Source organism: Gilliamella sp. B3367, assembly GCF_026536825.1.
Classification (GTDB): Bacteria; Pseudomonadota; Gammaproteobacteria; order Enterobacterales; family Orbaceae; genus Gilliamella; species Gilliamella apicola_E.
The window spans coordinates 290,106-347,776 of record NZ_JAFNNJ010000001.1 but is presented as its reverse complement, the minus strand read 5'-3'; the positions used below and the strand labels follow the sequence as shown (position 1 = coordinate 347,776).

The 57,671-nt window shown below is 35.3% G+C and carries 61 protein-coding genes, 1 tRNA gene, 1 other RNA gene and 1 riboswitch (2 of these 64 cut by a window edge); of the genes, 28 read left to right on the top strand and 35 right to left on the bottom strand.

What is annotated here, in order from left to right:
* From J3U23_RS01530 to J3U23_RS01495, 8 genes are all read right to left on the bottom strand, one after another.
* A protein-coding gene (locus tag J3U23_RS01530) for a TSUP family transporter (protein WP_220225047.1) crosses the window boundary here: on the bottom strand, positions 1-42 show its beginning. The gene continues 711 nt to the left of window position 1, outside the view; only the first 42 of its 753 coding nucleotides appear in the window; the start codon lies at positions 40-42; the stop codon falls past the left edge of the window.
* 2 nt (positions 43-44) lie between these two features.
* Entirely contained in the window at positions 45-1,112 is a 1,068-nt protein-coding gene (gene aroC / locus J3U23_RS01525) for a chorismate synthase (protein WP_267338251.1), read from the bottom strand.
* A 35-nt stretch (positions 1,113-1,147) separates the two neighbouring features.
* The gene (prmB, locus tag J3U23_RS01520; protein ID WP_267338250.1) at positions 1,148-2,041 is read right to left on the bottom strand and encodes a 50S ribosomal protein L3 N(5)-glutamine methyltransferase; all 894 of its coding nucleotides are present in this window, start codon (positions 2,039-2,041) and stop codon (positions 1,148-1,150) included.
* A 125-nt stretch (positions 2,042-2,166) separates the two neighbouring features.
* Positions 2,167-2,254, bottom strand: a tRNA-Ser gene (locus tag J3U23_RS01515).
* Between the two features lie 68 nt (positions 2,255-2,322).
* Entirely contained in the window at positions 2,323-2,412 is a 90-nt protein-coding gene (locus tag J3U23_RS01510) for a YnhF family membrane protein (protein WP_141673908.1), read from the bottom strand.
* Between the two features lie 29 nt (positions 2,413-2,441).
* Entirely contained in the window at positions 2,442-4,514 is a 2,073-nt protein-coding gene (prc, locus tag J3U23_RS01505; RefSeq protein ID WP_065734289.1) for a carboxy terminal-processing peptidase, read from the bottom strand.
* Between the two features lie 9 nt (positions 4,515-4,523).
* The gene (gene proQ / locus J3U23_RS01500; protein WP_065562206.1) at positions 4,524-5,060 is read right to left on the bottom strand and encodes an RNA chaperone ProQ; all 537 of its coding nucleotides are present in this window, start codon (positions 5,058-5,060) and stop codon (positions 4,524-4,526) included.
* A 64-nt stretch (positions 5,061-5,124) separates the two neighbouring features.
* Positions 5,125-5,481: a DNA-binding protein gene (locus tag J3U23_RS01495; protein ID WP_065734288.1), complete on the bottom strand. Its 357-nt coding sequence runs from the start codon at positions 5,479-5,481 to the stop codon at positions 5,125-5,127.
* A 177-nt stretch (positions 5,482-5,658) separates the two neighbouring features.
* Here J3U23_RS01495 and J3U23_RS01490 point away from each other — a divergent pair, with 177 nt between their 5' ends.
* The 3 genes from J3U23_RS01490 (at position 5,659) to rnpB (ending at position 7,079) form a co-directional block, all read left to right on the top strand.
* Entirely contained in the window at positions 5,659-5,940 is a 282-nt protein-coding gene (locus J3U23_RS01490; protein WP_065562208.1) for a helix-turn-helix domain-containing protein, read from the top strand.
* 209 nt (positions 5,941-6,149) lie between these two features.
* The gene (bamE, locus tag J3U23_RS01485; RefSeq protein WP_065562209.1) at positions 6,150-6,512 is read left to right on the top strand and encodes an outer membrane protein assembly factor BamE domain-containing protein; all 363 of its coding nucleotides are present in this window, start codon (positions 6,150-6,152) and stop codon (positions 6,510-6,512) included.
* A 178-nt stretch (positions 6,513-6,690) separates the two neighbouring features.
* An RNA gene (gene rnpB, locus J3U23_RS01480) (RNase P RNA component class A) lies at positions 6,691-7,079 on the top strand.
* A 2-nt stretch (positions 7,080-7,081) separates the two neighbouring features.
* Here rnpB and J3U23_RS01475 read toward each other — a convergent pair.
* From J3U23_RS01475 to J3U23_RS01450, 6 genes are all read right to left on the bottom strand, one after another.
* Complete coding sequence (locus tag J3U23_RS01475; RefSeq protein ID WP_065562210.1) at positions 7,082-7,768, bottom strand: DedA family protein; 687 nt, start codon at positions 7,766-7,768, stop codon at positions 7,082-7,084.
* A 30-nt stretch (positions 7,769-7,798) separates the two neighbouring features.
* Entirely contained in the window at positions 7,799-9,256 is a 1,458-nt protein-coding gene (tldD, locus tag J3U23_RS01470) for a metalloprotease TldD (RefSeq protein WP_267338249.1), read from the bottom strand.
* Between the two features lie 49 nt (positions 9,257-9,305).
* Complete coding sequence (gene rng / locus J3U23_RS01465; RefSeq protein ID WP_065562212.1) at positions 9,306-10,781, bottom strand: ribonuclease G; 1,476 nt, start codon at positions 10,779-10,781, stop codon at positions 9,306-9,308.
* Between the two features lie 12 nt (positions 10,782-10,793).
* The gene (gene mreD, locus J3U23_RS01460; protein ID WP_065734286.1) at positions 10,794-11,285 is read right to left on the bottom strand and encodes a rod shape-determining protein MreD; all 492 of its coding nucleotides are present in this window, start codon (positions 11,283-11,285) and stop codon (positions 10,794-10,796) included.
* The gene (gene mreC, locus J3U23_RS01455; RefSeq protein WP_065562214.1) at positions 11,275-12,114 is read right to left on the bottom strand and encodes a rod shape-determining protein MreC; all 840 of its coding nucleotides are present in this window, start codon (positions 12,112-12,114) and stop codon (positions 11,275-11,277) included. The genes mreD and mreC overlap by 11 nt, the downstream gene beginning before the upstream one ends.
* Positions 12,115-12,223: 109 nt before the next feature.
* Positions 12,224-13,267: a rod shape-determining protein gene (locus tag J3U23_RS01450; RefSeq protein WP_065562215.1), complete on the bottom strand. Its 1,044-nt coding sequence runs from the start codon at positions 13,265-13,267 to the stop codon at positions 12,224-12,226.
* A gap of 368 nt (positions 13,268-13,635) precedes the next feature.
* Between J3U23_RS01450 and accB the strand changes: the two genes are divergently transcribed.
* The 3 genes from accB (at position 13,636) to J3U23_RS01435 (ending at position 16,182) form a co-directional block, all read left to right on the top strand.
* On the top strand, positions 13,636-14,091 hold the full coding sequence (accB, locus tag J3U23_RS01445) for an acetyl-CoA carboxylase biotin carboxyl carrier protein (RefSeq protein WP_065562216.1): 456 nt from the start codon (positions 13,636-13,638) through the stop codon (positions 14,089-14,091).
* Positions 14,092-14,131: 40 nt separating this feature from the next.
* Positions 14,132-15,478, top strand: a complete 1,347-nt coding sequence (accC, locus tag J3U23_RS01440) for an acetyl-CoA carboxylase biotin carboxylase subunit (protein WP_065562217.1) — start codon at positions 14,132-14,134, stop codon at positions 15,476-15,478.
* A gap of 65 nt (positions 15,479-15,543) precedes the next feature.
* Entirely contained in the window at positions 15,544-16,182 is a 639-nt protein-coding gene (locus tag J3U23_RS01435) for a bifunctional 4-hydroxy-2-oxoglutarate aldolase/2-dehydro-3-deoxy-phosphogluconate aldolase (RefSeq protein WP_065562218.1), read from the top strand.
* 46 nt (positions 16,183-16,228) lie between these two features.
* Here the strand turns inward: J3U23_RS01435 and J3U23_RS01430 are convergent, their stop codons facing one another.
* Complete coding sequence (locus J3U23_RS01430) at positions 16,229-16,999, bottom strand: ABC transporter permease (protein ID WP_065562219.1); 771 nt, start codon at positions 16,997-16,999, stop codon at positions 16,229-16,231.
* Positions 16,992-17,930, bottom strand: coding sequence for an ABC transporter ATP-binding protein (locus J3U23_RS01425; protein ID WP_065734285.1), 939 nt, complete (start codon positions 17,928-17,930; stop codon positions 16,992-16,994). The genes J3U23_RS01430 and J3U23_RS01425 overlap by 8 nt, the downstream gene beginning before the upstream one ends.
* A 111-nt stretch (positions 17,931-18,041) precedes the next feature.
* On the opposite strand from J3U23_RS01425, the gene mog reads away from it, so the two are divergent.
* From mog to J3U23_RS01405, 4 genes are all read left to right on the top strand, one after another.
* Positions 18,042-18,620, top strand: coding sequence for a molybdopterin adenylyltransferase (mog, locus tag J3U23_RS01420; RefSeq protein ID WP_218060001.1), 579 nt, complete (start codon positions 18,042-18,044; stop codon positions 18,618-18,620).
* Positions 18,621-18,804: 184 nt separating this feature from the next.
* Entirely contained in the window at positions 18,805-19,263 is a 459-nt protein-coding gene (argR, locus tag J3U23_RS01415; protein ID WP_065734283.1) for a transcriptional regulator ArgR, read from the top strand.
* Positions 19,264-19,360: 97 nt separating this feature from the next.
* A riboswitch (Lysine riboswitch) is annotated at positions 19,361-19,535 on the top strand.
* Between the two features lie 74 nt (positions 19,536-19,609).
* The gene (gene lysC, locus J3U23_RS01410; protein ID WP_065734282.1) at positions 19,610-20,971 is read left to right on the top strand and encodes a lysine-sensitive aspartokinase 3; all 1,362 of its coding nucleotides are present in this window, start codon (positions 19,610-19,612) and stop codon (positions 20,969-20,971) included.
* Between the two features lie 302 nt (positions 20,972-21,273).
* Positions 21,274-21,516: a GlsB/YeaQ/YmgE family stress response membrane protein gene (locus J3U23_RS01405; protein ID WP_065562224.1), complete on the top strand. Its 243-nt coding sequence runs from the start codon at positions 21,274-21,276 to the stop codon at positions 21,514-21,516.
* Positions 21,517-21,584: 68 nt separating this feature from the next.
* Here the strand turns inward: J3U23_RS01405 and J3U23_RS01400 are convergent, their stop codons facing one another.
* A complete protein-coding gene (locus tag J3U23_RS01400; RefSeq protein ID WP_267338248.1) occupies positions 21,585-21,935 on the bottom strand; it encodes a hypothetical protein in 351 nt (116 codons plus the stop codon).
* Between the two features lie 111 nt (positions 21,936-22,046).
* Between J3U23_RS01400 and cysS the strand changes: the two genes are divergently transcribed.
* Entirely contained in the window at positions 22,047-23,438 is a 1,392-nt protein-coding gene (gene cysS, locus J3U23_RS01395) for a cysteine--tRNA ligase (protein WP_065734280.1), read from the top strand.
* A 47-nt stretch (positions 23,439-23,485) separates the two neighbouring features.
* Here cysS and trmJ read toward each other — a convergent pair whose 3' ends face one another.
* A complete protein-coding gene (gene trmJ / locus J3U23_RS01390; protein ID WP_267338247.1) occupies positions 23,486-24,223 on the bottom strand; it encodes a tRNA (cytosine(32)/uridine(32)-2'-O)-methyltransferase TrmJ in 738 nt (245 codons plus the stop codon).
* Between the two features lie 246 nt (positions 24,224-24,469).
* On the opposite strand from trmJ, the gene raiA reads away from it, so the two are divergent.
* From raiA to J3U23_RS01365, 5 genes are all read left to right on the top strand, one after another.
* A complete protein-coding gene (gene raiA, locus J3U23_RS01385) occupies positions 24,470-24,799 on the top strand; it encodes a ribosome-associated translation inhibitor RaiA (protein ID WP_267330105.1) in 330 nt (109 codons plus the stop codon).
* Between the two features lie 94 nt (positions 24,800-24,893).
* On the top strand, positions 24,894-26,045 hold the full coding sequence (gene pheA / locus J3U23_RS01380) for a bifunctional chorismate mutase/prephenate dehydratase (RefSeq protein WP_065562227.1): 1,152 nt from the start codon (positions 24,894-24,896) through the stop codon (positions 26,043-26,045).
* On the top strand, positions 26,045-27,079 hold the full coding sequence (gene mutY, locus J3U23_RS01375; RefSeq protein WP_065734279.1) for an A/G-specific adenine glycosylase: 1,035 nt from the start codon (positions 26,045-26,047) through the stop codon (positions 27,077-27,079). Before pheA ends, mutY begins: the two co-directional genes overlap by 1 nt.
* Positions 27,080-27,153: 74 nt before the next feature.
* Entirely contained in the window at positions 27,154-28,338 is a 1,185-nt protein-coding gene (locus tag J3U23_RS01370; RefSeq protein ID WP_267336759.1) for an MFS transporter, read from the top strand.
* Positions 28,339-28,474: 136 nt separating this feature from the next.
* A complete protein-coding gene (locus J3U23_RS01365; protein WP_267338246.1) occupies positions 28,475-29,515 on the top strand; it encodes an NADH:flavin oxidoreductase/NADH oxidase in 1,041 nt (346 codons plus the stop codon).
* Positions 29,516-29,560: 45 nt separating this feature from the next.
* Here the strand turns inward: J3U23_RS01365 and J3U23_RS01360 are convergent, their stop codons facing one another.
* Together J3U23_RS01360 and tatA are read right to left on the bottom strand one after the other, a co-directional pair.
* Entirely contained in the window at positions 29,561-30,745 is a 1,185-nt protein-coding gene (locus J3U23_RS01360; RefSeq protein WP_267338245.1) for an FAD-dependent monooxygenase, read from the bottom strand.
* A gap of 14 nt (positions 30,746-30,759) precedes the next feature.
* Positions 30,760-30,930 (bottom strand): Sec-independent protein translocase subunit TatA, encoded by a 171-nt coding sequence (tatA, locus tag J3U23_RS01355; RefSeq protein WP_141673909.1) that lies wholly within the window; start codon positions 30,928-30,930, stop codon positions 30,760-30,762.
* A gap of 646 nt (positions 30,931-31,576) precedes the next feature.
* Between tatA and J3U23_RS01350 the strand changes: the two genes are divergently transcribed.
* The gene (locus tag J3U23_RS01350) at positions 31,577-32,266 is read left to right on the top strand and encodes a LexA family transcriptional regulator (protein WP_065562232.1); all 690 of its coding nucleotides are present in this window, start codon (positions 31,577-31,579) and stop codon (positions 32,264-32,266) included.
* Between the two features lie 245 nt (positions 32,267-32,511).
* A complete protein-coding gene (locus J3U23_RS01345; protein WP_065734275.1) occupies positions 32,512-34,347 on the top strand; it encodes an ABC transporter ATP-binding protein in 1,836 nt (611 codons plus the stop codon).
* Positions 34,348-34,412: 65 nt separating this feature from the next.
* On the opposite strand, the gene dacB is transcribed toward J3U23_RS01345, so the two are convergent.
* Positions 34,413-35,846 carry a serine-type D-Ala-D-Ala carboxypeptidase gene (gene dacB / locus J3U23_RS01340; protein WP_065734274.1) on the bottom strand — a complete coding sequence of 478 codons (1,434 nt, stop codon included), beginning with the start codon at positions 35,844-35,846 and terminating at the stop codon, positions 34,413-34,415.
* A 172-nt stretch (positions 35,847-36,018) separates the two neighbouring features.
* Here dacB and J3U23_RS01335 point away from each other — a divergent pair, with 172 nt between their 5' ends.
* On the top strand, positions 36,019-37,035 hold the full coding sequence (locus J3U23_RS01335) for a TerC/Alx family metal homeostasis membrane protein (RefSeq protein ID WP_267338244.1): 1,017 nt from the start codon (positions 36,019-36,021) through the stop codon (positions 37,033-37,035).
* Positions 37,036-37,089: 54 nt separating this feature from the next.
* Here the strand turns inward: J3U23_RS01335 and cycA are convergent, their stop codons facing one another.
* Positions 37,090-38,463: a D-serine/D-alanine/glycine transporter gene (gene cycA / locus J3U23_RS01330; protein WP_267331218.1), complete on the bottom strand. Its 1,374-nt coding sequence runs from the start codon at positions 38,461-38,463 to the stop codon at positions 37,090-37,092.
* Between the two features lie 198 nt (positions 38,464-38,661).
* Here cycA and mltA point away from each other — a divergent pair, with 198 nt between their 5' ends.
* The 3 genes from mltA (at position 38,662) to asmA (ending at position 42,293) form a co-directional block, all read left to right on the top strand.
* The gene (mltA, locus tag J3U23_RS01325; RefSeq protein WP_267338243.1) at positions 38,662-39,735 is read left to right on the top strand and encodes a murein transglycosylase A; all 1,074 of its coding nucleotides are present in this window, start codon (positions 38,662-38,664) and stop codon (positions 39,733-39,735) included.
* Positions 39,736-39,804: 69 nt separating this feature from the next.
* Positions 39,805-40,386 (top strand): dCTP deaminase, encoded by a 582-nt coding sequence (gene dcd / locus J3U23_RS01320; RefSeq protein WP_065562238.1) that lies wholly within the window; start codon positions 39,805-39,807, stop codon positions 40,384-40,386.
* A gap of 32 nt (positions 40,387-40,418) precedes the next feature.
* Positions 40,419-42,293, top strand: coding sequence for an outer membrane assembly protein AsmA (gene asmA, locus J3U23_RS01315; RefSeq protein WP_267338242.1), 1,875 nt, complete (start codon positions 40,419-40,421; stop codon positions 42,291-42,293).
* An 81-nt stretch (positions 42,294-42,374) separates the two neighbouring features.
* Here asmA and hslU read toward each other — a convergent pair whose 3' ends face one another.
* From hslU to sucC, 11 genes are all read right to left on the bottom strand, one after another.
* Positions 42,375-43,703: an HslU--HslV peptidase ATPase subunit gene (hslU, locus tag J3U23_RS01310; RefSeq protein ID WP_065734269.1), complete on the bottom strand. Its 1,329-nt coding sequence runs from the start codon at positions 43,701-43,703 to the stop codon at positions 42,375-42,377.
* Between the two features lie 28 nt (positions 43,704-43,731).
* The gene (gene hslV, locus J3U23_RS01305) at positions 43,732-44,259 is read right to left on the bottom strand and encodes an ATP-dependent protease subunit HslV (RefSeq protein WP_065562241.1); all 528 of its coding nucleotides are present in this window, start codon (positions 44,257-44,259) and stop codon (positions 43,732-43,734) included.
* Positions 44,260-44,424: 165 nt separating this feature from the next.
* Entirely contained in the window at positions 44,425-45,306 is an 882-nt protein-coding gene (gene tolA, locus J3U23_RS01300) for a cell envelope integrity protein TolA (RefSeq protein WP_267338241.1), read from the bottom strand.
* 26 nt (positions 45,307-45,332) lie between these two features.
* A complete protein-coding gene (gene tolR / locus J3U23_RS01295) occupies positions 45,333-45,752 on the bottom strand; it encodes a colicin uptake protein TolR (protein WP_086364301.1) in 420 nt (139 codons plus the stop codon).
* Positions 45,753-45,754: 2 nt separating this feature from the next.
* The gene (gene tolQ / locus J3U23_RS01290) at positions 45,755-46,435 is read right to left on the bottom strand and encodes a protein TolQ (RefSeq protein ID WP_065734266.1); all 681 of its coding nucleotides are present in this window, start codon (positions 46,433-46,435) and stop codon (positions 45,755-45,757) included.
* Entirely contained in the window at positions 46,436-46,831 is a 396-nt protein-coding gene (ybgC, locus tag J3U23_RS01285; RefSeq protein WP_065734265.1) for a tol-pal system-associated acyl-CoA thioesterase, read from the bottom strand.
* Positions 46,832-46,997: 166 nt separating this feature from the next.
* Positions 46,998-47,102, bottom strand: a complete 105-nt coding sequence (gene cydX, locus J3U23_RS01280) for a cytochrome bd-I oxidase subunit CydX (RefSeq protein ID WP_065562246.1) — start codon at positions 47,100-47,102, stop codon at positions 46,998-47,000.
* Positions 47,103-47,111: 9 nt separating this feature from the next.
* Positions 47,112-48,248 carry a cytochrome d ubiquinol oxidase subunit II gene (cydB, locus tag J3U23_RS01275; RefSeq protein WP_065562247.1) on the bottom strand — a complete coding sequence of 379 codons (1,137 nt, stop codon included), beginning with the start codon at positions 48,246-48,248 and terminating at the stop codon, positions 47,112-47,114.
* 19 nt (positions 48,249-48,267) lie between these two features.
* Positions 48,268-49,839, bottom strand: a complete 1,572-nt coding sequence (locus J3U23_RS01270; protein ID WP_065734264.1) for a cytochrome ubiquinol oxidase subunit I — start codon at positions 49,837-49,839, stop codon at positions 48,268-48,270.
* 101 nt (positions 49,840-49,940) lie between these two features.
* Positions 49,941-50,807 (bottom strand): succinate--CoA ligase subunit alpha, encoded by an 867-nt coding sequence (sucD, locus tag J3U23_RS01265; protein WP_065562249.1) that lies wholly within the window; start codon positions 50,805-50,807, stop codon positions 49,941-49,943.
* A 24-nt stretch (positions 50,808-50,831) separates the two neighbouring features.
* Positions 50,832-51,998 carry an ADP-forming succinate--CoA ligase subunit beta gene (sucC, locus tag J3U23_RS01260; RefSeq protein WP_065562250.1) on the bottom strand — a complete coding sequence of 389 codons (1,167 nt, stop codon included), beginning with the start codon at positions 51,996-51,998 and terminating at the stop codon, positions 50,832-50,834.
* Positions 51,999-52,171: 173 nt separating this feature from the next.
* Between sucC and fldA the strand changes: the two genes are divergently transcribed.
* From fldA to cls, 5 genes are all read left to right on the top strand, one after another.
* A complete protein-coding gene (gene fldA / locus J3U23_RS01255) occupies positions 52,172-52,684 on the top strand; it encodes a flavodoxin FldA (protein WP_065562251.1) in 513 nt (170 codons plus the stop codon).
* A gap of 77 nt (positions 52,685-52,761) precedes the next feature.
* Entirely contained in the window at positions 52,762-53,220 is a 459-nt protein-coding gene (gene fur, locus J3U23_RS01250) for a ferric iron uptake transcriptional regulator (RefSeq protein ID WP_065562252.1), read from the top strand.
* A 64-nt stretch (positions 53,221-53,284) separates the two neighbouring features.
* Positions 53,285-53,827 carry an inner membrane-spanning protein YciB gene (locus tag J3U23_RS01245; RefSeq protein WP_220225071.1) on the top strand — a complete coding sequence of 181 codons (543 nt, stop codon included), beginning with the start codon at positions 53,285-53,287 and terminating at the stop codon, positions 53,825-53,827.
* A gap of 27 nt (positions 53,828-53,854) precedes the next feature.
* Positions 53,855-54,307, top strand: a complete 453-nt coding sequence (yciA, locus tag J3U23_RS01240) for an acyl-CoA thioester hydrolase YciA (RefSeq protein ID WP_065562254.1) — start codon at positions 53,855-53,857, stop codon at positions 54,305-54,307.
* Between the two features lie 5 nt (positions 54,308-54,312).
* The gene (cls, locus tag J3U23_RS01235) at positions 54,313-55,776 is read left to right on the top strand and encodes a cardiolipin synthase (RefSeq protein ID WP_267330098.1); all 1,464 of its coding nucleotides are present in this window, start codon (positions 54,313-54,315) and stop codon (positions 55,774-55,776) included.
* Positions 55,777-55,825: 49 nt separating this feature from the next.
* On the opposite strand, the gene cpdA is transcribed toward cls, so the two are convergent.
* The gene (gene cpdA, locus J3U23_RS01230; RefSeq protein ID WP_267338240.1) at positions 55,826-56,656 is read right to left on the bottom strand and encodes a 3',5'-cyclic-AMP phosphodiesterase; all 831 of its coding nucleotides are present in this window, start codon (positions 56,654-56,656) and stop codon (positions 55,826-55,828) included.
* A gap of 162 nt (positions 56,657-56,818) precedes the next feature.
* The gene (gene nudF, locus J3U23_RS01225) at positions 56,819-57,442 is read right to left on the bottom strand and encodes an ADP-ribose diphosphatase (RefSeq protein WP_267338239.1); all 624 of its coding nucleotides are present in this window, start codon (positions 57,440-57,442) and stop codon (positions 56,819-56,821) included.
* 138 nt (positions 57,443-57,580) lie between these two features.
* Between nudF and tolC the strand changes: the two genes are divergently transcribed.
* Positions 57,581-57,671, top strand: partial view of an outer membrane channel protein TolC gene (gene tolC, locus J3U23_RS01220; RefSeq protein ID WP_267338238.1) — the beginning only. It continues 1,256 nt past the right edge of the window; 91 of the gene's 1,347 nt are visible here — the first part of the coding sequence; it begins with the start codon at positions 57,581-57,583; its stop codon lies off the right edge, out of view.

The window sequence follows — 57,671 nt, the reverse complement described above, 5'->3', positions numbered from 1 at the left end:
CATGGCTATAAAAAAAAGTAAAGCCAGTAATTCGTAACTCATGATTATTTTACATCACTACATTGTGCTCGATGTCGAAGATAATGATCCATTAAAACAATTGCAACCATTGCTTCAGCAATTGGTACTGCTCGGATACCCACACAAGGATCATGTCGGCCATGCGTCGATACTTCAACGCTATCACCATAAACATTAATCGACTGCCCGGCAATTTCAATACTTGGCGTAGGTTTTAAAGCAATACTTGCCAAAATGGTTTGCCCGGAGCTAATACCGCCTAAAATACCGCCAGCGTGATTAGATAAAAAGCCTTCAAGGGTAATTTCATCACGATTTTCACTTCCGCGTTTGTTGACAGTAGCAAATCCGTCGCCTATTTCAACGCCTTTGACGGCATTGATGCTCATTAGGGCATGGGCAAGATCGGCGTCGAGTTTGTCAAAGACTGGTTCTCCTAACCCTACTGGCACATGCTCAGCCACTATACAAACTTTAGCACCGATAGAATCACCCTCTTTTTTTAGTTTTCTTAGTAATTCATCAAGAGCTTCCAATTTGCTTTCATCAGGGCAAAAGAAAGGATTTTGGTCTACTTGTTGCCAATCTTTTAGTTGGCACTCGATATCACCCATTTGAGCTAGATAGCCGCGAATAGTGATACCCAGTTTTTCATGTAAATATTTTTTAGCAATAGCACCTGCAGCAACTCGCATGGCGGTTTCACGAGCTGATGATCGACCGCCACCACGATAATCACGAATTCCGTATTTTTTTTGGTAGGTGTAGTCAGCATGACTAGGTCTGAAGATATCTTTTATTTTGCTATAATCTTGCGAACGTTGGTCAGTATTTTCAATAAGTAATCCAATGCTGGTTCCTGTAGTTACCCCTTCAAATACACCTGAAAGAATTTTTACTTGATCCGCTTCGCGACGCTGAGTTGTATAGCGAGATGATCCTGGGCGACGACGATCCAGGTCATGTTGCATATCGGATTCGTTTAAACTCAGTCCTGGTGGTACACCATCGACAATGCATCCTAATGCAATGCCATGTGATTCACCAAAGGTAGTGACTTTAAATAATTTACCAATTGAATTTCCTGCCATAGTTCTCTATTCCGATTTTATTTTTTATATTTAATTTAATTAAAATAGTGTTGATAAGCTTTTAGGTCATTATTGGTCAGTGAAAATACACCTAGTCCACCATGTTCAAAAGTTATCCAGTTAAATGGTACGTCTGGATACTGTTCTTGTAAAGATACCCAGCTGTTGCCGACTTCGCAAATTAATAAGCCTTCTGGTGTTAAATAGTTACTTGCATCATATAAAATTCTTTTCACTAAATCTAACCCATCAAGCCCAGCTTCAAGCGCCAATTTTGGTTCATATAAAAATTCGTCTGGAAGATCATTCATGTCTTCATCATCGACATAAGGCGGATTAGTGACGATTAAGTCATATTTGTTATCAGGTAATCCATTAAACAGATCAGATAGAATTGGGGTGACTTGATATTGCATATCGTGCATTTCAATATTGGTTTGAGCAACATCAAGAGCTTCAAGTGAGATATCGGTAATATCAACTTGCGCCTCAGGGAAGGCATAAGCACAGGCAATCCCAATACAGCCACTACCGGTACAAAGATCTAAGATTTTCTTTGGTTGACTAATAATTAAGTCTTTAAATTGATTGTTAATCAATTCGCCTATCGGAGAGCGAGGTATTAATACTCTTTCATCAACATAAAAGCAGTGACCACAAAACCATGCTTGATTGGTTAAGTAAGGTGTTGGTAAGCGATCAGTAAGTCGCTTATTGATGATCGCATTTAATTGTTGTTTTTCATCGCTAGTTAGATTTGATGCATAAAACTCAGGGGGAATAAATAATGATAAGCCTAACGTTGCTAAGATAAGTTGTTTAGCTTCATCTATAGGATTATCTGTTCCATGCCCTAGAAAGATATCTGATTGACTAAGTTGTGACGTGGTCCAGCGTATATAATCCTGAACGGTGCGTAAATTTTCCATATTAACTCCGGAAGATCAAGGAGAAGATGAGGTTACTCGTCAGGTCATTAACCTTGTGCGAATATGTCACCAGTAATGAGATAGAACCTCTGGGTTCTTTGCTGCAATGACTAAATAAATTTTAATGGCGGTGAGGAAGGGATTCGAACCCTTGATACGTTGCCGTATACACACTTTCCAGGCGTGCTCCTTCAACCACTCGGACACCTCACCTTAATTTAGCACCCGCTTTAAAAAAGCAGGGTGCATACTATAATTATCTGGACTAAATTAATCAAGTCTTAATTCATGCAAACAACAACGCCAAAAGCTGCAATAATGGATAAAATTAATACGGTTGCAACTAAAGCATATTTTAAGTCAGTACACATAGTCTTTTCTCCTTACTTTTGTTTTAACACTATTCAATTGGTGTATCTAAAGATAAAAATCCACCTAAGTTTTTACTTTCTTCAATACTTGGGTAATTAGGTATTAAGTCAAACAAGATCTCTACCGATTCATCTAAGAATGGATCTGGCTGTTTATAATCTTTAGGTAGTTCCTTTAAATTTTTAATAGGTGCTAGACCTGCACGGTTTAAACGTTCATTCATACGCTTAAGGTCTCGCTCTTCTTTAGTTTTTTGCTCTGTTTCACGTTCATTTTTATTTAATGAGACAGTGAGATTGTCATTTTTTTTGCTATTAAATTCTTTAATGTCTTCTTCGATATAGTTGAATTCTGGGTTTTTAGCAATTCGAGCTTCATGTTGCGATTTTAAGTTTGCTAATAGTGGTTTGATGTTTGCTACAGTTAAATAGTCTGCAGAAGGAATTTTATCCCATGGCATAGCATTATCTAAGAATCGTTCACCAGTTTCATCAACATATTGGCTTTTGGTCATTTCAATATCAGGATCAACACCCTTTAATTGGGTACTGCCACCATTAATACGATAGAATTTTTGGACAGTATATTGAGCACCACCAAGTTCAGGCCAGCTTGGGTGTAAACGAGCATCAACTGGGTATGAGATACCTCGTGAAGTTTGGACTGTTCCCTTGCCATAGGTGGTTTCACCAACAATTACTGCCCGACCATAATCTTGCATTGCTGCTGAGAAAATTTCTGATGCTGAAGCACTATAACGGTTAATCATCACAACAATTGGACCGCTGTAGTCAATACCTTTATTTTTGTCATCATAAGTCGTGATTTTTTGAAGGTTATCACGCACTTGTACGACTGGACCATTGTCAATAAATAAACCTGTTAACTCAATAACTTCAGCTAAGGAACCACCACCATTATTGCGCAAATCAATAACTAGGCCTTGTAATTTTTCGCTGTTAGCTTCCATTAATAATGATTGAACCTTTTTGCTTAACCCAATATAGAAGCTTGGTATTTCAATAATACCGACTTTGCCTCGGCTATTATTGATAACTTTTAATTTTGCTTCTCGATCTTCAAAATGAATTTTGTCACGTTTAAGTTCAATGATTTTAGGTTTGCTGTTATTGCCCGCTGGTAAAATTTCTAATTTTACTATGGTGTTTTTAGGACCGCGTATTTTGTCAACAATATCCTCTAATCGCCAACCGATTACATCTTCAATAGGAGAATTGCTTTGCCCTACCCCGATAATTTTATCGCCAACTGTTAATAATTTACTTTTTTCGGCTGGGCCGCCAGTTACAAATGACATGATTACAGTATAATCATCTTGTTGACTAAGTGTGGCACCGATTCCTTCGAAAGATAAACTCATTTCAGAATCAAAATCCCGTTTTTTACGCGGCGCTAAATAGCTAGTATGAGGGTCAATTTCGCGAGCAAACGCATTCATAAAGACTTGGAAACAATCTTCATTATTAGATTGTTCAATAGTTTTTAATACGCGTTTATATCGTTTAGTTAATACTTCACGAATCTGAGTCTCGTTTTTACCCGTTAATGCTAAATTTAGCTCGTCATATTTAACGCGTTTTTCCCAATAGTCATCAAGTTCTTTTTCATTAGTTGCCCATGCTAGGTCTTCACGCTTAAAATTAATTTCGTCTTTAGCGCTAAAGTCCATTGGACGTTGCAATACTTCAAGCGCATATTGATATCGGTTGTAGCGTTTTTGTAAAAAAAGGTTGTAGATATCATAAGCTGTTTTTAGATCGCCATCTCTTAATTCTTGACCTAATTGTTCTTGGTAAATACGGAATTTGTTTACATCATCTTGAAGAAAGATAGTTTTATTACCATCTAATAATTTGAAATAGCGATCGAAAATTTTAGCTGAAAATGCACCATCTAAGGAAAAATCACGATAATGTGATTGAGTAAAGAAATTAGTTACTCGTTTGGCGACAACTTGATGTACTTCATCTTGTTTTAGAACTGGAATTTGTTCCGTTGCAGGAGCTTTGGCCTGAGCCGTTGTACTAATAATACATAAAATGAGACCGAATTTAACAAAACCTTTCAGTAACTTATTCATATAAATTCTCTATCGATTAATAATATGCTCAGGTTTGACTGTTAGTTCCATTCCTGTTCCTACTTTGACTTTGATGTGCTCTTTTTCAATAGTGATGATCTGTCCTTTGACTGGTTTTTGACCAACATTGACTCGAACAAAATCACCAATTTTCAGAGCTCTAGGTTTTCGAGAAGGTTTAGGGGCTGCTTTACGTTTTTGTTTTGCCCTTTCCTTAGCTTGCTCCTTGCTTTCTTTTAATTGTTGCTGAGCATGTTCCATTTGTTCTTTGGTAATAACTTCAGTTGGGTTACCATCTAAGTCAACGCGATTTGCACCTTCCTTTATGCAATATAGATAGCGCCAACCCATGGTGTAGGCTCTAAGTGCAATGCGAAGTTTGGTTTTGCTCAATAATTCACTATTTTCTAGGCGAGAAATAATATCTTGAAAGATGCCAATTTTTAAAGGCTTTGCTTCCCCTTCAATAGTAAAACAATTAGGAAACTGCTGGTTTAAATAATTAATAATCTCTTTAGTATTTGTTAATTGAAACTGATTTTCCATTGATTATTCCATTGCTACTAATAATTTTCTGACGATAAAGTATATCTCAGCTTGTACAATAACACTAATTATCTTTTTTGTGTTTGTTAATAAAAGAAATAAAATCTTTGATACCATTTCGCATTATCCATGAACTGACAATCGTTTGTTCTTCTGTAGATAATTGTTCAAATGCTGTCATCCACAGTTGTAATGGATTAATTGGCGAAACAACGTAAGTTGCACTCTCTTCCTCTAGATACAAAGCTTTTTTAACATCTATTGACAAGCTGCTAATGTGATATTCAATAGCTTTACCACGAACGCCTGAACGTTTACGAGAAGTCCAGTTTTCAGATCTTGCTTTACGATTTATACCTTGTGTTGTTGATGGCATCCCTGCAATACTTAATAGTTCTTTTGGTGAGAACCACTCTTTCATTCTAATAATCCTATTTTAAGAAACAAGAAAAAGTTATAGAAATTAAAGAAACTTTGATACAATATTAAGAAACTACTTACCATTGTTATTTAAAGTTAAATTATAAACTTACTGGTTTTGATAACTAGAAAGCATAACATAGATATTTAAGGTTATAAACTAAGAAGGAAGAAAAAAATGGAGATTAAATCTAATGATTGGCATAAAGCAGACATTATTGCCGCATTAAAAAAGAAAGGGACAACTCTCGCTGAATTATCTCGTCAATCCGGACTAAGTTCCTCAACACTTAGCAATGCGCTTGTTAGACCTTGGACAAAAGGAGAGTCAATTATCGCTAAAGCTCTCAATTTAAAACCCTCGCAAATTTGGCCAAGCCGTTATATAAATTCAATGACAAGACAGCCAATTAAGCGAGTTTTGAGAAAAAGTTCAGATAATACATCTTCAAATCATTAACTGACAACAATCTAATTAACACTTTTTTACAAACATATGGAAACATATAGAAACACTTGTTTTCATGTGTTCGTTTTTGCTTTATTCTTTTATCAATTCAATTCATCTATTTTCTTTATTTAAACTAACTTGATTATTTTCATCAATATTAATCCTATGCTATGATTAGCCATCTTTTGATATAAATCATAGTTTAATAGGCAATTATTATGAAAAATCTTAGTAAAATTTTGGTGCTTTTATTTTCAGTATTAGCATTATCCGCATGTTCACAAAAAAATTATTTAGAACAAGGTACCCCACTAAGTCATGAGAAAGTGGATAAAATTGTTGAAGGCTCAACCACTGAGGCACAACTGCTGCATATTTTTGGTCAACCAGCAAGTAAGGTTAGCATTAATGCTAACGAATCAAAATGGACTTATACATATCTTAAAAAAAGTTCAACCAAAAATGCAATTTTTGGGGAAACTCAATACGACATTCTTGAAGGTACGTTAGAAGTAGTGGTAAACCAAGGTGTTGTAACTTGGTTTAACTATTCGCAAAACAATAAACAGAAGAAGTGGTAATTATCATTTGATTATTAAGCACATCAATTAGATGTGCTTTTTTATCTATTTGCTTAATGATTGTTCTTACCGTTAAATCCCCTTATTCTCAGATTTTAATTTCATATTTTGTTTAGATTCCATTCATATACTTTATTCCGCTCTGGACAAAAGTCTTTATTACGTTATACTCATTTGCGAAATTAACCAGACAATCGCTGCTTTGTTGTAGTCCCTTGTAAAAGGGAGACAAACAGAGGGGAGGAAAGTCCGGGCTCCATAGGGCAGAGTGCCAGGTAACGCCTGGGGGGTGTTGGCGAGAGCGAACATTCACGACTAGTGCAACAGAGAGTATACCGCCGATGGCTTAGCAATAAGATCAGGTAAGGGTGAAAGGGTGCGGTAAGAGCGCACCGCGCAGCTGGTAACAGTTGTGGCACGGTAAACTCCACTCGGAGCAAGGTCAAATAGGGATTCATTGGCGCGGCCCGCGTTGAATCCGGGTAGACTGCTTGAGCTAATGCGTGAGTATTAGCCTAGAGGAATGATTGTCCACGACAGAACCCGGCTTATCGGTTAATTTCACCTTTTTATTCTTTACGGTTTTGCTTTGCTTGTTTTTTATTACTTAACCAACGCTTTACTGCTAACCAAATCGAAAATACTAATCCTAATACCAATAAAAATACTGGTATTAACATTAATAAAGACATAATCTGTTTTTCGTATGTTTTAAAAATTGGTGATAAACCAAATAAATAGCCTAATGTAACAATCAAAAATATCCATAATGTTGCACTTACCCAATTGTAGATGTGAAATTTACGGCTATGCAAACCTGATAACCCCGCCATCATTGGTAATAATGTGCGAACAAATGCAATAAATCGTCCAATAAATAGTGCTTGTAAGCCATATTTGTGGAATAGTACCTCTGATTTATGGTGATATTTTTCTGGCAAATGTGCCATCCAATTCTGTACAGTTTTGGTATTACCCAACCACCGGCCTTGTGCATAACCGAGCCATGTGCCGAAGGCAGCACCAGCAATTAGAATTAAGTTTATAAGACCAAAATGAAAAACATCAAGACTTATCAATACGCCAGTTAGAAACAGTAAACTATCACCCGGTAAAAAAGCTGCGGGTAACACACCATTTTCTAATAGAATGATGACAAATAGCATTCCATATAATATCCATAACACATCTGGGTTTGAGAGTGTTTTTATATCCATATGAACAAATGCTTGGTATAGTGTAATGATTGTATCCATTTAGCTTATTTTCTCATTAATGTATTATTATTAGTGGTTAATAGTACCACCTACGGTTAAATTATTCACTTTTAAAGTCGGTTGACCAACTCCAACAGGAACGCTTTGCCCTGCTTTACCACAAACACCAACACCTGGATCAAGTTCGAGATCATTGCCTACCATTGAAATTTGTTGCATCGTTTCAATACCTGATCCAATAAGCGTTGCACCTGTGACCGCCGTAGTAATTTTACCTTTTTCAATTAAATAGGCTTCTGAAGTTGAGAAGACAAATTTTCCTGAAGTTATATCGACTTGCCCACCTGCAAAATTAGGTGCATATAGTCCATAATCTACACTTTGGATGATTTCATCAAAACTCGATGTTCCCGCTAGCATGTAGGTATTGGTCATTCTAGGCATAGGTAAACAGGCATACCCTTCACGGCGACCATTGCCAGTCGAATGGCAATTCATTAATTTTGCGTTAAGCTTATCAAACATGTAGCCTTTTAAAACACCGTTTTCGATTAATACCGTTTTTTGACTTGGCGTACCTTCATCATCAATAGAGAGTGAACCTCGACGATTTTCAATGGTTCCATCATCAACGATAGTACAAAGCTCTGAGGTAACTTGTTCGCCAATTTTTCCTGAAAACACAGAACTATTTTTACGATTAAAGTCTCCCTCTAACCCGTGTCCTACTGCTTCGTGAAGTAACACACCTGGCCAACCTGCACCTAAAACAACTGGCATGGTGCCTGCTGGAGCCGGTTTGGCTGAGAGCAAAACTAAAGCTTGACGCACAGCTTCTCGGGTATAACTATCTACATAACTTTCACCTGTTTTCGCATTAGTCGTTAAAAAATAGTCATAACTAAATCGACCACCACCGCCACTACTCCCTCGTTCACGTTTACCATCTTGTTCGACAAGGACGGATACTGATAAGCGAACTAAAGGCCTAACATCTGCACATAAGGTACCATCAGTGCCAGCAATTAAAATGTCTTCATAACTACCAATTAAGCTTGCTGAAACTTCAATGACTCTTGGATCAATTGAACGTGCTAACTTATCAACTTGGTGTAATAAGGCAATTTTTTGCTCCTGCGAAAAGCTATTTATCGGATTAAGCGATGGATACTTGATGATATTGTTAGCCGTTTTAAATGGAGTAACCATAATGGGTGTTTGATTTTTAGTAATAGAGTTTGCGGCTAATACACTTTGCTCTAATCGAGCTAAAGAAAGCTGATCAGTATAAGCAAATCCTGTTTTTTCACCAATAATCGCTCTAACACCAACACCTTGATCGCGATGAAAAGAGGCATTTTTAATAATGCTATCTTCAAGAGACCAACTTTCGTAATAACCAGATAAAAAATATAAATCACCAAAATCAATTTGCCTTGAACTAAGCATATCAAGCAAATTTACTATATCTTGCTGATTTAAGTTATTTGGATTGAGTAACCGTTCACTCACTTGGACTACGTTCATAAATTCCTTAATCTAATGATTATCAATATAAAAACTGTAAAATGTATTATTACATAAGTACTACATCATATTGTTCTTGAATATAAAGTGGTTCAACTTTTACTTCAACACGTTTGCCAACAAACACTTCAACTTCTGCTAGCGCATGTGATTCATCCGTCGTTAATGCATTAGCCACTGCAGCTGAGGCATAAACCAAAAAGTATTCAGAGCGGTGAGCTTTGTATATACGAACAATTTCACGGAGTATTTCATTACAAACCGTTTCTACTGATTTAACAATCCCTCGACCTTTACATGCAGGACACTCTTCACAAAGTATATGACCAATACTTTCTCGAGTCCGCTTACGTGTCATTTCAACTAACCCCAAACCAGAGAAAGTGTTCACGGATGTTCGTGCTCGATCTTTGGCTAAAAAGTCTTGTAAAGATAGTAACACTCGTTCACGGTGAATATCTTCTTGCATATCAATAAAATCGATAATGATAATACCGCCTAAGTTGCGTAATCGTAATTGACGCGCAATCGCAATGGTTGCTTCGATATTGGTGTTGAAAATAGTTTCTTCTAAATTACGATGACCTACAAATGCACCAGTATTAATATCAATGGTCGTCATAGCTTCGGTTTGATCAATAATTAAATAACCACCCGATTTTAATTTGACTTTACGGTCTAACGCTCGTTGAATTTCGTTTTCAATATCATACAGATCGAAAATTGGGATATTACCGCGATAATGGGTTAATTTGTTGGTAACTTCTGGCATAAATTCCTGTGTAAACTCAACCAACAAATCATAAGTAAGTTTAGAGTCAACCAAAATTCGTTCAATTGGGTCGCCAACAAAATCCCGTAATACTCGTTGAGATAAAGCAAGCTCACCATAGACTAAATATTTGCTGATTGGACGCGCCATTCGTTCTTGAATTTTTGCCCATAAACGTTTTAAAAAATTGGCATCTTGTTCAAGTTCGTGAGCATTTGCTCCTTCGGCAGCAGTTCTAACAATAAAACCACTTTCATCGGTAACATATTGTTCAACAATTTTTTTAAGCCTTTCACGCTCTTCTTCCGATTCAATTCGTTGCGATGTCGCTACATGAGCAGAGTTAGGACCAGGCATTAAAACTAAATAACGCGAAGGTAAAGTTATATCTGTAGTAAGTCTGGCACCTTTAGTCCCCAAAGGATCTTTAACAACTTGTACCATTAAATCTTGGCCTTGACGGACCAATTCAGAAATATCTTTAACTTGAAACTGTTCTTGTTCACTGTCCGATACACATTCGGTATGCGGCATGATATCCGAGGCGTGCAAAAAAGCAGCTTTTTCAAGACCGATATCAACAAACGCAGCTTGCATACCCGGTAAAATACGAATGATTTTGCCTTTATAGATATTTCCTACAATACCTCGACGTGATTCACGATCTACGTGGATTTCTTGTAATATCCCATCTTCAATATATGCCACCCGAGTTTCTGATGGCGTTACGTTCATTAATAATTCGACAGACATAATGATCCCTTATTAATTAATAGCAAAGTTCCGTCTTATTAGTCGTAAGAATAGATAAATCACTATCCATAATACCCCATCAACAAAACTAGATACTAAAATTAAAGGTGAAATCGTTATGGTATGATAAATACTGACTTGAAACAGAAATACTAATATATTATAACAAAGCGAAACGGCAAAAATAATAATTGATTGTTGCCATAAAGCTAAATTACGGATTAACTGGAATTTAAACATTAACAAATAAGCCACGCATGAAAAAATAAATGCGTGAATACCTAAAAGCGATCCTGAGAATAGATCTAAAATGATACCTAATAAAAATGCTATGCTCATACCAATTCGGTGCGGTAATGCTATTAACCAATAGGCCATAATTAACATTAATAAATGAGGCTTAAACATATTATATTCAGGTGACCACGGTATGATTTGTACACATAAGCCAATTAGCAACGTTAACCAAATAACCAGTATACTAATTCGATTATTACCCCTCATGTTTTACTCCTTGATCGCCCCACAATAACAGTAGATAACGTAAACGTTTTAAATCTGCGGTTGGCGTAGCAGAAATAATGGGGGTGGAATCACTTATATCAAGCTTTACTGAACTAACCACAGCCACTGGGTACCCTTCTGGGAAGCGACCATCAAGTCCAGAAGTGACTAAAACATCACCAACTTTGACATCAACATTGTTAGGTAAAAAATCAAGCGTTAAATCGTTACTGCATCCATTACCAACAGCTACCATTGAAATATCATTTCTTAATACTTGTACTGGAATTGCATGTTGATAATCACAAACTAAGATCGCTCGGCTTGTTGATTGAGCGGTTTGATAAATTTGTCCAACGATACCTTTTTCATCTACTACCGGCTGACCTATATATACACCGTCATTTTTACCTTTATTAATTACCACCTGATAAACGTAAGGATCAGTATCAGCTAATAATACTTGAGCAGCCATTTTATGTTCATCGTGTCTTAAAGGTGAACCTAATAGCCCTCTTAGGCGGTCATTTTCATGCTTTAAATGTTCAAGCAATAATAGATTACTTTTTTGTTGCATTAAGGTTTCTTGCAGTTCTGCATTTTCTTTAATTAGTGTCTCTTGTGTTTTCGACATTTCATACAGCGAATCAAATGATGATTTTGGTGCATTTGAAACATGATAAAGTGGCGAAATTAAGGTATCTAAATAATAACGAACCTCTTTAAAAGGACGATAATTGATATCTAACACTATTAACGTCAAAGCGAGTGCCAGTGATATAAATAATTGAACACTCAGAGGCGAACGTTTAGAAAAAAGTAATTTCATTGTCCAGTATTTACCTGTTATATATCTAGAATTTAACTATTTTAAGATATGACTCCGCCGACAATGTCGGCGGAAAAAATGAAATATTCGTTACTTGCTAGTAATATTATTACTCTTCACTGAAGAGATCACCACCATGCATATCTACCATATCAAGAGCTTTACCACCACCACGAGCTACGCAAGTAAGTGGGTCTTCAGCTACAACAACGTGAATCCCTGTTTCAGCAGATAATAATTTATCAATATTACGTAATAATGCACCACCACCAGTCAATACCATACCATGTTCTGAAATATCAGAAGCTAGTTCTGGAGGACATTGTTCTAGAGCAACTTTAACAGCACTAACAATACCACTTAATGGCTCTTGTAATGCTTCTAAGATTTCATTCGAATTTAGTGTAAAACTACGTGGCACACCTTCAGCTAAGTTACGACCACGTACTTCGATTTCAAGGACTTCATCACCTGGATAAGCACTTCCAATGAAGTGTTTAATTTTTTCTGCGGTCGCTTCACCAATTAATGCACCATAATTGCGACGAACATAATTGATTATTGCTTCATCAAAACGGTCTCCACCAATGCGTGCAGAAGCGGAATAAACTACACCATTTAATGAAATAACAGCCACTTCTGTTGTACCACCACCGATATCAACAACCATTGAGCCAGTTGGTGCAGAAACTGGTAAATCAGCACCAATTGCCGCAGCCATTGGTTCTTCAATTAAATAAACTTCACGAGCACCAGCACCTAATGCTGATTCACGAATAGCACGACGTTCCACTTGTGTTGCGCCAACTGGCACACATACCAATACACGAGGACTTGGTCTTAAGAAGCTATGGCTGTGAACTTGTCGAATAAAATACTGTAACATTTTTTCAGTGACGGAAAAGTCTGCAATCACACCGTCTTTCATTGGTCTGATAGCTGCAATATTACCAGGTGTTCGCCCTAGCATCTGTTTCGCAGCATGGCCAACGGCAGCAACACTTTTAGGTGTTCCTGAGCGATCTTGACGAATGGCAACAACTGAAGGTTCGTTAAGCACAATGCCTTGCCCTTTAACATAAATAAGCGTGTTGGCTGTACCTAAATCAATCGATAAATCATTTGAAAACAAGCCGCGAACTTTTTTGAACATAATAAAAACTCTTCCTAGAATTAATCTTGTTTAAATATATTTGAGTATTAGAAGCAAACTTAGGCGTCTACAAAATATATATTTTAATTTTATCCGACAAATAATAGTTCATTTAGCAGATAAAAACCACAGCCAGCCTCAATAATAATTAAGGGTTATATTGTATCGCAATTTAAAAATAATACCTAGAAAATAGTATAACAAGTGTTTGTAAAGGAGATATATAATGACAAATTATGATTTACAGTGTATCCTTCCGCGTTAATGTTGAGTTACTATTTTTAGTATCGAATTAAAAGATTACTTTTAAGATATTAAAGGTACATTAAAATAATTGTTATTTATATCAAATAAACACGGTGTAATTCATGGATATACGTAAAATTAAAAAGTTAATTGAATTAGTAGAAGAATCAGGTATTTCTGAGCTTGAAATTTCTGAGGGTGAAGAATCGGTTCGAATTAGTCGGTCGACACCTACCTATACAGCTCCAGTGCAAAACATTCAAATTCCCCAACCAGTTGCTGTTCCTGCTCCTACAGTCACTGCGGCTACAGTTGAAGCAGAAGTCATCACAGAAACTAATAGTGGCACAACCATAAAATCACCAATGGTTGGTACGTTTTATCGAACTCCAAGCCCTGAATCTAAAGCATTTGTTGAAGTCGGTCAGTCTGTAAATGTTGGTGATGTGCTTTGCATTGTTGAAGCAATGAAAATGATGAACCAAATTGAATCAGAAAAAGCAGGGACTATTAAAGCTATCTTAGTTGAAAATGGTCAACCAGTTGAATTCGATCAACCACTATTCATTATTGAATAATCAGAATTATTTGTTAACTTAGACGATTAAGAGATTGAATATGCTTGATAAAATTCTTATTGCTAACCGCGGAGAAATCGCTCTTCGTATTTTAAGAGCATGTAAAGAACTTGGAATTAAAACTGTCGCTGTTCACTCTTCGGCAGATAAAGACTTAAAACATGTGCTACTTGCAGACGAAACCGTTTGTATAGGTCCAGCAGCTTCAGCCAAAAGTTATCTTAATATCCCTGCATTAATCTCTGCTGCCGAAGTAACCGGCGCAGCAGCTATTCATCCTGGATATGGATTTTTATCAGAAAATGCGGATTTTGCTGAACAAGTTGAACGTTCAGGCTTTATATTTATCGGTCCAAAACCTGATACTATTCGTTTAATGGGTGATAAAGTTTCAGCCATTGAAGCAATGAAAAAAGCAGGCGTACCTTGTGTTCCTGGTTCTGATGGTCCTCTTGGCAGTAATATGGACCTTAATAAGCAAATTGCTAAAAAAATTGGTTATCCAGTTATTATTAAAGCGTCTGGCGGCGGCGGTGGTCGTGGAATGCGTATTGTTCGTGAAGAAAAAGATCTCGAACAATCAATCAAAATGACTAAACTTGAAGCAAAAACTGCATTTAATAATGATATGGTTTACATGGAAAAATTCCTAGAAAACCCACGCCATATCGAAATACAAGTTTTATCTGATGGGCAAGGTCATGCAGTTTATTTAGGTGAACGCGATTGTTCAATGCAAAGACGTCACCAAAAAGTACTTGAAGAAGCACCAGCGGTTGGTATTACACCGAAAATGCGTAAATTCATCGGTGAACGTTGTGTTAATGCATGTATCGAGATTGGATATCGTGGTGCAGGTACTTTTGAGTTCTTATTTGAAAATGGTGAATTCTACTTCATCGAAATGAATACTCGTATTCAAGTAGAACACCCAGTTACTGAAATGGTTACTGGAGTTGATCTTATTCGTGAACAAATTCTGATTGCAGCTGGACAACCTTTGTCAATTAAGCAAAGTGACATTGAAATTAAAGGCCATGCAATTGAATGCCGAATCAATGCCGAAGATCCAAAAACATTTATGCCATCTCCGGGCAAAATAACACGTTTCCATGCTCCGGGAGGATTTGGTATCCGTTGGGAATCACATATATATGCTGGCTATACTGTACCACCATATTATGATTCAATGATCGGTAAATTAATCGCCTATGGTGAAACTCGTGAAGTCGCTATTGCCCGCATGAAGAATGCATTAGCAGAACTGGTTATTGATGGTATAAAAACCAATATCGAACTTCATCTAGAGATTTTAAATGATGAAGGCTTCATAAAAGGTGGCACGAACATTCACTATTTAGAAAAGAAATTAGGTATTTATGAGTAAAATAAGCCCTCAATAATTTGAGGGCTTATTGCTGTATAGAAGTAAATAAAGTATAGGTAATACATATGAAAAATTGGAAAAAAAGCGCTGAAGAAATTTTAACATTAGGTCCAGTAGTTCCTGTTATTGTTATTGAGCGTTTAGAAGATGCCGTTCCTTTAGCAAAAGCATTGATTGCTGGTGGCGTGAAGGTTTTAGAAGTCACATTAAGAACAGCTTGTGCACTTGACGCAATTAAGAAAATTATTAACGAAGTTCCAGAAGCTGTAGTCGGTGCCGGTACTGTAACCACAGTAGAGCAACTTAAACAAGTAACTGAGGCGGGTGTAGAATTTATCATCACTCCGGGTATTACTGACTCTATTTTAAAAGCAGCAGTTGAAGGCCCTGTGCCAGTTATTCCTGGGATTGCAACCATTTCAGAATTATTAACAGCTCAAGAATATGGTTTAACAGCATTAAAATTCTTCCCTGCTGAAATTAATGGCGGTGTTGCTGCGTTAAAAGCGTTTGCTGGTCCTTGTGGTTATATGAAATTCTGCCCTACTGGCGGTGTGAATCCTAAAAACTATCGCGATTATTTAGCGCTTGATAATGTTCTTTGCGTTGGTGGAACTTGGTTTATTCCAACTGATGCAATTGCTAAAGGTGATTTTGCTAAAATTACTGAAATGGCAAAAGAAGCCGTTGCAGGAGCAAAATAAGTTTTATCTTACCGCCGACATTGGTCGGCGGTTTAGTCAGTTCTGTCTAACTTCTAAGACCTCTTCCACTTTCAATTATTCGCCATGCTATAAAATATAAAATGCTAACAAATAATATAAGCATCGAAAAAGTAATGACTAATGAAACATCACTAATACCTAAAAAACCATAGCGAAATCCATTAATCATATAAACAATAGGATTAAGTTTAGAAACCCATTGCCAAAAAGTCGGTAACATAGTGATTGAATAAAAAACTCCGCCCAAGTAAGTTAACGGTGTTAATACAAAGGTTGGAATAATACTTATATCATCAAATGATTTTGCAAATACTGCATTTAACAATCCAGCTAATGAAAACAAAATTGAGGTTAATAATAAGGTGAAAACTACAAAAGTCCACGAATGAACTTCATATCTAACAAAAAATAACGATACAGCAGTGACCAACACACCAGTTAATAAACCACGCATTACACCACCACCAACATATCCCCAAATAATAATATGAGTCGGAACAGGAGCAACAAGTATTTCTTCAATATTACGTTGAAATTTAGCACTAAAAAATGAAGAACAGACGTTTGTATATGAATTGGTTATGACCGACATCATAATTAAGCCTGGCACAATGAATGCCATATAACTAAAGCCACCCATATCACCAACTCGCGAACCGATTAAATTACCGAAAATAATAAAATATAGTGACATTGTAATAACAGGAGGAATCAGTGTTTGGATCCAAATTCTTAAAAATCGGGTAACTTCTTTACGCCAAATACTTTTTAAGGCAATCCAATATAAATTATTCATCAATAGCTCCTTTGGTATCATTTCGCAACAAATCTACAAATAATTCTTCTAATCGATTAGCTTTATTACGAACACTAATCACTTTTATGTTTTGTTGATTGAGTTGTTCAAATAACTGATTTAATCCTTGTTGTTTATCTACGTTTACTTCTAACATGCCAGATTCAATATCAGTATAATTATACCCTTTAAGGGAGATTGGTGTTGATGTTGGTACATAATCAATAATAATTGTTTCAGATTGACTTTTTGCTAGTAAATCACGCATTGAAGAGTTAGCAATTAATTCTCCGTGCTGAATTATACCAATGTGACGGCAAAGCATTTCTGCTTCTTCCAAATAATGCGTGGTTAATATAATGGTGATACCTTGTTTATTAATCTCACGTAGAAAATCCCACATGGAACGACGTAACTCTATATCAACCCCAGCAGTAGGTTCATCCAGAATTAATAATTTAGGTTCGTGGACAAGTGCGCGAGCTATCATTAGTCGTCTTTTCATCCCACCTGATAACATATTAGCTCTACTATGTCGTTTATCCCATAAATCTAAAATACGCAGATACTTTTCAGCTCGTTGTAAAGCCAATTTTCGTGGCAACCCATAGTAACCACCTTGATTGGTAACAATTTGGATTACTTCTTCAAATTGGTTAAAGTTAAATTCCTGAGGAACAAGTCCTAATTGTCTTTTTGCATTAACAAGATCCGTATCTAAGTCATATCCAAAGATTTTAACTTGGCCTGAGGTTTTAGTAACTAAAGAGCTAATAATACCAATGGTGGTTGACTTACCTGCACCATTTGGTCCAAGTAAAGCATAAAAATCTCCTGCCGCTACAGTTAAATTAATTCCTTTTAATGCTTCTACACCATTTTTATATTTTTTCTTTAGCGCTATAAGTTCTAGTGCAGGTGTTGACGACATAAATGTATCCTAATTGAGTAAATTGCTATTTGAATAATATGATATCATGTTTAATCAATTGACAATATTGTTTAATATTTAGATAAATATATGGATTAAGGAATAAATGTTATGGTTAAAATTGGATTAGTTTCAATATCAGATAGAGCATCACAAGGCGTTTATCAAGATGAAGGTATTCCAGCTTTGTTATCATGGTTGAAATCTGCATTGAAAACAGCTTTTATTACCGAACAACGCATTATTCCCGATGAACAAATCATCATTGAAAAAACATTATGCGAATTGGTTGATGATTTGCAATGTAATCTGATTTTAACCACAGGCGGCACAGGACCAGCAATAAGAGATGTAACACCTGACGCAACTTTAGCTATAGCAGATAGAATAATGCCCGGATTTGGCGAACAGATGCGGCAGATTAGTTTACATTTTGTTCCAACTGCGATTTTATCCAGACAAGTTGGTGTTATTCGTAAGCAATGTTTAATTTTGAATTTACCAGGTCGACCAAAATCAATCAAGGAAACACTTGAAGGTGTAAAGGATGATGAAGGTAACACTATTGTTACTGGCATATTTGCAAGTGTTCCATATTGTATTGATCTGCTAGAAGGTCCTTACATCGAAACACATGATCACATCATTAAATCATTTCGTCCCAAAAATGCTATAAAATCTAATCTTTAATTTTATGCAAATGTCATGCATAATTATGTAGATTATATTCAATATTTGAATGAAGCTTTATAAGCACACTTGCTTAATTAGCAATCATTAAAAATAACTGACCGTAATCAAGCATTTTAGTTAACCCGTTAATATGACTTATTGTTTTAATCAGTTAGTCATAAATTAAATTTAAAGGAACAGTATGAAACAAAAAGATCTCACTAAAACTTTCAAAGAAATGCTTTTACAAGAAAAGTTTAGTTCTCAGATAGGTATCGTACAAGCCTTACAAGAGCAAGGATTTGATAATATAAATCAATCTAAAGTATCGCGAATGTTAACTAAATTTGGCGCTGTAAGAACTCGCAACGCAAAATCTGAGATGGTTTATTGTTTACCTGCTGAAATGAGTGTTCCAACAACAAGCAGTCCATTAAAAAATTTAGTGTTAGATATTGATTACAATAGTTCAATGGTTGTTATTCGAACAAGCCCAGGCGCAGCTCAGCTTATTGCGAGATTGTTAGATTCAATCGGTAAATCAGAAGGGATTTTAGGCTCAATTGCCGGTGATGATACGATTTTTAGCACACCAACTAAAGATTGTTCTGTGAAAAAACTATATCAAACGATTATTGAATTATTTGAACGGAGTTTATAATTAACAGTTTATTTTAACAAAGCTCTATAATTTTTTTTAATATTTAACCTATTGACACATTTGGTAAAATCGTTAATCCTATACGACACTGAAATCAGAATTAAGAAGAGGCGCATTACTCAGGCAGATCATTTTAGGGACTGGAGCCGTAAATAAATGATTGATGGGATGTAATGCCGAGGTTTAATTGTTATTCCAGAAAGCAATTAAATCGACTGCAAGGGCTGAATCCCTTGGGTTGTCACCCTAACAGGTGGAGCGCTTCATGGTATGTATTTTTTTAACTGTATTAGGACATGCCCGCTCTATCTCTGTTAAAAATAAAAATTTTTAATATGAGGAATACATGGAAAGATCATTTATAATTGCTAAGTTTGGCGGTACTAGTGTTGCAGATTATCCCGCAATGGTTAATAGTGCCAATATTGTTATAGCTAATCCTAGTGTCAAAGTTGTTGTGTTGTCTGCCTCTGCAGGTATAACAAATTTACTGGTAGCATTAGCTGAAGGTCGTGATGCCAATGTAAGAGCAAAACATATCGCTAAAATTCAATCGATTCAATACAACATATTAGAAAATCTTCCTGAAAATCCAACCCTACGCGCTGAAATTGACCAAATAATTGCAAATATTGCCTCATTATCAGAAGCAGCAAGCTTGGCAACTTCCCCTGCTTTGACGGATGAATTAGTCAGTCATGGCGAAATAATGTCATCAAAACTATTTGTCGAAATATTAAAACAAAAACAAAAAAATGCCCTATGGTTTGATGTACGTAAAGTGATGCGTACCGATGACAAGTTTGGTAAAGCCGTACCAAAAATTGACGAAATTAAACAACTTTGCTGTGCGCATTTGAAATCTTTGAATCCAGAAGCTATCGTAGTTACTCAAGGATTCATTGGTAGTGAAAGTACGGGCAAAACCACAACTTTAGGTCGTGGTGGTAGTGATTATACCGCAGCTCTTCTTGGTGAGGCTTTAAACGCCACGCAAATAGACATTTGGACCGATGTTGCTGGTATTTATACTACCGATCCTCGTATCACATCAGGTGCGAAACGAATTGACGAAATATCATTTGCTGAAGCAGCCGAAATGGCGACCTTTGGTGCTAAAGTTCTACACCCTGCAACACTTGTTCCTGCTGTACGTAGCAATATTCCAGTATTTGTTGGTTCAAGTAAAGCACCAGAAGCAGGTGGAACTATCGTTTATAACACACATAGCATAAAATCTGCACTACCTTCATTTAGAGCGTTAGCGCTTCGTCGCAAACAAACATTATTGACCTTAACTAGCTTAAATATGCTACACGCACAAGGTTTTTTAGCTAATGTCTTTACCATATTGGCTAAACATAATATTTCGGTTGATTTAGTCACCACCTCTGAAGTTAGTATCGCATTAACCATTGATACTACAGGCACTAATACCAATGGAAATAGCCTATTAACAAAAGCATTATTCGATGAATTATCAACAGTTTGCCATGTTGAAGTTGAAGAAGATTTAGCACTAATTGCCATCATTGGTAACAATCTAACCACAACAAAAGGTATCGCTAAAGAAGTCTTTGGCGCTTTAGATGACTTTATTATTCGACTTTGTTGTTACGGTGCTAGCACCCATAATCTTTGCCTTCTAGCAAGAAGCAATGATGCCGAAGATGTAATAAAGGTTCTACACAAAACGATTTTCGAATAGTTTAATATCAGGGGCGATTACATTATCGCTCCTAATCATTAATCATATAAATCAACAATTAAACAAAATACCTAGAATATTTGAAAAAATAATTGTAAACTACGCCTAATATTTGTATGAATTTGTGTTTCATACATCTATAGCTTCATACTGTTCTACATAATAATCATTTTTCTTCATATTTAGATAACAATTTTTAAAGCTGTAAATTTTACGTTTTATTAATATCTGTTCAACAACTATCATCGTTATTTTTTAGCTATACTAGTAACTTTCAACTTAATTAGACGAAGGAAATTATCATGGGTATTTTAAGCTGGATTATTCTAGGATTAATTGCTGGATGGATCGCTAAGTTTTTTATGCCATTAGGCCGTGTTGGTGTGATAAAAACTATCCTACTTGGTGTAGCTGGTGCGTTAGTCGGCGGTTATATCAGTACCTTCTTTGGTTGGGGTAGTGTGACTGGTTTTAACTTCCCAAGCTTGTTTATCTCTGTGCTTGGTTCTATTTTACTTATTTATCTTTACCGCCTTTTTAAATAAATATAATAGCAATTTAAATTGGCGAGTTTACTCGCCAATTTTCACTCATCTATCCAACCAAAGTTCTCTCATTTATATCGATATTTAAAACCTATTAACTTAAATAGCTTTTTAAGTATCAAAATTAATATATATATAATAGTGAGTGATAAATTAGCAAAAGACGCTAGAAGACATGCCAAAAAACCAACAAAAAGTGCAATAAACTTATAAAACCCTATATTGCCAAAGCCTCCTAAATCCTTGTTAACAAAAACCACAAAGAATACTATTGCTAAAAGAATCCACGTAAACAAAAATAGTAATTTTTCTAAGTGATTATCAAATTTAAAGCCTATTGCAATACAAATAACTTGAAAGGCAGTGATTATAATCATTAAAATTAGCCCGAAAGCTTCTACCCCAAATTTTGATATCATCAATTAATTCCATTTAATTTATTTAACGAGATTATAAGAAGTAATTTCGCCACTTCCAGTTTTTTGTTATATTAAACACTAAAATTTATCAAATTTATTCTGCAGGATAAAATGCTCAAAATATTTAATACATTATCACGTGAGAAAGAAATATTTAAACCAATTACACCAAATAAAGTTGGGCTATATGTTTGTGGTGTTACTATCTATGATCTATGCCACATTGGCCATGGCCGTACTTTTGTCGCATTTGATGTCGTTACTCGTTATTTACGTTTTTTAGGTTACGATCTCACTTATGTTCGTAATATTACCGATGTCGATGACAAGATCATCAAGCGTGCATTAGAAAATGGTGAAACTTGTGACGAATTAACTGAACGTATGTTAAATGAGATGTATGCCGATTTCGATGCACTTAATATAAAACGACCCGATGTCGAACCTCGAGCAACTCGTCATATGTCACAAATCATTGAACTTGTTGAAGAGTTAATAAGAAAAAATCATGCTTATATTGCTGACAATGGAGATGTGATGTTTTCGGTAGATAGTGATCCTAACTACGGTATTTTATCACGCCAAAATTTAGAACAGTTACAAGCAGGTGCTCGAGTTGATGTAGTGGACGTAAAACATAATCCAATGGACTTCGTTCTCTGGAAGATGTCAAAACCCAACGAACCAAGCTGGGATTCACCATGGGGGAAAGGTCGACCTGGTTGGCACATTGAATGCTCTGCAATGAATAGCCATCAATTAGGCAACCATTTTGATATTCATGGCGGTGGTTCTGACTTAATGTTCCCACATCATGAAAACGAAATTGCCCAATCAACCTGTGCCCATAATGGCCAATATGTAAATTATTGGATGCACTCAGGCATGGTAATGATAGACCAAGAGAAAATGTCCAAATCACTGAATAACTTTTTCACTATCCGTGATGTTTTAAAACATTATGATGCTGAAACTGTTCGATATTTCTTATTATCAGGCCATTATCGTAGTCAACTTAACTATAGTGAAGAAAATCTAAAACAAGCTCGTACCGCTTTAGAAAGACTTTATACGGCTTTGAGAGACACCGATGCTAACTATCCGCACAACACGCCAGATAGCGATTATCATCGACAATTTTGTCAGGCAATGGATGATGATTTCAATACTCCAGAAGCTTATTCAACTCTATTTGATTTGGCTAGAGAGATCAACAAAGCTAAAGCAGAAAATAACATGCCATTAGCTAATGAACTAGCTGCTGAGTTACGTTATTTATCTTCTGTACTTGGTTTACTTGAACAAGATCCGGTTAAATTCTTACAAGGTAATAGTCAAGATGATGAAGATACACAGCTAATTGAAGCGTTAATTAAACAACGCAACGATGCTCGAGCAAGTAAGAATTGGGCTTTAGCTGATGAAGCTCGAGATAAACTAAATCAAATGAATATTATTTTAGAAGATGGTGCTAACGGCACAACTTGGCGTAAAAAAACTTAATAATAAAAAATCCCCTAGATTTACACAAAACTAGGGGACTAATCTCACTATTTTTTATCTATTGACGTTAAAATTCCCCGTAAAATATTGAGTTCTTGCTGTTCAATACCAGCTCGCGTAAATAATCTACGTAAACGACCCATAATCTGCCCAGGATGATTAGGATTAATAAATCCGGTTTTTAATAACGTCTGCTCTAAATGCTGATAAAACCGTTCAATATCTTCGCTTTTAGGATACTGAACCTCATTCAGATTATCATCATCATGTTTTAAAGATGCCTCTAAAGTTGACAACATTGACATTCGAATTTCGTAAGTTAGAACCTGAACTGACATAGCTAAATTTAAAGAGCTATAATCTGGATTAGCTGGAATACCAACATGAAAATGGCACTTTTGTAATTCATCATTAGTTAATCCAACTCTTTCTCGACCAAAAACTAAAGCCACTTGAGCATGATGCGCGGTTTCAGCAATAATTTTGTCGCCACACTCTTTCGGGGTTAAGTTTGGCCATTGCAAACTTCTAGGACGCGCACTGGTACCTATAACCAATGAACAATCTGCTACCGCCTCTTCAAGGGATGAAAAAATCTGTGCCTGTTTGATAATATCACTCGCCCCGGCTGCCAGTGAAATCGATTGGGAATCGGGTTTTATTACAGGGTTCACTAAACATAAACGAGTTAATCCCATCGTTTTCATTGCACGAGCAGCAGACCCCATATTACCAGTATGCGAAGTTTCAACTAAAACAATCTTAACATTATTTAAATAGCTCACATATTCCTCATTAAATAACTAAACTTAATACTTTAAATCAATCTAAATAAACCACAGTATATAATAAAAAACAGATTAAAAGCAGTTATGTGCTACCTAATATCAAATACCAAAAAATTATTTTAGACAAAAGTCACAAAAATCTTAATATAAACTCAATAACCTATTGACTAAATGTGAAAAATTTGTCAATGTAATCAATATAATAATAGCTCAATTAGTAAGTAAACATAGTGGAGGTCAATTATGACTTTAAGTATCACAAGTAAACAAATGGACATTACTCCTGCAATTCGTAGTTATCTTGAAGATAAGTTTTCGAAATTAGATAAATGGAGAGCTCTACTAATCAACCCTCACTTTATCTTATCTAAAGAGCCCGATGGATTTATTATTGATGCAACCATTGCAACCAAAGGCTCGCCACTAGTTGCTTCCGCTAAACACTCTGACATGTATGCTGCAATTAATGATTTAGTTGGTAAACTTGAAAGACAGCTAAATAAACTCCAACATAAAGGTGAGTCGCGCCGTGCATTTGACAGTATTAAAAATACAGTAATTGAAGAAGAATAATAATTTATAATTTAACAAAAAGGCACTTTAATAGTGCCTTTATTTTTTTGCTTGTTATAATATTACCCATCTAATTTTTAATCTATTAATGAATATGACAACCAGTCCTTTATTGCCTTTACGAAACAAAATTAACCAACTTGATCAAAAATTAATTGAAATCATTGCTGAAAGACGCCAAATTTCAGCCGAAGTTATCCAGGCTAAAATAAAAGCAAATATCCCTGTGCGTGATTTAGATCGTGAACGTTCATTGATTAAGGCATTAATCGAACAAGGTAAACAATATCATCTTGATGACCTATTAATTAAGCGTTTATACCAAATTATTATTGAAGATTCGGTTCTACTACAACAGAAGTTTTTACAAGAAAAACTCAACCAAGGCGTTATCTCATCAGCTAAAATTGCTTTCTTAGGACCAAAAGGTTCATATTCACATTCAGCAACTCGCCGTTATGCTAGCGCCCATTTTGATCAATTGACTGAATCAAGTTGTAATACATTTAAAGATGTTTTTGAAAAGATTGAATCAAAAGTTGTTGATTATGGAATTGTACCGATAGAAAACTCGAGTTCGGGATCTATTAATGAAGTGTATGATTTGTTACAAAAAACCAATTTACATATTATTGGTGAACTATCCTTAATGATTGATCACTGCATTTTAGCTCTTCCTAACACTAAACTTGAGCAAATAGATACTATTTATAGCCACCCGCAACCATTCCAACAATGTAGTAATTTCTTAGAAAAGTATCCTCATTGGAAAATTGTTTATTGTGATAGTACTTCGTCAGCAATGGAAACCGTAGCTAAATTAAATCAACCAAACATTGCAGCTATGGGAAATAAAGACGGTGGTGAATTATATGGCTTACAAGTTCTGGAGCACAATTTTGCTAATCAAAAAGAGAATATCACCCGCTTTATTGTGTTATCGCGTGAATCGATTGAAGTTTCCGATCAAATTCCAGCCAAAACTACAATCTTGATGAAAACGGGCCAACAAGCTGGGGCTTTGGTAGATGCTTTATCCGTATTACGTAATCATAATATTGTTATGACAAAACTTGAATCACGCCCTATCCATGGCACATCTTGGGAAGAGATGTTTTATATTGATTTACAAGGTAATATTAACGATTACGAAATGCAGATCGCACTTAAAGAATTAGCTTCCATCACTTTATATACTAAAGTGCTTGGTTGTTATCCTAGTGATTCTATTACCGCTGTCATGTAATGACTAATTTAAGTTTTTCAAATGCCGTACTCAACTGGTATGAACAGTACGGCAGAAAATCATTACCATGGCAAATTGAAAAAAGCCCTTATCATGTTTGGTTGTCAGAGGTTATGCTGCAGCAAACACAAGTTGCAACTGTTATTCCATACTTTAAGCGCTTTATTAAACAGTTTCCTAAAATTACCGATTTAGCTAAGGCTCCAATTGACGATATCTTACATCTTTGGACTGGCCTTGGTTATTATGCACGTGCTCGTAATTTACATAAAGCAGCACAAGTTATTGCTGACAAGTTTGGGGGAAAATTTCCAACCAAATTTGAGGATGTTATCGCCTTACCAGGCGTTGGGCGCTCAACCGCTGGGGCTATCCTATCTCTATCACAAAATCAACATTATCCAATATTAGATGGTAACGTAAAACGGGTTTTAACTCGAACTTTTGCTATAGAAGGATGGCCTGGTAATAAAAATGTCGAAAATCAACTTTGGCAATTAAGTGAGCAAGTCACGCCTAAAAATGAAGTTGCTAAATTTAATCAAGCCATGATGGATATTGGTGCAATGGTTTGTACTCGTTCTAAACCCAAATGCACTTTATGCCCTTTACATCAATTATGTATTGCTTATAAGACCGACAGTTGGCAACAATATCCAACTAAAAAACCTAAAAAGACTATTCCTGAAAAAACCGCCTACTTTTTAATGCTTGAACATAACAACATGATTTGGCTTGAAAAAAGACCGCCTGCTGGTATTTGGGGCGGATTATATTGTTTACCACAATTTGCAAGCGAGCAAGCATTAACTGACTGGCTAGACAGCCATGGTATTAAAACTAGCAAACCCAAACAGTTAATTGCATTTCGACATACTTTTAGCCATTTTCATTTAGATATTGTGCCTATTTACTGTGAGATCAAAGGCAATACTAAATGTCTAGATGAATCGAATGGTTATTGGTATAAACTAAAATCGGAAAATGCAAAAATTGGCTTAGCAACACCTATTTATAATCTATTAAATCAATAATCAACACAATCTATCAGTATCTAACAACCTTTTGATATATAATTACACATTATTTATTTTCTAAATTGTTTATTATGAATAGCAAACAAGCTCAAGGGCTATCTGCATGGTTAGTATTCCTAATGGCATTTGCCATTGGCGTCGCGGTAGCGAGTAATTATTATGCGCAACCACTATTACACTCGATAACTAATGATTTACATATTGCAATTAAACATGCAGGTTTTATCATTATGGCTGCACAATTTAGTTATGCTGTTGGCTTGCTGTTCATTACCCCACTGGGTGACAAAATAGAACGTAAACGATTAATATTGACCTTGATGATATTATCAACTTGTGGGCTAATTATTAGTGCAACTTCACAAAACTTATGGTTACTTATGCTTGGTACGGCTATGACAGGTCTATTTTCAACCGTAGCCCAAGTATTAATTCCATTTGCCGCAACACTATCACGACCAGAGCATCGAGGTAAAATTGTCGGTACATTGATGAGTGGTATGTTGCTAGGTATATTATTAGGTCGTGCATTCGCTGGTTTTGTTTCTTCGATGACAGATTGGCATTATGTTTATTGGATTGCCGCGTCAGTAATGATCATTGTTACTTTGCTACTTTGGTTATCATTACCAACTTATAATAACACCATCAGTATTAACTATTTTCAACTGTTATTATCAATTGGCTCACTATATAAACAAGAACCTGTTTTACGAATTCGCTCATTGTTGGCAGTTATTTCCTTTGCGTTATTTTCACTGTTATGGACGCCACTTGCCTTTTTATTAAGTAATAAACCTTACTATTATTCTGATTTTATAATCGGTTTATTCGGCCTAGCCGGTGCCGCTGGTGCACTAGGTTCACCTATCGTTGGCAAATTATCAGACAAAGGAAAAGGCTTTTTAGCCACGACCATTGGCCTAATATTACTACTCGCTTCATGGGTACCACTTTCTGTTGCTGAATATTCACTTTTAGCCTTAATTATAGGGGTAGTATTACTGGATTTTGCTGTTCAAGTTACTCATGTATCAAACATGAACGCCATTTATCAAATTCGACCAGAAGCACGTAGCCGTATGAACACTGGTTATATGGTAAGTTATTTTATCGGAGGCATGTTGGGTTCTATCGCTTCTACTTATTTGTATAGCAACTATGGTTGGATCGCGATAATTATTGCTGGAACTGTTTTAGGATTATTGGGTTTATTATGTTGGCTCTACTATCTTAAATCAGTTCGCAAACCATAAACGATTTAATTGCAAAAAAAGTTGAGGAACGGGGTTTTTTAACGTTTATTTGCTCTAATATTCCGTTTTTAAACACTATATACTATTCGTCAGTTAACTTAAACATTTACACCATTAATAAAAACAGGAGCCATCCATGGCTAAAATAGCCTATATTAATACGCCATTTAAAGTAAAAAATTTATCACTCAAAAATCGTATTGTTATGCCGCCGATGTGTCAATATCAAGCAAAAGACGGATTGGCTAATGATTGGCACTTTGTTCATTATGTTTCACGAGCGGTTGGTGGCGTGGGTTTAATAATTTTAGAAATGACCAATATTGCTCCAAATGGTCGAATATCGCCAAATTGCTTAGGTCTATGGAATGATGAGCAACGCGATCAGCTTAAACGTATCGTTGATGCGGTTCATGCTCAAAAAGGAAAAATCGCTATTCAAATTGCCCATGCAGGACGTAAAGCTTTGGGTGAGTCTGATGTCGTATCCTGTTCTCCTATCCGCTATGATGGGAACGTCGAAGCGAATCCAAAATGGCAATATCAAATGCCAAGAGAATTAACCAAAAGTGAAATCGCTGATATTATCGAAAAATTTAAACAATCAACCAAACGTGCGGTTGAAGCAGGTTTTGACGCAATTGAAATACACGGTGCACATGGTTATTTAATCCATCAATTCAGCTCATCAAAAACGAATATTAGAACGGACGAATATGGTAAGGATAAATTATTATTTGGTGAACAAGTAATTAAAGCAGCAAAATCAGTGATGCCAAAAGATATGCCACTAATTGTTCGGTTTTCGGCTCAAGAATACGGTACTAATGGTTACGATATTAATTATGGTTGCCAAATTGCTAAACGTTTTGCACAAGCAGGCGCAGATGTTTTAGATGTGAGTGGCGGTGGTGATGGTCAGTTAGATCCAAAGCATACGCCTCTATTTCATGCTGGATACCAGGTTTATTTAGCGCGAGCTATTAGGAAGGTCACTAATTTGCCAATTATTACTGTTGGTATGCTTGAAGACCCATATCTTGCTGATTATGTATTAAGTACTGGCGATGCTGATTTAGTTGCAATTGGTCGAGGTTTATTGAAAGATCCTTACTGGCCGCTAAGAATTCCAGCATCTCCATTTATCCCAACATCTTATCAAGTAGCTTTTAAATAAACTAATGATAATCCTGTAGTGTTAGCTACAGGATTAATTTACAAACTAAATTTTCATGGCATATTTGATGAGACGTTTCTTTATTGGCGAAAAGTTATCAATTGCGTTCATCCCAACTGTTCTCACCATTTTTTTAAAAGCATTATCGCCATTAAACATATCTTGAATAGTTCGCATTGCGGTTAACATGACTAAAGCATCTTTACGGCGAGTGAATTGGAATGATTTTAAGTTTTCTACTAAACCAATATCTTTATGTTCATCAATAAGTTTATTAATGGTTGCCACCAATAATGCAGAATCTTCAAATCCTAAATTAACTCCTTGACCAGCCAATGGATGAATAGTATGGGCAGCATCACCAATTAACACTAATCGATGTTTAATAAATTGTTTTGCAAACCGAGCTTTTAATGGAAACACCATTCTCGGATTGACCAACTGACATTGTCCTACTTTATCACCGCTTAATTTAAACAGCTCTTGGCAAAACTCAGATTCAGTTAACGAAGTTAAAATAGCTGCTTGCTCTGGTTTAGTTGACCATACTAAACAACTGTAATTGGGTTGCCAAAGTGGTAAAAATGCTACAATACCATTAGGGTAAAAAATCTGCCTAGCACATGCTTGGTGAGGATATTGTGTTTCAACAGTTGTAATCACTGCATGATGAAGGTAATCACGCTCAAACACAGAAATTTTTTCCTGTCTGCGCAGCCAAGAGTGTGCGCCATCAGCACCTATAATCAGTTTTGCTTGTAACCGAGTATTATCCGAAAGTGTTAAAAAAGCATAATCTTCATTATAGCTATTGTCTATAGCGGCCAAATTGAAAATAGTGATATTTGAATTTGCTTGAGCATGTTGATACAGGTAGTAAGAAATTAAATTATTTTCGATGATATACCCAAGATTTGGATAACCATAATCTTTAGCATGTGCAGTAAGATGCGCTAAACCGTTTTTTTCCCAAACTCCGATCTCGCTAAAAGCATTAACGCGTTCGCTCGCACATAAATCGTTCCAAATACCAATTTGAGAAAAATATTGCTGACTTGCGCTATTAATTGCAGAAGCTCTAATTCCTATTTCGTCAAAAGCAAAATTTTGATTATCATTAACGTTAACATCAACAATAGCTACAGTTAAATTAGATTGGCTAAGAGCACATGCAGTTGCTAAACCAACCAATCCACCACCAACGATGGCCACATCAAATTGCGTTTTCATATCAATAAATAGGGTTATTTCTTATCAAGCTTATTATCATCTTCAACATCATCATTCATCGCTTTTTTAAAACCTTTCAATGCTGAACCAAGATCAGAACCTAAATTACGTAACTTCTTTGTTCCGAAAATGAGAACCACCACGGCAAGAAAAACTAATAGATGTGGAATGCTAAATGACATAATTAAAACCTCATTTAAAAATGTATCGCTATTTGAACAAGTTAAACGAACAAATAGATTATTAAATATTGGAATTGATTATACTCTTTTTATGATGGGATTTCATGACAAGTTAATTTAGATAAAAAAAGACCCGCATAAAATATACGGGCCAACATGAAATATAAGGAATATAAGGAAAGAAAACAATGAAAAATCCTTACGCTGCTTATTATCCACTTTTTTTCTTTTTAGTCAACGTTTTTATTTGCCTTTCAGCCAATGTAGCAATTTTAGCTAAAAAATGACTTTAACCATTATAAATCAATAAATTAAAATAACACCCAACATATAAATAAGAATAATATATATTTGATAAATATCAATTACGCATTAAAAAAAACTTAATATCTATAAAACTACTTGAAATTTCAACGGAAAAACAAAGACAATAAAACGGAAAAAAAAGCCATACTTCTTATTATAACACTCGCTGTTTTTTTATTTTTATGCGAGAAAAGAATATTTTTCCATAATATAAAACGCGTTTAAACAAAAAATCGCATTAAAACTTAATAAAATTAAGAAGATTGATTCAAATTCATATGTAAAACTCATAAAAAATACAATATAATTATCAAACGGATGAAAAAATAAAAACGAAATAAGTATGATTAAAAATAAAAATGTAAAAACTTTTAAAGATAGGCTACATTCGTCAATGCAAGGATTATCTGTTTCATCCTTTGCAAAAAAATGTGATATGTCAGAAACGGTAATACGAGATTATTTGTCTGGAAAAACCTACCCTTCACTAACTCGTTTAGAAGTAATTGCTGAAAAATGTAATGTTTCATTCAACTGGTTAGCTACCGGTTATAAATTGGAAGTGTTGGATCCTAAAGACGATGATAATAACGAAGTTTATAATGAAAATATCTATCGTATCCCGGTTTATAAAAAACAATTACCAACTAAAGAAGAGGCGCAAAATCAACGTTACGTACGTGAAACGCCACCAGTAATGAATTATCCTATTGTTGAAGGTTGGGCTTCTCATCGTGGTTTAGATATCAAAAAACTTATAATCTATTGGGCGAAAGGTGATTTAATGGCACCTGAAATCGAAAATAATAATGGATTAATTATTAATACAGAAATAAACGAAATAATCGATGGCGCAATTTATTTAATTGAATACGAGAATTTCACTCTACTAAGAAAAATTCGCCTATCACTCGGAAATTGGATTTTGATTTGTAATAATCATCAATACCCAACGATTGAGGTTCCTAAAGCTCATTTCGAAAAATATAATATTGTCGGACGCGTTGTACAAATTATTAAAGATGTTTTTTAAGACAATTATTAGTAATCTAGTACTTTTCACTATATAATTTCCCATGAGGAAAGCTCAAAAACCCCTTTCCTCAACTTTTTTTAATTTTTATTAATGTTAGTTTAATAGGTATTGGAGTGATGTCTCTTTTAATTTAAAAATATCATATTTCGCTTATAGCACTTAGCATTTGGTAATAAAACCCTCACTTTTTTAGATCATTGGTAAACCTATCAATGAATAACCTTTTAACTAATAGGTCTAATATGTATCGATTTTTTGAAAAATTGGTATCACCTTATCCACAAGATGAACCACAGCCGATGGCTAAAAGTTTTTTTAGTTTTATTTGGCAATCGACGAAAGGCACACGTTCTTTCCTTCTATTATTAATCATACTGAGTTCATTAGCTGGCGCTTTTGAAGCCTTTTTATATGCTGCACTCGGTAAAGTTGTTGACTGGCTGGCAGCTGTTTCACCAAGTCAATTTTGGCAGCAGGAAAAATCAACCTTAATTGTATTTACGATCATTATATTAGCTAGCACGATCATTATTGCCTTACAAACCATCATTAAACATCAATGTTTGGCGGGAAACTTTCCAATGCGACTGCGTTGGAATCTACATCGATTAGTGCTAAATCAAAGTATGCGCTTTTTCCAAGATGAATTTGCCGGCCGTATATCAGCAAAAGTGATGCAAACCGCACTTGCGGTTAGGGATACCTGTTTTTTGGTTGCTGATATCTTTATCTATGTTTTGATTTCGTTTATTACTATGGCAACAATCATAGGTCAGTTAGATCTTTGGTTATTAGTACCGTTTATGGTTTGGTGTTTTGTTTATGGCATTGCAATGTATTACTTTATTCCACGACTAAGTAAAGTGGCAAGTATGCAAGCAGATGCACGTTCTACCATGACAGGCCGAGTGACTGATGCTTACACGAATATTATGACAGTTAAACTGTTTTCTCATGCAGGCAATGAAGCAAAATATGCACAAGAGTCGATGGACGAATTTTTAGTTACCGTTAATAAACAAATGCGTTTAGTTAGTAGTTTTGAAATTGTTAATCATTTATTGTCTATTTTCCTCGTTCTTGGTACTACTGGCTTATCATTATGGCTATGGACTAATGATTTAATTGGTGTTGGAGCTATCGCCACTACAACTGCTGTCGCACTTAGATTGAACGGCTTTTCACATTGGATTATGTGGGAAATGGCAGCATTATTTGAAAATATCGGCGTGGTTAAAGATGGTATGAATACGTTTTCTGTTGCTAAAACTGTTGTCGATGAACCTGATGCACCAACTCTTAAGGTGACTGATGGTAAAATCGAATTTAAAAATATTAATTTTAGTTACGATGCAAAATTAAACAATGCCATTATCGACAACTTAAATTTAACCATTAAACCAGGTGAAAAGATCGGTTTAGTTGGCAGATCAGGGGCGGGTAAATCCACTTTAATCAATTTATTGTTGCGATTTTATGATTTACAAAATGGTCATATTTTTATTGATAATCAAGACATCACCAAAGTCAATCAAGAAAGCTTACGCGCTCAAATTGGTATGGTTACCCAAGATACTTCACTATTACACCGCTCAGTAAGAGATAACTTATTATACGGTAATAACCATGCCACAGAACAAGAGATGATAATCGCAGCTAAAAAAGCTCATGCCGATAGTTTTATTGAAACCTTAGTAGATGCTAATGGAAGAACTGGATATGATGCTTTTGTTGGTGAACGTGGGGTTAAATTGTCCGGAGGACAACGCCAACGTATCGCTATTGCTCGAGTTATTTTAAAAAATGCACCAATTCTATTGTTAGATGAGGCAACTAGTGCGCTTGATTCAGAAATTGAACAAGCTATTCAAGAAAGCTTATATACGTTAATGGAAGGTAAAACGGTTATAGCTATTGCCCATCGATTATCTACAATCGCGGCGATGGATCGATTAATCGTTTTAGATCAAGGAAAAATCATCGAACAAGGAACACATCAAGAGTTGCTTAGTAAAGATGGACTTTATGCTCAACTTTGGAAGCATCAAAGTGGTGGTTTTTTAGCTGAAAATTTTTAACTTAAAATTTAGGGCGATGAGTAAATAACATCGCCCCAAAATCTTAATTCTCAAATTAGTCAAATCTAATTAATGAAATTTTTATAAAACTCAGATTCGAACTTCATAACTGCCCCGTTTTTAGGTTCCCCTTTACTATCAGCCCGATACCCTGATAATAATTGAACAAAAGCGACATAACGTCCGTCTGATTTTTGAATAAATCCGGCTAAATTATAACTACCTTGAATATAGCCTGTTTTAGCCATAACTACATCTTTAAATGGTGCTTGACTGAAGCTTTTACGGTTTTGCAACGTTCCATCAACACCCGCAATTGGTAATTTTTCAATAAAAGCGAGTTGATTGTTATGTGCTGAAATATACTGCAACACTTCCATTAGTTTGTTGGCGCTAACTAGATTAAGACGAGATAAACCCGAGCCATCGGCAATCACTAAGTTTTCTAAGTCAATACCTGCTTTTTTACGAAGGATTTGTTTAACCGCATCACCACCATTACGCCATGTTCCTGCAGTATTATAATAGCGTGCGCCAAGTGTTCTAAAAATGGTGTCAGCATACAAATTATTTGATTTTTTGAGCATAACCGTTATTAACTCAGAAAGCGGTGCTGATTGACTTGATGTTAATAACGTTAAGGAACCAGTGGATTTTTGTTTTCTTTCAAAAACACGTCCACCATAAGTTATTTTTTGTTGTTTTAATTCATTTTTTAAAACAGTAGAAAAATATTCGGTTGGATCCATTACTGCAAATTTTAATGGTGTTTTATCCGCATTAGAAGCGATGCATCCAGATAAATAGTAGCGATTTTTATCGGCATTAACATCAAGCTCACAATATTTATCATGTGCGTCTTTACTACTAGCGGAAATCGTTCTGACATCACCAGAAACCATAACTGGAATATTAGATGAAACAGAAACTGATGCTTTACCACCTACTTTACCCGGAGTAATTGTTGCATAAAAGCAGTTATCATCAATTGTTGCAGCTGATGCAGGGGCATTGTAACAAGCAGTTAAATTATTCCATGACCACCCTTCTGCTTTATCATGACTAGCAAAAATTGAAGTGTCTAAAATAACATTACCTGAAATTTTTTCTACACCCTTTTGACGAAGGGCGCTAATCATATTTTTTAATCTTTCTCGACTAAAAGTGGGATCACCACTCAATTTGATAATCAGATCACCATTGAGTTGTTTATTACTAACTGAACCATTCGCGTACATTCCAGTAACAAACCGAAAGTCATTACCCAGTTCAAGCTGTGCAGCTAGTGCAGTTATTACTTTTTGCGTACTAGCTGGCTGTTTAAATTGATCACTTTTGTATTTGGCTAATGTTTTAGGATTGCCATCAACAGTTTGCACTAAAATTGATAAATCACTCCCTTTGGGTAATGATGATATATATGGTTCAACCGATTGTGCTTGCAATAAGCTTGAATAAAAAGCAACGATAAATAGAAAAGATACCCTTATATTTGTCATGAATGTATGCTCAAAAAATTTATTAAATATATTAGTGTGGAAACAAATATATCTTTTTTTGATAAGCCTATCAATATATACTCAGTCTCTTTAAAAATAATGTTCTAAATACCATTATATTTTACATTTTTGAATTTAATCCAAGAGATAATTTAATATAGGTAACAAGGCTATGATTCATCATTCATTAGGTTTTCCAATCGAAACTGTACTGATGTTCGTCATTTTGGCTTTAACTGCGATTATAATTGATTTATATGCTCACCATAACGATAAACCCATTAGCCTAACCAGCGCAATATTATGGTCTTTATTCTGGGTTGCTGTTGCATTAGGTTTTGCACTTTATCTTTATCTTCACCATGGAAGTGAGATAGCAAGTTTATTTATCACGGGTTATGTGCTTGAAAAAGCGCTTTCAGTAGACAACTTATTCGTTATTATGGCGCTGTTTTCATGGTTTGCTATCCCTAACAATTATCGACATCGATTATTTTATTGGGGCGTAATTGGTGCGATTATTTTCCGAGCTATTTTTGTTGTAATAGGTACAGGTTTATTATCGTTAGGTCCTTGGATGGAATTGTTCTTTTCAGTAGTGGTTGCATTAACTGGATTTATGATGCTGAAAAACCAAGGTCAAGATGAAAAAATTAAAGATTATTCAGAACATTTTGCTTATCGTATTGCTAAACGAATTTTCCCCTCTTACCCTAAAATAGTTGGGCATCACTTTTTATTAACGCGAAAACAACTAAACGCGGAGTTAGCTAAGCCAGAAAACAAAGAGTTAATTCATAAAATGCCAAAAAGTGCCTTATATGCAACGCCTCTATTTTTATGTGTTGTGGTAATTGAATTGAGTGATGTTATGTTTGCATTTGATTCTGTTCCCGCAGTAATCGCGGTCAGCCAAGAACCACTCGTTGTTTATAGTGCAATGATTTTCGCTATTTTAGGGTTACGGACTATGTATTTTGTTTTAGAAGCAATGCAACAATATCTTGTTCATTTAGGCAAAGCTGTAGTCTGCCTACTATTTTTTATCGCAGCAAAACTGGCTTTAAATGCTAGCGACCATCTATTTAAATATGGTATTAACATTAGCCCTACTCTCAGCCTTTATATAGTATTAGGCATTTTATCTTTAGGTATTATTGCAAGTTTTATTTGGCCAAATAAATCCTAAAAAATAATAAGGGAATTGATAATCGGCAGTAAACCTGCCGATTAAAGATGAGAGCTATTGGCGTGTTGATGAACGAATAAAGTAACTCACACCTAAAATAATAAACCATAGTGGGGTTGCGATCAGTGCTTGGCGAGTATCAGCTTCAAATGTCAATAACACAATCACAAAAGCAAAAAACGCTAAACAAACATAACACATAAAAATTCCACCAGGCATTTTAAATTGTGATTCTTGATGCAAATTAGCTTTTTTACGGCGATAAGCAATATAGGAAATCAATATCAACGACCAAATAAACATAAATAAAATGGCAGAAATAGTCGTTACAATAGTGAATGCTTCCATCACATTTGGTACTAAATAAATCAGTACTACCCCACCGAACAAGCAGGTACATGAAAATAACAAACCATTAGCGGGGACTGAACGTCTTGATAATTTACCAAATGGTTCTGGTGCATCTTGTTTTTTAGCAAGACCAAACAACATTCGACTGGTTGAGTAAATACCACTATTGGCTGAAGAAGCCGCCGAAGTTAATACCACAAAATTGATAATACTTGCCGCAGCAGGTAAGCCAATCAAGGTAAATAGTTCAACAAATGGGCTTTTATTGGGTGAAATAAACTGCCAAGGTGTTACACTCATGATAATAATCAAGGCAAAAACATAGAAAAAGATAATTCGTGCTGGCACTGAATTAATTGCCCTTGGTAAATTTTTATTTGGATCTAGTGTTTCAGCCGCTGTAGTTCCAACAAGCTCAATACCAACAAAGGCAAAAATTGCAATTTGGAAACCAGCAAAAAATCCCATCGTACCATGGGGAAAGAAACCACCATACTCCCAAAGATTAGAAAACGCAGCCGTAGTATTGGTTTGTTCTGAATGATAAGCCGTGAAGACTAAAACAAGTCCAATAGCTATCAAGGCTAAAATGGCCACTATTTTGATCATAGAAAACCAAAACTCAGTTTCACCAAACATCCTAACAGTTAACAAATTCAAAGTTAAAAGCACAATAACTGTAAGTAGCATTGGGATCCATGCTTGTAGTTCTGGAAACCAGTGTTGAGCATATCCTGCGATAGCAACAACATCTGCAATTCCGGTAATTACCCAACAAAACCAATAAGTCCAACCAGTAAAAAAACCAGCCCAAGGACCCAATAAATCGTTAGCAAAATCACTGAATGATTTATAATTTAGGTTGGATAATAAAATTTCTCCCATTGCCCGCATAACAAAAAATAAAACAAACCCAATAATCATGTACACAAAAACAATAGATGGTCCGGCAAGGCTGATTGTCTTCCCAGAACCCATAAATAATCCCGTACCAATTGCACCACTTATTGCTATTAGTTGAATATGTCTACTGGAGAGATTTCGTTTAAGATCATTATTTGAAGACGTACTGTTCATCGTATCGATTACCTGTCGTTTTTACAATTTTCGTTTTTTTATAAGAAGTAAAGGACTATAAAGTCTACAGCGCTAAATCGCAAGCTCAATCACATGAAAAATTTTTATAGCAATATCATAATTATTGGTAGTTTCTTATAATAGAATTGTGTAGCATAACCAACCATATCATTTAACTTATTACAATAAATTATCAAGATGAAAGAAAACAAATTTCACATTTATCTATTATGTTTAGCATTTATCATGTCACTACTTGCTGGCTGCCAGAGTGATCCTAATTCATCAAGTAAACAATTTAAAGACGGTAAACTACCACATGATTTAAATGCCAGTCGTCCGTATTTAGCTGTGCCTGTAAATATTTCTGACTATACGATTCAAATTGAAAAAATAAAAACAACATCGCCTTCTTTGTATCGTAAAAATGAACATATTTATAAAGCCGTTGATGCTTGGATTAATCGCTCATTGGGCTCAGCAGAATTCCATAAAGTGGGTCTAAAAAGTTATGAAATGGCTGGTAAAGATGGATATGGTAATGTACATCTAACCGGTTATTACACTCCGGTTATTAAGGCTAGATACCAACCAACTGGTGAATTTAAATATCCAATTTATAGAATGCCAACCCAATCTAAAGGGCAGTTACCAAGTCGAGAACAGATCTACAATGGCGCATTAGCTGGAAAAGGACTGGAGATCGCTTATAGTAATTCATTAATGGACAATTTCATAATGGAAGTCCAAGGAAGTGCCTATATCGATTTTGAAGATGGTAATCCGCTTGTTTTCTTCTGTTATGGTGGAAAAAATGGCCATGGCTATTCAAGTATAGGACGCTTATTGGTTGAATCAGGAGAGATCGCTAAAGAAGATATGTCTATTCAATCCATAAGAGATTGGGCAAAAAGTAAGAGTGAAAAGAAAGTCAAAGAGCTATTAATCCAAAACCGATCATTTGTGTTTTTTAAACCGCAATATAACGCCGAAGTAAAAGGTGCAGCAGCAGTACCTTTAGTTGCCAATGCAGCAGTGGCATCAGATAAAACATTAGTCCCAACCGGTTCAGTTGTATTAGTTGATGTACCACTGCTTGATAATGATGGTCAATATCGTGGAAGGCGGGAAGTTCGTTTAATGGTTGCGCTTGATGTTGGCGGGGCAATTAAAGGCCATCACTTTGATCTTTATCTAGGTATAGGAAACAAAGCAGGTAAACAAGCAGGTTATTACAATCATTTTGGTCGAGCTTGGGTGATACAACCTTAACCAACCAACATCGACGCCATCAAAAGAACCTGCTAGAATAAGATAAAAAGCAGACTTTAAGGATAACTTATGAGATTATGTGACCGTGATATTGAAGCATATTTAGATAGTGGTAAATTAAAAATCACGCCACAACCTGCATCAAGTTGTATTAATGGAGCAACAGTAGATGTTCGATTAGGTAATCAATTTCGTACTTTCAGAGAGCATACAACACCTTATATTGATTTAAGTGGACCTAAAGAAGAAGTTGCAGCCGTTCTAGATCGCGTTATGAGCGAAGAGATGATATTAGCTGAAGGTGAAGCATTTTATTTACATCCTGGCGAACTTGCTTTAGCAGTGACACTCGAATCAGTTACTATTCCTGATGATTTGGTTGGCTGGTTAGATGGCCGTTCATCATTAGCTCGCTTAGGACTTATGGTACATGTTACTGCTCATCGTATCGATCCAGGCTGGCATGGACAAATTGTTTTAGAATTTTACAACTCAGGAAAGATACCAGTAGCACTTAGACCTGGTATGACTATTGGTGCATTAAGTTTTGAAACACTTAGTGGACCAGCTTCTAGACCATATAATCGCAGACAAGATGCAAAGTATAAAGACCAACATGGCGCTGTCGCCAGTCGTATTGATAAAGACTAATACAGTTCATAACCTTAATAAAGGACATTAATATGATAAAAAAAATATTGGTTACGCTATTTATCTTAATTTTGGTCATTGTTATCAGTATCGCTTCCCTTATTATATTTGTTGATCCTAATAATTTTCGTGGTTACATCTCACAAACAGTGAAAGACAAAACAGGGTATGAACTGACTATAGAGGGCAATCTACGTTGGCATATCTGGCCTCAAGTTAGTATTTTAACTGATTCGGTTAAATTATCCGATAGCGGTGCAACAAAACCTCTTTTAACCGCTGACAACATGAGGCTTGATGTTGAGCTTCTTCCTTTGTTTTCAAAAAATTTAGCAATTAAAAATGTATTTATTAAATCAGCAACAATCAATATTACGGATGAAAGCAAAGGTGAAAATGCTAAAAATAGCACTCAAGCTATAACTAATTCTTCTGAAAAACAACCATCTGAAGATAAAAAAAATCCATCTGATTGGAAGTTCAGTTTAAATAAGTTTGAAATAGCGGATAGTACAATTGCATTTCAGCATAATCGTGATTTGATAAATTTCAGAAATATTAATCTGTTATTAGAAAAAAATAACGATAAAAACCTTTCTCTTGAACTCAATGGGAATATCGATAAAAACCAGCAAGACTTATATTATTCATTAAACGCCAATATTGATTTAGCCCAATTCCCTGAAAAAGCAGTTATTGATTTAAAAAAATTGGATTACACGTTTAACGGCATAGTCAATTCAGAAAAAGAGATAAAAGGTAATGTAACTGGCGTATTTAATTATCAAAAAGCACCAATGCAATTGGATAGCCAAAATTTGGTTTTCTCAATTAACGATAATGATTTTACAAGTAAGATCAATGTCCGTTTTGATAACAAACCGGTGATCGATTTCCAATTAAATTCAAATAAATTTGATTTAACACCTTTTATCCAAAAAAATGAAAATTCAACGAAAAGTACTAACGTTCAACAAACTTCACCAGTTGTATCGAATGTTTCCAAAAATGATAATGAATTAAGTATGCTTAATTCATTTGATGGAAAAGCAAAAATAAATATCAAAGAAGTCAAAGCGGATAAAATTGCATTAGGTAATTTGAATGTTGAAGTTGACAATCAAGATGGTATAGCAAACTTAAAAAATCTAACTTTCAATTTTGCAAATGGGCAAATTGCTGCCAACGGCACCGCTAATGGTAAACAAAAAAACCCACAAGTTAAATTGAATACTAAAGTTAGCAATATCAATTTAAGCTCATTTTTTACGCAGATGAATATGGCTTATGATCTTGATGGTATATTCAATGCTTCTGGAGTATTAGAAGCCAATACATTATCAACAACTAAATTATTAGAGAACATTAAAGGTAATGCTAATATCGTCATTACTAATGCTAAACTAAATAATATTAACATCCAAAGCATCATCGAAAATGCCGCCGCGAAATATAGCAATGGTAATATAAATTCTGAAAATCATAAAAAATATACTGAGTTTCATAAAATCACAACCAATGCTTATATAAATCAAGGTAACATTGATCTTAATTCACTCAATGCAAACTCTGAAACATTAAATGTAATAGATAGTTCAGGAAGAGTGGGAATGGTTAATCGTGATTTAGATGTTAATCTAAATATAAAAATATTAGGTGGTTGGAATAGTAAAAGTGAAACTATTGCAAAACTACAAAAAGTGACTATACCACTACGTATATATGGTCAATTTTCTAATTTACACTATCAACTAGATATTGCCAAAATAGTATCTGATGTGCTTAGTGATAAATTACAACAACGTTTAGATAAGCTACGTGATAAATTAGAAAACAATGGTTCCAGAGATAAAGATAAATCTAGACAAAAAGCAGTTGATATTTTAGGTGAATTTATCAAGAAATAAATATTTGATGAAATAATGATAATAGATATAAAAAAGGTGAGCTAAATAACTCACCTTTTTTTATTCAATTAATCTATTTGATTATAAAATGAATTTGCTTAAATCTTCATCAGCAACAAGTTTATCAAGATGATCGCTGACATATTTAGCATCAATTGTAATGGTTTGACCACCCAATTCACTAGCTTCGAAAGAAACCTCTTCCATCAAACGTTCAAGCACAGTATGCAAACGGCGAGCACCGATATTCTCATTTTGCTCATTAACTTGCCAAGCAGATTCAGCAATTTTACGAATCCCATCTGGTGTAAAATCAATATTAACACCTTCTGTTGCCATTAATGCTTTATATTGCACTGTTAACGACGCATTAGGTTCCGTTAAAATACGCTCAAAATCTTCACTAGTTAATGCTTGTAATTCAACGCGAATTGGTAAACGTCCTTGCAGCTCAGGAATCAAATCTGAAGGACTCGCAGTTTGGAACGCACCTGATGCGATAAACAAAATATGATCAGTTTTTACTGAACCATGTTTAGTTGAAACAGTACAACCTTCAACAAGTGGTAGTAAATCACGTTGAACACCTTCACGTGAAACATCAGGACCAGATGAATTACCACGCTTACACACCTTATCGATCTCATCGATAAACACAATACCATTTTGCTCGACAGCTTCAATGGCTTCGTGTTTAAGATCATCGGGATTAACCAATTTAGCAGCTTCTTCTTCAATTAGCTGTTTCAAGGCATCTTTGATCTTCATTTTACGAGCTTTGGTTTTTTGACCACCTAAATTTTGAAACATTGACTGCAGTTGATTGGTCATCTCTTCCATACCTGGCGGTGCCATAATTTCAACACCAATATTAACGCCAGCTATTTCAATCTCAATTTCCTTATCATCAAGAGCGCCTTCACGTAATTTTTTTCTAAATGCTTGTCTAGCAGTTGAATCATTATTGTTTTCAACTTGCCCCCAACCATCTTTTGCTGGCGGTACTAGCACATCTAAAATACGTTCTTCAGCTAATTCTTCTGCTCTATTACGATTTCGTTCAATTGCTTCTTGACGAATCATCTTAACAGCAGAATCGGTAAGATCACGAATGATTGAGTCAACTTCTTTACCTACATAACCAACTTCCGTAAATTTTGTGGCCTCTACTTTGATAAATGGAGCATGTGCAAGTTTAGCTAATCGTCTTGCGATTTCTGTTTTACCTACCCCTGTTGGGCCTATCATAAGAATATTTTTTGGGGTAACTTCATGACGTAATGCTTCATCAAGTTGCATACGACGCCAGCGATTACGTAAAGCAATAGCAACAGAACGTTTTGCTTTATCTTGTCCAATAATATGTTGGTTTAATTCGCTTACAATTTCGCGAGGAGTCATTTCAGACATAATAATATTTCTCTTAAATCAGTTTTAATTAGTAATTAAGCTCTTCAATAGTTTGGAAGTTATTGGTGTAAACACAAATGTCACCAGCTATTGATAGCGATTTTTGTACAATATCATGCGCAGATAATGAAGTATTATCTAATAAAGCTCTTGCAGCAGCTTGAGCATAAGGTCCACCAGATCCAATCGCAATCAGATCATCTTCTGGTTGAATAACATCCCCTGTACCAGTAATAATTAATGATGCGGTTTCATCAGCTACAGCAAGTAATGCTTCTAACTTACGCAACATCCTATCGGTTCGCCAATCTTTGGCTAGTTCAACTGCCGCTTTAGTTAAATGGCCTTGATGCATTTCTAATTTACGTTCAAATAATTCAAATAAAGTAAAAGCATCTGCTGTACCTCCAGCAAATCCTGCTATCACTTTATTATTGTATAAACGGCGAACTTTTCGAGCATTACCTTTCATAATAATTCGTTCACCTAATGTAACTTGCCCATCGCCTCCAATAACGACTTGACCTTCACGACGGACACTGACAATTGTTGTCATATTCTGCTCCTTCTCTTACTAAAACACTTAATTCGGAATGAATAGAGAATATATTGGGATGATTAATAAATTTTCAACATCTGATTATTAAAATGCGAAATATTTATTTATTAATAGATGAAATGGTTAAATATCGTATTAAGATTTAAGCAGTTCAGATCTTACTTATTTGGGTTGGAAATCAATAGTCATTGTTTTAACTTCATTGTATAACTTACTAGAAGGTTTTGGTATAACCGCTAATTTAGTAGCTGCTAATGCCTCTCGACATAAATCAGCATCACCTCCTTTTGAGGTGACATTCAGCAATAATCCATCAGGTGCTATCTGGATTTGCAATGTACAAGTTTTTCCTCGATAAAGATTTTGCGGATTAATAAACTTATTACTAATTGCATTTTGTACTAACGATCTATATTTATTTAATTCGCCATCTGAGACACCTTTACGACTAGCTGCACCACCGGAAACATCAGGAGAGCCTGATGTGAGACCACCTAAGAGCTCATTAAGCGCTTTATCCTTTTTTGCTTGCTCAGCCCTTTTTGCAGCTGCGGCCTTCTCGGCGGCAGCTTTTTCTGCAGCAGCTTTCTCAGCGGCAGCTTTTTCTGCAGCGGCTTTCTCAGCAGCAGCCTTTTCAGCAGCAGCTTTTTCTGCAGCGGCTTTCTCAGCAGCAGCCTTTTCAGCAGCGGCTTTCTCAGCAGCAGCTTTTTCGGCAGCAGCTTTTTCAGCAGCGGCTTTCTCTGCAGCGGCTTTTTCTGCAGCAGCTTTTTCGGCTAATTCTTTAACTTGTTTGTCTAATTGCTCTTGACGCTGTTGATTTGCTTTTTCCTGATTAACTTGCGCCTGCAATTGTCTTTGATATTGTTCGGTCATAACTGACGGATCAATCATGATTGCATCAATAGAATTACCATTAATACTACCGTAATTTTCTCCATTATCATCAGGAATAAATTGATATCCTAAAACAATAATCAATATACCATGTAAAATAATGGATATGATAACTGGTAGACTTAGTTTTGATCTTAACTTGTTAGACATTGCTGACATTTTTTATAATTATTAATTTAAATTGGTTGAGTCATCAAACCGACCGATTTAACACCCGCAGATTGAAGCAAATTCAAAGCTTTTATAATTTCTTCGTAAGGAACTTGTTTAGCTCCACCGACTAAAAACACTGCTTTATCATTTAATGACATTTGCTGTTTAACTTCTGCAACAATTTGCTCTTGAGGTATATTCGATTGTCGATTTTGGTCAATAATTATTGCATAAACACCAACTCCGGAAACCTCAATAATAATTGGTTTATTATCGGAAGGTGAAACAGTTTTTGACTCTGTCGCTTCAGGCAGATCAACTTCAACACTTTGACTAATAATTGGGGCTGTCGCCATAAAAATCAATACTAATACAAGCAATACGTCAAGTAACGGTACAATATTGATTTCTGATTTGGTTGAATAGCGTGAACGTCTACTCATAATTATTTCCTAACAGCTACTGCTTGACGTTGTAAAATTGTAGAAAACTCATCAATGAAGTTCAAATAGTTTTGTTCCATTCGACTTACACTTAATGATAATCGATTATATGCTAATACAGCTGGAATCGCCGCAAACAAACCAATAGCTGTTGCAATTAACGCTTCCGCAATACCTGGTGCAACCATTTGTAATGTAGCTTGCTTAACTGCGCCAAGTGAAATAAAGGCATGCATAATACCCCACACAGTACCAAAAAGACCAATATATGGACTGATTGAACCGACTGTTCCTAAGAATGGAATATGCAATTCTAAGTTATCTAATTCACGATTCATTGCTAAACGCATTGAACGAGATGCGCCATCTAATGCAGCTTCTGGCATATTTGGATTAATTTGATATAAACGAGAAAATTCTTTAAATCCCGAATAGAAAATATGTTCTGTGCCACAGATCTCTTCTTTATTGAATTTTGCTTTATCAAAGAGCACATTTAAGTCTTCGGCAGACCAAAAACTATCGTCAAACTGTTCGACTTGTTTTTTTGCTTTGCTTAAAATTTTGCTACGTTGGAAAATGATAGCCCAAGACATTACCGAAAATGCTAATAACAATAACATAACACCTTGTACTAAAAGTCCAGCTTGTAAAAATAGATCAATAATATTGAGATTATCCACTTAAATTAACTCCAAAACTAATAACTTGGGAAGCGCACACGGCTTCATTTTAGTCATATTGACACAAGCAATAACGACATCAGCGCTGCTGATAATTTGCTTATTCTGGTTTAAAATTGTCTGTTTAAAAATAATAGACGCCTTACGAATTTGCTCAACCTTAGTGCTGATAGTTAGCATGTCATCTAAACGGGCTGGAAAATCGTAGCTAATATCCATCTTTTTGACAACAAATGCAATACCTTCCTGTAATAACTTTTGCTGACTAATATCAAGATGTCTTAGCATTTCCGTTCTAGCTCGTTCAAAGAAGGCTAGATACCTAGCATGATAAACTACTCCGCCAGCATCTGTGTCTTCATAATAGACTCTTGCATTCCAATTGAATTGTTTCATATTTTATAATTTGAACAAAAAATTTGCGTCATTATATATGATTATAAAATTCGCTGCACTATGATATAAAAATAGTTAAATGAAAACAATTATCATTTGTTAATTATTTGTCTAATATACAGCCCTATAACTAAAAAGGTGGCAATTTGCCACCTTTTTATCTATTTTATGACTCTTTAGTTTCTTTATCGTTATTTTCAAGCCAAAGTCCTGTAACAACTGCAAGCATACAAGCTGCAATTAATCCTGCTAACCATAGAAAGTAATACATAATAAATCCTTAATAAAGTGAATGTTTATTATTTTCAATATGATTTTTATCTAAACGGCCAAACATCTTAATGTAACACCATGTGGTATAGAACAGAATGAGTGGTACAAAGATTAGTGCTACACCAAACATGATATTAAGTGTTAATTGGCTAGAAGATGCGTCCCAAATTGTCAAACTCGCATTTGGCATAATGCTTGAAGGAATGATGAATGGGAATGTCGCAATACCATATGTCAGTAATACACAAGCAATGGTTAGTGCAGAAGATAAAAACACTAATCCATTTTTATTTAAACTAGAAAATAAAATAGTAAATAAAGGTAATAAAACACCTAAAGCTGGTACAACCCATAATATTGGATAGTTCATGTAATTTTTTAACCATGAAACATCTGTCGAAACAGTTTTGCTCAATGGGTTTGAAACACCATTAGGATCTATAGCGCTAGTTACCTCATAACCATGAATACCGAAGGCAACCCAAACTCCAGCTAATACAAATGCAATTAACATAATTAAACTAGCTATTTGAGTTGCTTTTCTTGCTCTTAAATAAAGTTCACCAGAAGTTTTCATTTGCAACCAAGCACCACCATGAGCAACGATTAACATTAAACTCACAACACCTGCTAATATTGCAAATGGGTTAAGTAAACCAAAAAATGACCCATCATAAAAAGAGCGATAACTATTATCAAATCTAAATGGAACGCCTTCTAACAAGTTTCCGAATGCAACACCGAAAACAAGAGCAGGAACAAAGCTACCTAAAAAGATTGCGATATCCCACATATTACGCCATTTAGAATTTTCTAATTTACTACGATAATCAAACCCAATTGGTCTAAAAAACAGTGCACATAACACCAAAATCATCGCAATATAAAATCCGGAAAAAGATACCGCATAAGCCATAGGCCAAGCAGCAAAAATACCTGCACCACCAGTAATTAACCAAACTTGGTTACCATCCCAGTGTGGTGCTATTGCATTTATCATAATACGGCGTTCAGTATCAGTTTTGCCAATAAATGGTAGTAAGATACCAACACCCATATCAAAACCATCGGTGACAACAAAAGCGATTAACACAACGCTAATCAGCACCCACCAGGTGACTCTTACAATTTCATAATCAATCATTGTATATACTCCCTATGCCTTATTCTGATATCGATTGTGTTTTTTCATAATGATAGCTGCCAGTACCTAAAGAGCTTGGTCCTAATCGAGCAAACTTAAACATTAAGAACATCTCAGCAACTAAGAACATTGTATAAAGTCCACAAATAAGAACCATAGTGAATAGTACTTCACCTGGAGTTAATGATGAATTAGCTACTCCAGTTGGCAATATGTCTTGAATTGCCCAAGGTTGACGACCATATTCTGCAACAAACCAACCACATTCACATGCTAGCCAAGGGAATGGGAGTGATAAAAGAAGTAAACGGCATAACCAACGTTTTTCACCAATTTTATTTTTGTAAGTTGACCATAAAGCAAGACCAGTACCTAAAATCATTAATAAACCAAAGCCAACCATTCCTCTAAATGCCCAGAATAAAGGCCATACAGCGGGGATTGAATCTTCAGTCGCTGCTTTAATATGTTCTTCAGTAGCTTCTGGAATTGTTAGGTTATCTTTATCGGTAAAACGTTTAACTAGGTAACCATAGCCTAAATCAACTTTATTATCTTCAAAGGCTTTTAATACCGCAGGGTCTTTATCACCTTTTTGAATTTTTTCTAAATTTGAATACGCTAAAATACCATTACGAATTCGAGTCTCATTAACCGCTAAAATATCTTTTAAACCAGTTACTTTGGTATCTAATGAGCGAGTTGTCATAATTCCCATCGCATAAGGAATTTCAACCGCAAACAAGTTCTCTTTTTTCTCTTGTGAAGGGAACGCAATAACGTTGAACGACGCAGGTGCTGGCTGAGTTTCCCATTCAGCTTCAATTGCAGCTAATTTAACCGGCTGTACAGTAGTCATTTCATGACCAGCTTCATCACCCATAATAGCGACCACAATTGACATAATAAAACCAAATACTGCAGCTACAGCAAAAGAGCGCTTAGCAAATGGTAAATCACGTTTTTTGAGTAAATAATATGAACTAATACTTAAGACAAAAATAGCACCAGTTAAATAACCCGCTGCTACGGTGTGAACGAATTTATATTGAGCAACAGAATTGGTAATTAACTCAAAAAAACTTTGCATTTCCATTCTTGAGTTAATCGGATTAAAGTCTGAGCCGACAGGGAACTGCATCCAACCATTGGCAACTAAAATCCAGAGCGCAGAAAGATTAGAACCAAAAGCCACACACCAAGTGACCATTAAATGCTTGCCACGGCTTAATCTATCCCATCCAAAAAAGAATAAACCAACCATGGTTGATTCTAAGAAAAATGCCATTAATCCTTCTATTGCAAGCGGTGCACCGAAAATATCACCTACATAATGCGAATAATAAGACCAATTTGTACCAAACTGAAATTCCATAGTTAAACCAGTAGCAACACCAACAGCGAAGTTGATACCAAATAGTTTACCCCAGAATTTAGTCATATCTTTCCAGACTTGCTTACCACTAACAACGTATACCGTTTCCATAATTGCAAGCATAAACGCCATACCAAGCGTTAATGGTACAAAAATAAAATGATACATCGCAGTGAGTGCAAACTGAAGGCGTGACAGTTCTACTATATCTAACATAAAGCGCTCCCTTATCCTTAAATGCCCACAAATTTTGTAACGTTATTATTGTACAACAAAATTTAATGAATAAAAATTGATTAATGTCAAAAAAATAAAACTTAAAAATGTTTTTTTATTGCTTCACCAATTTGAGCTAAGCTACTTACAACAGTAACACCTGCTGATTGCAGTGCTTTAGTTTTTTCTGCTGCGGTACCTTTATTGCCAGAAATGATTGCACCTGCATGTCCCATACGTTTGCCGGCTGGGGCCGAAACACCAGCTATATAAGCAACTACAGGTTTAGTAACATTATGTTTAATATAATTGGCGGCTTCTTCTTCTGCGCTACCACCAATTTCACCAATCATAACTATTGCTTCTGTTTTAGGATCTTGTTGGAGTAATTTTAATATTGAAATAAAATCACTGCCGGGAATGGGATCACCACCGATTCCGACGCAAACGGATTGGCCTAATCCAATATCGGTTGTTTGTTTAACTGCTTCATAAGTTAGCGTACCTGAACGCGAAACAATCCCAACTTTACCAGCTAAATGAATATGTCCAGGCATGATACCAATTTTACACTCATCAGGAACAATAATTCCTGGGCAATTTGGACCAATCATCACAACATCATTTTGGGTTAATTTTTCTTTAACAATAAGCATATCCAAGGTTGGAATGCCTTCTGTAATACAGACGATTAATTTTATACCTGCATCAATGGCTTCTAAAATTGAATCTTTACCAAAAGCAGCGGGAACATAAATAACGGTTGCAGTTGCACCGGTTGCTTCAACTGCTTCTTTAACGGTATTAAAAACAGGTAAACCTAAATGTGTCGTACCACCTTTGCCTGGTGTTACACCACCAACTAATTTAGTACCATAAGCCAGTGCTTGTTCAGAATGGAATGTACCTTGGCTGCCAGTAAATCCCTGACAAATAACTTTTGTATCTTTATTAATCAAAATTGACATAGTAATTATTCTCCACCCATTCTCTTATTGTGCAACACTGACGATCTGTTGGGCTGCATCGACTAAACTTTTTGCGGTAATAACATTTAATTTACTTTTAGCTAAAATATCTCTTGCTAGTTCCGCATTATTACCTTCAAGACGAACGACAACAGGAACAGTCAAACCTATTTCCTTAATTGCATCAATAATGCCATTAGCAATAAGATCGCAGCGAACAATACCACCAAAAATATTGACTAATATTGCTTTCACATTTTTATCAGAAAGTATCAATTTAAAGGCTTCGGCAACCCGTTCTTTTGTCGTGCCACCACCAACATCTAAAAAGTTTGCTGGCTCACCACCATAAAGTTTAATCATATCCATAGTTGCCATAGCAAGGCCTGCGCCATTAACCATGCAACCAATATTGCCATCTAAAGATACATAGCTAATGCCTTGTTTAGCCGCTATCGACTCCCGTTCGTCTTCCTGTGTAGTATCTCTTAATACGACTAAATCAGGATGTCTAAACATAGCATTATCATCTAGCACAACTTTAGCATCTAGGCAGATTAATTCTTGTGTATCGGTAATAACTAAAGGATTGACTTCTGCTAAAGAAACATCTTTTTCAATGAAAAGATTAGCAAAATTAACAAATAATTTAGCGAATTGATTGACTAATTTACCGGTTAAGCCAAGTTTAAAAGCTAACTCTCGGCCTTGATATCCGCATGGTCCTGTTAAAGGGTCGAGTGATATTTTATGAATTAAATGTGGCGATTGCTCAGCGACTTTTTCGATCTCAACACCACCTTCGGTAGATGCCATAATCACAATGCGTTTTGTACTACGATCAACAACCGCCCCTAAATAAAGCTCTTTCTCTATATTAGACGCTTTTTCAATTAAAATTTTATTAACTGGTTGCCCTTTAGACGTTGTTTGATAAGTCACTAAATATTGACCTAACCATTTTTCAGCAAACAATCTAATTTCATTAAAATCTTTAGTACAAATTACCCCACCTGACTTACCACGTCCACCTGCATGAACTTGGCACTTTGCTACCCAAGCATTAGATTGAGAAGAGAGCTCAGCCAATGTATCTTGTATTTCATCGATTGAATTACACACATAACCTTCTGGCACTGGCAAATTATATTGTTTAAATAGGTGTTTTGATTGATACTCATGCAGATTCATAAATAATTCCGAAACGTCGATTGCCATAAAATAGTGGCTAATTTTAATTCAAGTTGAAAAAATTGTGTAGTAAATAATTACTTATGTTTGGAGTAATTGAGAATTATTGCTGATAACTACCGACAGTGTTATACTCAAAACATGTATATTGTAAAAACAGTAAAGGTAAAAATATGGCACAAGTTGGAATTTTTTTTGGTAGTGACACAGGCAACACAGAAAATGTAGCTAAACAAATCCAACAAATTTTAGGTACAGACAAAGCAGATCTTTTTGATATCGCAAAAACAACAAAAGAACATATCGAAAAATATGACTTCTTATTTTTTGGTATTCCAACTTGGTATTACGGTGAGTCTCAAGCGGATTGGGATGATTTTTTTCCTAACTTAGAAAACGTTGACTTTAATGGCAAAACAGTCGCAATATTTGGCTGTGGTGACCAAGAAGATTATGCTGAATATTTTTGTGATGCAATGGGAACAATTCGCGATATTATCGAACCTAAAGGCGCAAAAATTGTCGGTCATTGGTCTACTGAAGGTTACAGTTTTGAAGCATCTAAAAGCTTAGTTGATGACAACCACTTTGTAGGTTTAGCAATTGATGAAGATCGCCAACCAGAATTAACAGAAGAAAGAATTAATAATTGGGTAAACCAAGTAAAAACCGAAATGAATATTTGATCTATCAGAGTGATTTATTTTATTTTCCGTTCATATTTTATAATATGCCTAATTAATTAACTAAATTGGAATGTAATATGACAAATCATGATAAAGATAACAATGCAGCACTCAAAAGTGCGGGTTTAAAGGTTACGTTACCGCGATTAAAAATTTTAGAATTACTACGCGATCCTTCATGCCAACACATTACTGTGGAAGATCTTTATAAAAAACTACTTGATATGGGCGAAGAGATTGGTCTTGCTACTGTATATCGTGTATTAAATCAATTTGATGATGCGGGTATTGTAACACGCCACAATTTTGAAGGAGGAAGAGCCGTTTTTGAGCTTGCCTCACAAAAACATCATGACCACTTAATTTGTTTAGATTGTGGAGAGGTTTTTGAATTTCGAGACGAAATTATCAACAAACGTCAAAAAGAAATTGCAGAGCAATATGGCGTGGAACTCACCTTTCATAGCTTATATCTTTATGGTCATTGCAAATCAGGTAACTGTAAAACTCATCCGGAACTTCATACAAAAAAATAAGCCTATTTAATAGGCTTTTCACTTATTGAGAACTCTTACTTTTATCTTTCAGGTTAATAATTAAATGAAGCAGCTATTAAATTTTATACCACTTATCGTCTTTTTTATATTTTTAACAATTTACGATATTTTTGTTGGCGTACAAGCCTTGATGGTTTCAGCAACCATCTCATTTTTAATTATTCTTGTTATGTATAAAAAAATTGATAAAGTCGAGCTCGTCTCCTATCTGATGATAATGATTTTTGGTGGCATAACACTTTATACGCAAAATCAAGACATAATTAAATGGAAAGTAACCATCATAAACTTCTTATTTGCTGCTGCATTATCTATTAGTCAGTTTGGTTTCAAAAAAAATCTACTACAAAAAATGTTAGGTAAAGAGATACATCTCGATATCGCTATTTGGAATAAACTCAACTTGATATGGATCGCTTTTTTTACGGTTTGCGGTTCATTTAGCCTAGTTGCAACCTATTATGCATCAAGTGATTTCTTCTGGATCTTCAAAGTATTTATTTTACCGATTGCATCATTAGTCATGTCATTGATATCGGGCATTTACATCTATCGGCATATGAATAAAATGGCTGATAACGGATAAAAAAATATAAGTAGGAGTACTTTCAACATGACGCAAGATAACCCTAATGGACAACTCGTTTTACGCACTTTAGCCATGCCAGCAGACACCAACCCTCATGGCCATATATTTGGCGGGTGGATAATGTCACAAATGGATTTAGCCGGTGGTATTTTAGCTAAAGAAATTGCTAAAAGAAGAGTAGTAACAGTAAATGCAAGTAGTATCACCTTCTACAAACCAGCAATGGTTGGCGATGTTGTTTGTTGTTATGCACATTGTATAAAAACCGGTACAACATCCATTACAATTGGTATTGAAGTTTGGATAAAAAAAATAACAGATGCTGACAATGCAACACAACGCTTCTGCATTACTGACGCGACATTTACTTATGTTTCTGTAGATAAACATAATAATCCAAAACCGTTGCCTGAAATATTTCAAAATTTCGATTGTACTAAAGACCCAATTAGTAAACTAAACTTAAGTTATAGCTGATAATTATGCAATTTACATCATTTCATGCCTTAGTAAGTACATTAATATTTCTTGTTTACTGGTTGCTTATTGTGTCAACCACCTTACGTATTGTCTTTAAAAGACGACCAACCACTTACGTAATCGCATGGATGTTAGTAATATATATATTACCTATAATTGGTGTCATTCTCTATTTTGCACTAGGTGAAGCTCATCTTGGTCAGCAAAGAGCTAAACGTGCGCAAAGAATGCGCCCGACTATTACAAAATTTATTAATCGGTTAAGTGATTTTCCTGACATCTTTACCACCAAAGTCAGCCAGGTTAGTAAACCCATTTTTCAACTCTGCAAACATCAAACAGGTCTTGATGGGATCAGAGGCAACCACATTGAATTACTGAGCAATACCGATGCCATTTTTGACCAACTAATTCAAGACATAAACCAAGCCAAGTCAAATATCGAAATGGTCTTTTACATCTGGAACGAAGGTGGTAGAGCTGACGATGTTGAACAAGCGCTTATACAAGCCACTCAACGAGGCGTCACCTGTCGCCTAATGATTGACTCAGCCGGTAGTCGACATTTTATCCGCTCCAAAGCCAGCCAAAGAATGCGAGACGCAGGCATAACCATCATCGAAGCATTGCAGGTTAATCTATTAAGATTTATGTTTAGACGACTTGATTTACGACAACATCGAAAAGTCGCCATTATTGACAACTACATCTCATATACTGGTAGCATGAACATCGTAGATCCACGATTCTTCAAACAAAATAAACATGTTGGGGAGTGGGTTGATATCATGATCAGAATGTGTGGTCCAGTAACCACACTAATGGGTGCAATATACGCCAGTGACTGGGAACTAGAAACAGGAAAATATTTAGCCCTTCCTCAAATTACTGATTTCGCAGAGCCGCCAGAAGATAAAAAACATATTATGCAACTGATTGCTTCAGGTCCTGGTTATACTGAAAACATGATCCATCAGGTACTCTTAACCGCAATCTACTCAGCTCAAGAACAAATTATATTCACAACGCCATATTTAGTACCAAGTGATGATATTTTACATGCAGTATGTACAGCCGCTCAACGAGGTGTTGAAGTAATCATCATCGTCCCTAAAAAGAATGATTCGCTAATGGTCAAATGGGCAAGTCGAGCATTCTTTTCTGAATTATTAAACGGTGGGGTTAAGCTTTATCAATTTAACGATAATTTACTCCATACCAAAAGTGTATTAATCGACAACCAACTTAGTTTAGTTGGAACCGTTAACTTAGATATGCGAAGTTTATGGCTCAATTTTGAAATCACAACGGTAATTGATGATGCACAGTTTGCAAAATCACTATCTACACTGTTAGAACAATATTTATCACAATCAGACAAAGTGGATATTGAAAAATGGAAAAAACGACCAATCTGGCAACGGATTGTTGAAAGACTATTTTATTTTTTTGCTCCATTGCTCTAAACAATCGTTGTAAAAATTAACGTTTGAGTAACCTTTGAAAAGATAGATATTAGTAACCTTTTTGCGAAACATCAGGCAAAAACAGATTATCTGCAATACGGAAAACGTTAGATTCAATTGTTCCATCTTCATTAAGCTTAATTTCACGCCAGCCTGGAGCTTCATCATTAGATAATTGAAACTCATAACAATTTGGCTTGAATTGAAAACAAGTAGATGGTGTAGAAAACGCGTGGCAATTATGCCAAACATGATCTTGTTGTTGATGAATATGCCCCCAACCAAGACCTTTTATTGAAGGAAATTTTTTAACGATTTCCTCAAGTTCATTACTATTTTTTAAAATATGCTCATCTAACCAATGACAACCCGAATTAATAGGATGGTGATGCAAAAAGACCATCACATTTTTATCAGTATGAGCTAATAACGTCTTTTCAAGAAATTGCAACTCAGATTGAGGTAACAAACCACATGCCTGACCAACAACTTGGCTATTTAAAAGCACAATCAACCAATTATCACCTAGCGATACCACTTTATTTTCAGCCAGTTGGTAATTCGAAAAAACTTCCTGCATATAACTAAAATTATCATGATTACCAGCCAACCAAACACATGGCGTATTAAACTGCTTAATCTGCTCGGCAAAGCGGGCATAGGATTTCTTGGAACCATCTTGCACAAAATCACCTGTTGCAACGATCAAATCATACTTTCTATTACCGCGCTTAATTTCATTAATAACCGATAAAAAACTCGCATTTGACTTAATGCCTAATAAAGCACCATCCTCATCAGCAAACAGATGTGTATCAGTAATATGCAAAATATTTGCACAATGCTTATTCTGTATTTGAAGCGTTAAAAGTGACGCCAAAATCTACCTCAATAATTATATATATGAAATCATGCCAGCAATAGAATTGATATTGTGATCAACATCACAATTTTTTATTTTTAAATCATGATGTTATACTAAATTGTAAAATAAAATTTATTTTTAGGGAAGCAATAATTTCCTGAATTTAACAAAAATAGCTTATTTCCACTCATTTCTTAGTGTCAAATGATTAAGTTGTAACCATTGTAATGCAATAATTGATGCCGCATTATTAATTACGCCTTCTTCAACCCACTTATAGGCTTGCTCACGGCTGACTACATGAACCTTGATATCCTCGTTTTCTTCAGCTAAACCGTGCACACCTTTTGCGGTTGAAGCATCAACCTGACCAACCAAAACATGTAACTTCTCAGTTAAACCACCTGGTGATGCAAGATAACTAATAATTGGCTTACATTGCCCAACAACAATACCCGCCTCTTCCAAGGCCTCTCGTTTTGCTACTTCTTCAATCGACTCATTCTCATGATCCATCATCCCGGCAATCAACTCTAACATCCAAGGCGAATCTTCTGTCTCAATTGCAGCTATCCGAATTTGCTCAATAAGCACAACTTCATCACGCTTATCATCATATGCTAAAAGCACCACAGCATGGCCACGCTCCAGAATTTCGCGACTCACCACCTCACTGACTGAACCATCAAATTTACGGTATTGAAAACGGTATTCCAATAACGAAAAAAAGCCCTTATATAAAATGCGTTTAGTTAAATTAAAAACATCTTTCTTGTTAAAAAGCACAGGTTTAAATTTCATATCAAATTCTCAATTTTAAGCTAAATTTTAATAAAAAGTGCGAATCACGAATAAGTATACTTTCTATATGCTAATTATCTGTTAAAATTATGCAATTGAAAATATTATTCTATTTTATTGCTTTTAAAGAGAAGATTAATGAAAAAAACTTTAACCTTTTTAATTGGCTTAGCATTAAGTCAATCTGTGTTTGCTGAAAACTTAGTACAGGTTTATGAACAAGCGAAAC

Bases quoted from the DNA above. Each gene is read 5' to 3' on its own strand.
- aroC (WP_267338251.1), bottom strand. From the start codon at position 1,112: ATGGCAGGAAATTCAATTGGTAAATTATTTAAAGTCACTACCTTTGGT.
- prmB (WP_267338250.1), bottom strand. From the start codon at position 2,041: ATGGAAAATTTACGCACCGTTCAGGATTATATACGCTGGACCACGTCA.
- J3U23_RS01510 (WP_141673908.1), bottom strand. From the start codon at position 2,412: ATGTGTACTGACTTAAAATATGCTTTAGTTGCAACCGTATTAATTTTA.
- prc (WP_065734289.1), bottom strand. From the start codon at position 4,514: ATGAATAAGTTACTGAAAGGTTTTGTTAAATTCGGTCTCATTTTATGT.
- proQ (WP_065562206.1), bottom strand. From the start codon at position 5,060: ATGGAAAATCAGTTTCAATTAACAAATACTAAAGAGATTATTAATTAT.
- J3U23_RS01495 (WP_065734288.1), bottom strand. From the start codon at position 5,481: ATGAAAGAGTGGTTCTCACCAAAAGAACTATTAAGTATTGCAGGGATG.
- J3U23_RS01490 (WP_065562208.1), top strand. From the start codon at position 5,659: ATGGAGATTAAATCTAATGATTGGCATAAAGCAGACATTATTGCCGCA.
- bamE (WP_065562209.1), top strand. From the start codon at position 6,150: ATGAAAAATCTTAGTAAAATTTTGGTGCTTTTATTTTCAGTATTAGCA.
- J3U23_RS01475 (WP_065562210.1), bottom strand. From the start codon at position 7,768: ATGGATACAATCATTACACTATACCAAGCATTTGTTCATATGGATATA.
- tldD (WP_267338249.1), bottom strand. From the start codon at position 9,256: ATGAACGTAGTCCAAGTGAGTGAACGGTTACTCAATCCAAATAACTTA.
- rng (WP_065562212.1), bottom strand. From the start codon at position 10,781: ATGTCTGTCGAATTATTAATGAACGTAACGCCATCAGAAACTCGGGTG.
- mreD (WP_065734286.1), bottom strand. From the start codon at position 11,285: ATGAGGGGTAATAATCGAATTAGTATACTGGTTATTTGGTTAACGTTG.
- mreC (WP_065562214.1), bottom strand. From the start codon at position 12,114: ATGAAATTACTTTTTTCTAAACGTTCGCCTCTGAGTGTTCAATTATTT.
- J3U23_RS01450 (WP_065562215.1), bottom strand. From the start codon at position 13,267: ATGTTCAAAAAAGTTCGCGGCTTGTTTTCAAATGATTTATCGATTGAT.
- accB (WP_065562216.1), top strand. From the start codon at position 13,636: ATGGATATACGTAAAATTAAAAAGTTAATTGAATTAGTAGAAGAATCA.
- accC (WP_065562217.1), top strand. From the start codon at position 14,132: ATGCTTGATAAAATTCTTATTGCTAACCGCGGAGAAATCGCTCTTCGT.
- J3U23_RS01435 (WP_065562218.1), top strand. From the start codon at position 15,544: ATGAAAAATTGGAAAAAAAGCGCTGAAGAAATTTTAACATTAGGTCCA.
- J3U23_RS01430 (WP_065562219.1), bottom strand. From the start codon at position 16,999: ATGAATAATTTATATTGGATTGCCTTAAAAAGTATTTGGCGTAAAGAA.
- J3U23_RS01425 (WP_065734285.1), bottom strand. From the start codon at position 17,930: ATGTCGTCAACACCTGCACTAGAACTTATAGCGCTAAAGAAAAAATAT.
- mog (WP_218060001.1), top strand. From the start codon at position 18,042: ATGGTTAAAATTGGATTAGTTTCAATATCAGATAGAGCATCACAAGGC.
- argR (WP_065734283.1), top strand. From the start codon at position 18,805: ATGAAACAAAAAGATCTCACTAAAACTTTCAAAGAAATGCTTTTACAA.
- lysC (WP_065734282.1), top strand. From the start codon at position 19,610: ATGGAAAGATCATTTATAATTGCTAAGTTTGGCGGTACTAGTGTTGCA.
- J3U23_RS01405 (WP_065562224.1), top strand. From the start codon at position 21,274: ATGGGTATTTTAAGCTGGATTATTCTAGGATTAATTGCTGGATGGATC.
- J3U23_RS01400 (WP_267338248.1), bottom strand. From the start codon at position 21,935: ATGATATCAAAATTTGGGGTAGAAGCTTTCGGGCTAATTTTAATGATT.
- cysS (WP_065734280.1), top strand. From the start codon at position 22,047: ATGCTCAAAATATTTAATACATTATCACGTGAGAAAGAAATATTTAAA.
- raiA (WP_267330105.1), top strand. From the start codon at position 24,470: ATGACTTTAAGTATCACAAGTAAACAAATGGACATTACTCCTGCAATT.
- pheA (WP_065562227.1), top strand. From the start codon at position 24,894: ATGACAACCAGTCCTTTATTGCCTTTACGAAACAAAATTAACCAACTT.
- mutY (WP_065734279.1), top strand. From the start codon at position 26,045: ATGACTAATTTAAGTTTTTCAAATGCCGTACTCAACTGGTATGAACAG.
- J3U23_RS01370 (WP_267336759.1), top strand. From the start codon at position 27,154: ATGAATAGCAAACAAGCTCAAGGGCTATCTGCATGGTTAGTATTCCTA.
- J3U23_RS01365 (WP_267338246.1), top strand. From the start codon at position 28,475: ATGGCTAAAATAGCCTATATTAATACGCCATTTAAAGTAAAAAATTTA.
- J3U23_RS01360 (WP_267338245.1), bottom strand. From the start codon at position 30,745: ATGAAAACGCAATTTGATGTGGCCATCGTTGGTGGTGGATTGGTTGGT.
- J3U23_RS01350 (WP_065562232.1), top strand. From the start codon at position 31,577: ATGATTAAAAATAAAAATGTAAAAACTTTTAAAGATAGGCTACATTCG.
- J3U23_RS01345 (WP_065734275.1), top strand. From the start codon at position 32,512: ATGTATCGATTTTTTGAAAAATTGGTATCACCTTATCCACAAGATGAA.
- dacB (WP_065734274.1), bottom strand. From the start codon at position 35,846: ATGACAAATATAAGGGTATCTTTTCTATTTATCGTTGCTTTTTATTCA.
- J3U23_RS01335 (WP_267338244.1), top strand. From the start codon at position 36,019: ATGATTCATCATTCATTAGGTTTTCCAATCGAAACTGTACTGATGTTC.
- cycA (WP_267331218.1), bottom strand. From the start codon at position 38,463: ATGAACAGTACGTCTTCAAATAATGATCTTAAACGAAATCTCTCCAGT.
- mltA (WP_267338243.1), top strand. From the start codon at position 38,662: ATGAAAGAAAACAAATTTCACATTTATCTATTATGTTTAGCATTTATC.
- dcd (WP_065562238.1), top strand. From the start codon at position 39,805: ATGAGATTATGTGACCGTGATATTGAAGCATATTTAGATAGTGGTAAA.
- asmA (WP_267338242.1), top strand. From the start codon at position 40,419: ATGATAAAAAAAATATTGGTTACGCTATTTATCTTAATTTTGGTCATT.
- hslU (WP_065734269.1), bottom strand. From the start codon at position 43,703: ATGTCTGAAATGACTCCTCGCGAAATTGTAAGCGAATTAAACCAACAT.
- hslV (WP_065562241.1), bottom strand. From the start codon at position 44,259: ATGACAACAATTGTCAGTGTCCGTCGTGAAGGTCAAGTCGTTATTGGA.
- tolA (WP_267338241.1), bottom strand. From the start codon at position 45,306: ATGTCTAACAAGTTAAGATCAAAACTAAGTCTACCAGTTATCATATCC.
- tolR (WP_086364301.1), bottom strand. From the start codon at position 45,752: ATGAGTAGACGTTCACGCTATTCAACCAAATCAGAAATCAATATTGTA.
- ybgC (WP_065734265.1), bottom strand. From the start codon at position 46,831: ATGAAACAATTCAATTGGAATGCAAGAGTCTATTATGAAGACACAGAT.
- cydX (WP_065562246.1), bottom strand. From the start codon at position 47,102: ATGTATTACTTTCTATGGTTAGCAGGATTAATTGCAGCTTGTATGCTT.
- cydB (WP_065562247.1), bottom strand. From the start codon at position 48,248: ATGATTGATTATGAAATTGTAAGAGTCACCTGGTGGGTGCTGATTAGC.
- J3U23_RS01270 (WP_065734264.1), bottom strand. From the start codon at position 49,839: ATGTTAGATATAGTAGAACTGTCACGCCTTCAGTTTGCACTCACTGCG.
- sucD (WP_065562249.1), bottom strand. From the start codon at position 50,807: ATGTCAATTTTGATTAATAAAGATACAAAAGTTATTTGTCAGGGATTT.
- sucC (WP_065562250.1), bottom strand. From the start codon at position 51,998: ATGAATCTGCATGAGTATCAATCAAAACACCTATTTAAACAATATAAT.
- fldA (WP_065562251.1), top strand. From the start codon at position 52,172: ATGGCACAAGTTGGAATTTTTTTTGGTAGTGACACAGGCAACACAGAA.
- fur (WP_065562252.1), top strand. From the start codon at position 52,762: ATGACAAATCATGATAAAGATAACAATGCAGCACTCAAAAGTGCGGGT.
- J3U23_RS01245 (WP_220225071.1), top strand. From the start codon at position 53,285: ATGAAGCAGCTATTAAATTTTATACCACTTATCGTCTTTTTTATATTT.
- yciA (WP_065562254.1), top strand. From the start codon at position 53,855: ATGACGCAAGATAACCCTAATGGACAACTCGTTTTACGCACTTTAGCC.
- cls (WP_267330098.1), top strand. From the start codon at position 54,313: ATGCAATTTACATCATTTCATGCCTTAGTAAGTACATTAATATTTCTT.
- nudF (WP_267338239.1), bottom strand. From the start codon at position 57,442: ATGAAATTTAAACCTGTGCTTTTTAACAAGAAAGATGTTTTTAATTTA.